The 57,671-nt window shown below is 68.9% G+C and carries 46 protein-coding genes and 1 pseudogene (2 of these 47 only partly in view); 22 read left to right on the top strand and 25 right to left on the bottom strand.

Translation table 11 applies throughout. The features are described from left to right. The 8 genes from HWY45_RS16715 to HWY45_RS16750 form a co-directional block, all read right to left on the bottom strand. On the bottom strand, positions 1-237 hold the 5' end (the start) of the coding sequence (locus HWY45_RS16715) for an aromatic ring-hydroxylating oxygenase subunit alpha (protein ID WP_059562276.1). It extends 1,005 nt beyond the left edge of the window; 237 of the gene's 1,242 nt are visible here — the first part of the coding sequence; its start codon is at positions 235-237; its stop codon lies beyond the left edge, outside the window. 53 nt (positions 238-290) lie between these two features. Beyond that, positions 291-1,076, bottom strand: a complete 786-nt coding sequence (locus HWY45_RS16720; RefSeq protein WP_059884626.1) for a drug:proton antiporter — start codon at positions 1,074-1,076, stop codon at positions 291-293. Further along, positions 1,073-2,248 (bottom strand): electron transfer flavoprotein subunit alpha/FixB family protein, encoded by a 1,176-nt coding sequence (locus tag HWY45_RS16725; RefSeq protein WP_059884624.1) that lies wholly within the window; start codon positions 2,246-2,248, stop codon positions 1,073-1,075. The genes HWY45_RS16720 and HWY45_RS16725 overlap by 4 nt, the downstream gene beginning before the upstream one ends. 8 nt (positions 2,249-2,256) lie before the next feature. Beyond that, positions 2,257-4,182 carry a (Fe-S)-binding protein gene (locus HWY45_RS16730; RefSeq protein WP_059801755.1) on the bottom strand — a complete coding sequence of 642 codons (1,926 nt, stop codon included), beginning with the start codon at positions 4,180-4,182 and terminating at the stop codon, positions 2,257-2,259. A 4-nt stretch (positions 4,183-4,186) separates the two neighbouring features. Further along, entirely contained in the window at positions 4,187-6,250 is a 2,064-nt protein-coding gene (locus HWY45_RS16735) for an NADH:flavin oxidoreductase (protein ID WP_059801757.1), read from the bottom strand. Between the two features lie 60 nt (positions 6,251-6,310). Next, positions 6,311-6,844, bottom strand: a complete 534-nt coding sequence (locus tag HWY45_RS16740; protein ID WP_059801759.1) for a DUF5943 domain-containing protein — start codon at positions 6,842-6,844, stop codon at positions 6,311-6,313. Between the two features lie 141 nt (positions 6,845-6,985). Next, entirely contained in the window at positions 6,986-7,957 is a 972-nt protein-coding gene (locus tag HWY45_RS16745; RefSeq protein ID WP_059562261.1) for a dipeptidase, read from the bottom strand. Between the two features lie 33 nt (positions 7,958-7,990). After that, positions 7,991-9,265, bottom strand: coding sequence for a serine hydroxymethyltransferase (locus tag HWY45_RS16750; protein WP_059562259.1), 1,275 nt, complete (start codon positions 9,263-9,265; stop codon positions 7,991-7,993). A gap of 446 nt (positions 9,266-9,711) precedes the next feature. Between HWY45_RS16750 and HWY45_RS16755 the strand changes: the two genes are divergently transcribed. After that, complete coding sequence (locus tag HWY45_RS16755; protein WP_059562256.1) at positions 9,712-10,734, top strand: GlxA family transcriptional regulator; 1,023 nt, start codon at positions 9,712-9,714, stop codon at positions 10,732-10,734. A 64-nt stretch (positions 10,735-10,798) separates the two neighbouring features. Here HWY45_RS16755 and HWY45_RS16760 read toward each other — a convergent pair whose 3' ends face one another. Continuing rightward, positions 10,799-12,211: a discoidin domain-containing protein gene (locus HWY45_RS16760; RefSeq protein WP_059562253.1), complete on the bottom strand. Its 1,413-nt coding sequence runs from the start codon at positions 12,209-12,211 to the stop codon at positions 10,799-10,801. 273 nt (positions 12,212-12,484) lie between these two features. On the opposite strand from HWY45_RS16760, the gene HWY45_RS16765 reads away from it, so the two are divergent. The 3 genes from HWY45_RS16765 to HWY45_RS16775 all read left to right on the top strand — a co-directional run bounded on the left by HWY45_RS16765 (position 12,485) and on the right by HWY45_RS16775 (position 16,037). After that, on the top strand, positions 12,485-13,909 hold the full coding sequence (locus tag HWY45_RS16765) for an aminotransferase-like domain-containing protein (protein ID WP_059801765.1): 1,425 nt from the start codon (positions 12,485-12,487) through the stop codon (positions 13,907-13,909). Positions 13,910-14,089: 180 nt separating this feature from the next. After that, on the top strand, positions 14,090-15,112 hold the full coding sequence (locus HWY45_RS16770; RefSeq protein ID WP_059884622.1) for a class I fructose-bisphosphate aldolase: 1,023 nt from the start codon (positions 14,090-14,092) through the stop codon (positions 15,110-15,112). A 55-nt stretch (positions 15,113-15,167) separates the two neighbouring features. Continuing rightward, entirely contained in the window at positions 15,168-16,037 is an 870-nt protein-coding gene (locus tag HWY45_RS16775) for a hypothetical protein (RefSeq protein WP_059884620.1), read from the top strand. A gap of 93 nt (positions 16,038-16,130) precedes the next feature. Here HWY45_RS16775 and fdhA read toward each other — a convergent pair whose 3' ends face one another. The 8 genes from fdhA to HWY45_RS16815 form a co-directional block, all read right to left on the bottom strand. Then, a complete protein-coding gene (gene fdhA, locus HWY45_RS16780) occupies positions 16,131-17,327 on the bottom strand; it encodes a formaldehyde dehydrogenase, glutathione-independent (protein WP_059562241.1) in 1,197 nt (398 codons plus the stop codon). Between the two features lie 178 nt (positions 17,328-17,505). Then, positions 17,506-18,696, bottom strand: a complete 1,191-nt coding sequence (locus tag HWY45_RS16785; RefSeq protein ID WP_059884618.1) for an HlyD/EmrA/EmrK family protein — start codon at positions 18,694-18,696, stop codon at positions 17,506-17,508. After that, positions 18,696-20,513, bottom strand: a complete 1,818-nt coding sequence (locus HWY45_RS16790) for an efflux transporter outer membrane subunit (RefSeq protein ID WP_230946827.1) — start codon at positions 20,511-20,513, stop codon at positions 18,696-18,698. Before HWY45_RS16790 ends, HWY45_RS16785 begins: the two co-directional genes overlap by 1 nt. Positions 20,514-20,533: 20 nt before the next feature. Then, the gene (locus HWY45_RS16795) at positions 20,534-21,472 is read right to left on the bottom strand and encodes a glycosyltransferase family 2 protein (protein WP_059884616.1); all 939 of its coding nucleotides are present in this window, start codon (positions 21,470-21,472) and stop codon (positions 20,534-20,536) included. Between the two features lie 18 nt (positions 21,473-21,490). Next, positions 21,491-23,080, bottom strand: coding sequence for a DHA2 family efflux MFS transporter permease subunit (locus HWY45_RS16800; RefSeq protein ID WP_059884614.1), 1,590 nt, complete (start codon positions 23,078-23,080; stop codon positions 21,491-21,493). After that, positions 23,077-24,366, bottom strand: a complete 1,290-nt coding sequence (locus tag HWY45_RS16805; protein WP_059884612.1) for a glycosyltransferase — start codon at positions 24,364-24,366, stop codon at positions 23,077-23,079. The genes HWY45_RS16800 and HWY45_RS16805 overlap by 4 nt, the downstream gene beginning before the upstream one ends. A 17-nt stretch (positions 24,367-24,383) precedes the next feature. Beyond that, positions 24,384-24,953 (bottom strand): methyltransferase family protein, encoded by a 570-nt coding sequence (locus tag HWY45_RS16810; protein ID WP_059801776.1) that lies wholly within the window; start codon positions 24,951-24,953, stop codon positions 24,384-24,386. Between the two features lie 56 nt (positions 24,954-25,009). After that, on the bottom strand, positions 25,010-25,912 hold the full coding sequence (locus HWY45_RS16815; RefSeq protein WP_059884611.1) for an alpha/beta fold hydrolase: 903 nt from the start codon (positions 25,910-25,912) through the stop codon (positions 25,010-25,012). Between the two features lie 481 nt (positions 25,913-26,393). Here HWY45_RS16815 and HWY45_RS16820 point away from each other — a divergent pair, with 481 nt between their 5' ends. The 7 genes from HWY45_RS16820 to HWY45_RS16850 all read left to right on the top strand — a co-directional run bounded on the left by HWY45_RS16820 (position 26,394) and on the right by HWY45_RS16850 (position 34,182). After that, positions 26,394-26,579 (top strand): hypothetical protein, encoded by a 186-nt coding sequence (locus HWY45_RS16820; RefSeq protein WP_150998577.1) that lies wholly within the window; start codon positions 26,394-26,396, stop codon positions 26,577-26,579. A 67-nt stretch (positions 26,580-26,646) separates the two neighbouring features. Then, entirely contained in the window at positions 26,647-27,231 is a 585-nt protein-coding gene (gene betI, locus HWY45_RS16825) for a transcriptional regulator BetI (protein ID WP_059562192.1), read from the top strand. Between the two features lie 32 nt (positions 27,232-27,263). After that, positions 27,264-28,733, top strand: coding sequence for a betaine-aldehyde dehydrogenase (gene betB, locus HWY45_RS16830; protein ID WP_059801780.1), 1,470 nt, complete (start codon positions 27,264-27,266; stop codon positions 28,731-28,733). Between the two features lie 22 nt (positions 28,734-28,755). Continuing rightward, positions 28,756-30,456: a choline dehydrogenase gene (gene betA / locus HWY45_RS16835; protein WP_059884609.1), complete on the top strand. Its 1,701-nt coding sequence runs from the start codon at positions 28,756-28,758 to the stop codon at positions 30,454-30,456. 435 nt (positions 30,457-30,891) lie between these two features. Continuing rightward, positions 30,892-31,851 (top strand): ABC transporter ATP-binding protein, encoded by a 960-nt coding sequence (locus HWY45_RS16840; protein WP_059562178.1) that lies wholly within the window; start codon positions 30,892-30,894, stop codon positions 31,849-31,851. Beyond that, positions 31,848-32,609: an ABC transporter permease gene (locus tag HWY45_RS16845; protein WP_059562175.1), complete on the top strand. Its 762-nt coding sequence runs from the start codon at positions 31,848-31,850 to the stop codon at positions 32,607-32,609. The genes HWY45_RS16840 and HWY45_RS16845 overlap by 4 nt, the downstream gene beginning before the upstream one ends. Positions 32,610-32,754: 145 nt before the next feature. Further along, positions 32,755-34,182 carry an MFS transporter gene (locus tag HWY45_RS16850; protein ID WP_059884608.1) on the top strand — a complete coding sequence of 476 codons (1,428 nt, stop codon included), beginning with the start codon at positions 32,755-32,757 and terminating at the stop codon, positions 34,180-34,182. Positions 34,183-34,288: 106 nt separating this feature from the next. Here HWY45_RS16850 and HWY45_RS16855 read toward each other — a convergent pair whose 3' ends face one another. After that, positions 34,289-35,824 carry a methyl-accepting chemotaxis protein gene (locus tag HWY45_RS16855; RefSeq protein WP_059801535.1) on the bottom strand — a complete coding sequence of 512 codons (1,536 nt, stop codon included), beginning with the start codon at positions 35,822-35,824 and terminating at the stop codon, positions 34,289-34,291. Between the two features lie 122 nt (positions 35,825-35,946). Here HWY45_RS16855 and HWY45_RS16860 point away from each other — a divergent pair, with 122 nt between their 5' ends. Continuing rightward, the gene (locus HWY45_RS16860) at positions 35,947-36,105 is read left to right on the top strand and encodes a hypothetical protein (RefSeq protein WP_155631890.1); all 159 of its coding nucleotides are present in this window, start codon (positions 35,947-35,949) and stop codon (positions 36,103-36,105) included. After that, entirely contained in the window at positions 36,096-36,530 is a 435-nt protein-coding gene (locus HWY45_RS16865) for a YciI family protein (RefSeq protein WP_059801537.1), read from the top strand. The genes HWY45_RS16860 and HWY45_RS16865 overlap by 10 nt, the downstream gene beginning before the upstream one ends. A gap of 42 nt (positions 36,531-36,572) precedes the next feature. On the opposite strand, the gene HWY45_RS16870 is transcribed toward HWY45_RS16865, so the two are convergent. Both HWY45_RS16870 and HWY45_RS16875 read right to left on the bottom strand, forming a co-directional pair. Further along, positions 36,573-37,265 carry a hypothetical protein gene (locus HWY45_RS16870; RefSeq protein WP_059801538.1) on the bottom strand — a complete coding sequence of 231 codons (693 nt, stop codon included), beginning with the start codon at positions 37,263-37,265 and terminating at the stop codon, positions 36,573-36,575. Positions 37,266-37,443: 178 nt separating this feature from the next. Next, the gene (locus HWY45_RS16875; protein ID WP_059801540.1) at positions 37,444-38,352 is read right to left on the bottom strand and encodes a LysR family transcriptional regulator; all 909 of its coding nucleotides are present in this window, start codon (positions 38,350-38,352) and stop codon (positions 37,444-37,446) included. 141 nt (positions 38,353-38,493) lie between these two features. Here HWY45_RS16875 and metE point away from each other — a divergent pair, with 141 nt between their 5' ends. The 4 genes and pseudogenes from metE (at position 38,494) to HWY45_RS16895 (ending at position 42,971) form a co-directional block, all read left to right on the top strand. Next, positions 38,494-40,788, top strand: a complete 2,295-nt coding sequence (metE, locus tag HWY45_RS16880) for a 5-methyltetrahydropteroyltriglutamate--homocysteine S-methyltransferase (RefSeq protein WP_059884606.1) — start codon at positions 38,494-38,496, stop codon at positions 40,786-40,788. A 109-nt stretch (positions 40,789-40,897) separates the two neighbouring features. Beyond that, positions 40,898-41,719 carry a DinB family protein gene (locus HWY45_RS16885; protein ID WP_059884604.1) on the top strand — a complete coding sequence of 274 codons (822 nt, stop codon included), beginning with the start codon at positions 40,898-40,900 and terminating at the stop codon, positions 41,717-41,719. Then, positions 41,716-41,922 (top strand): annotated as a pseudogene (locus tag HWY45_RS16890) (alpha/beta fold hydrolase); the annotation flags it as partial. The gene HWY45_RS16885 and the pseudogene HWY45_RS16890, both read left to right, overlap by 4 nt. Positions 41,923-42,059: 137 nt before the next feature. Further along, positions 42,060-42,971 (top strand): alpha/beta hydrolase, encoded by a 912-nt coding sequence (locus HWY45_RS16895; protein WP_059884600.1) that lies wholly within the window; start codon positions 42,060-42,062, stop codon positions 42,969-42,971. Between the two features lie 116 nt (positions 42,972-43,087). Here HWY45_RS16895 and HWY45_RS16900 read toward each other — a convergent pair whose 3' ends face one another. After that, a complete protein-coding gene (locus HWY45_RS16900) occupies positions 43,088-43,318 on the bottom strand; it encodes a hypothetical protein (RefSeq protein WP_059801546.1) in 231 nt (76 codons plus the stop codon). Between the two features lie 191 nt (positions 43,319-43,509). After that, a complete protein-coding gene (locus HWY45_RS16905; RefSeq protein ID WP_059562145.1) occupies positions 43,510-44,415 on the bottom strand; it encodes a hypothetical protein in 906 nt (301 codons plus the stop codon). A 79-nt stretch (positions 44,416-44,494) separates the two neighbouring features. Here HWY45_RS16905 and HWY45_RS16910 point away from each other — a divergent pair, with 79 nt between their 5' ends. The 5 genes from HWY45_RS16910 to HWY45_RS16930 all read left to right on the top strand — a co-directional run bounded on the left by HWY45_RS16910 (position 44,495) and on the right by HWY45_RS16930 (position 46,894). Then, positions 44,495-44,833: a helix-turn-helix domain-containing protein gene (locus HWY45_RS16910; protein ID WP_059884769.1), complete on the top strand. Its 339-nt coding sequence runs from the start codon at positions 44,495-44,497 to the stop codon at positions 44,831-44,833. A 101-nt stretch (positions 44,834-44,934) separates the two neighbouring features. Then, positions 44,935-45,120 carry a hypothetical protein gene (locus tag HWY45_RS16915; protein WP_059884598.1) on the top strand — a complete coding sequence of 62 codons (186 nt, stop codon included), beginning with the start codon at positions 44,935-44,937 and terminating at the stop codon, positions 45,118-45,120. A gap of 128 nt (positions 45,121-45,248) precedes the next feature. Beyond that, on the top strand, positions 45,249-45,452 hold the full coding sequence (locus HWY45_RS16920; RefSeq protein WP_059884596.1) for a hypothetical protein: 204 nt from the start codon (positions 45,249-45,251) through the stop codon (positions 45,450-45,452). A gap of 58 nt (positions 45,453-45,510) precedes the next feature. Further along, positions 45,511-45,912 (top strand): OsmC family protein, encoded by a 402-nt coding sequence (locus HWY45_RS16925; protein WP_059884594.1) that lies wholly within the window; start codon positions 45,511-45,513, stop codon positions 45,910-45,912. Positions 45,913-45,973: 61 nt separating this feature from the next. Continuing rightward, positions 45,974-46,894, top strand: a complete 921-nt coding sequence (locus HWY45_RS16930; protein WP_059884592.1) for a pirin family protein — start codon at positions 45,974-45,976, stop codon at positions 46,892-46,894. A 12-nt stretch (positions 46,895-46,906) separates the two neighbouring features. Here HWY45_RS16930 and pbpC read toward each other — a convergent pair whose 3' ends face one another. The 3 genes from pbpC to HWY45_RS16945 form a co-directional block, all read right to left on the bottom strand. Beyond that, positions 46,907-49,315 (bottom strand): penicillin-binding protein 1C, encoded by a 2,409-nt coding sequence (pbpC, locus tag HWY45_RS16935; protein WP_081069893.1) that lies wholly within the window; start codon positions 49,313-49,315, stop codon positions 46,907-46,909. A 51-nt stretch (positions 49,316-49,366) separates the two neighbouring features. Beyond that, a complete protein-coding gene (locus HWY45_RS16940; RefSeq protein WP_059884590.1) occupies positions 49,367-55,366 on the bottom strand; it encodes an MG2 domain-containing protein in 6,000 nt (1,999 codons plus the stop codon). A gap of 446 nt (positions 55,367-55,812) precedes the next feature. Continuing rightward, positions 55,813-57,671, bottom strand: partial view of a DUF3857 domain-containing transglutaminase family protein gene (locus HWY45_RS16945; protein ID WP_059884587.1) — the 3' portion only. 25 nt of this gene lie beyond the right edge of the window; 1,859 of the gene's 1,884 nt are visible here — the last part of the coding sequence; its start codon lies off the right edge, out of view; the stop codon is at positions 55,813-55,815.

Genomic DNA, 57,671 nt, shown 5'->3' on the forward strand with positions numbered 1-57,671 from the left:
ACGGATCTCCATGTCGTCGTCGCGCACGATCAGGATCGAGTCGTTCCCCAGTTGCACCGTCAGGTAGTCGCCCGGCTCGGGCACGTCGGGCTCGACCGCCACCTGGATCCAGTGCTGTCGGAAAATCGCCTCCATGTCGAGCGCGAAAATGTCCTCGCTCGTGTAGAACGGCGCTTCCAGGCTGTAACCTTCCTTGCGCCGCTCGATCATTGCACGAATGTCTGCCGATACTTTCATCGTTTGCTCCGGATTCCTTGCATCCCAGTGTGGTTGCCGACAGGCATCAAAAATCAGTAGTCGATGAGCTGATGCTCGCGCAAATACGCGAGGATCACTTGTGCTTTTTCGACCGAACTCCCTTCATTTACGACGTTCCCGCCCCGGCTTTCGGTGGTCGTCGCCGACAGCATCCGGGCATGCCCGGAGCGCTTCTCGGCGGCGGCCAGCTTGACCGGCTTGCGCTCGATCGCGCCGACCGTCCAGGCGCCCGCTTCGGCGTCCCGGCCGGGCGACACGCGCACCGGACGCACCGTGCCGGCCTTCAGCCGCGCATACGCGTAGCGCGGCTGCGCATTGGCGAGCGGATGCACGGCGACCACCGCCGGCAGCGCCGCATCGACACGCCGGCGCAGCCCTTTCGGCAAAAATTGCCGGACGGACGCGCGGCCCGCGTCGATCGTCACGTCGACGGCCGAGCCGACCAGCGGATAGCCGAGCGCCGCGGCGACCTGATACGGCAGCATTCCGGTGTCGTACGCGCCCTCGGCGCGCGTGCCGGTCAGCACGAGGTCGTAGCCTTCGACGCGCGCGGCGAGCGCGCGCGCGGCATCGTCGCCGTCGCGGCAGGTCAGCACCTCGACCTCGCGTGCGCCGAGCGCCAGGTATTCGGCGAGCGCCGGGGTCAGCGGGTCGCCCGCGTGGATCACATCGAGCTGCGAGTGATGGCGCTCGGCCAGCGCGCGGCCGATCTCGAGCGCGGCCGCGTCGTTGCGGCTGTAGCGCGGCACGCCGCTGACCGGATGCCGGCCGACCGACACCAGCACCGCGATGCGTTTCAACAGTCGGGGGGCATTCATGCGGCGACTCCTTCCGGTACGTGGTTGCCGACGGCCGCCGGCGATTGCCCGCGCGCCGCGCGCGCGGCCTGCACCTGCTCGATCAGCGCGGCGATCGTCGCCTGCGCGTCGCCCACCACGGTCAGGTTCGCGCGCTTCGCGATCGGCGCGCTGCCGTCGAGGTTCACCGCGATCACGTGGCGGCAGTCCTTGATGCCCTGCAGGTGCTGCACCGCGCCCGAGATGCCGAACGCGATGTAGACGCTCGCCTCGACCGTCTTGCCGGTCGCGCCGACCTGCTTGTCGCGCGTGAAGTGGCCGTTGTCGACCGCCACGCGGCTCGCGCCGATCGCCGCGCCGAACGCGCCGGCGAGCTGCTCGAACGCGCCGATGTCGGTCACGCCGTTGCCGGCCGACACGATGAAATCGGCTTCCTCGAGCGCGACCCGCGCGGCGTCGAGCTCCTCGAGGCCGAGATCGCGATACGACGCGCCGGCGCCGGCGCCGGACGACGGGCGGATGAAATCGCCGGCCAGGCGCTCGCCCGCGCCGACGAACGGCAGCTTCGCGTCCACCGCGTTCGGCGCGAGCAGGATCACGTCCGGCAGCGCGCGGGCCGCGAATGCGCGCCGCGCCTGTGCATAGGCGCCGACGTGTTTGGCGTCGATCTCGACGACGTTCGTCGCGACGCTCGCCCCGGCCGCCGCCGCGTAGCGCCGGCCGAGATCGCCGTCGCCCGTCGCGTTGTCGGGCACGAACACGTGCTTCGGCGCAAGCGCGGCGACACATGCCTGCAAGGCCTGCAATTCGCTTTCGGGCGCGAACGTGCGGCGATCGAAGCCGGCGAGTTCCACCAGCTTGTCGACGCCGAGTTCGGCCACGTCGTCCTTCAGTTCGCCGAACGCCAGCAGCGCGACTTCCGTCTGAGCGTCGGCGAGCAGCGCGGCGGCGGCCACCGCCTGGCGCGCATGATCGTCGAGCGCGCCGCGTTCGCTGTGCGCCACCACCAGCAGCACGTGCTTCGGCTCCTGCACCGCGCGGCGCGGCTTCGCGGCGGCTGCCGCGTGGCCGTGCGCGGACCAGTGCGCGGCGCTCGCGTCGGCGCTGCCTTCCTCGCCCAGCGTGATGCGCTTCAGGCCCGCCGCCGTGATGATGAACGGCCGGCGCGGATCGATTCGTTTGATCGTATTCATCGATTCACTCACTCCAGCGACGCAGCGACGAGTTCGGCCACGTCGAGCACGTCGGGGCGCGGGCCCACGACGCCTTCGAGCATCGCCGTGCAGTTCGGGCAGCCGACCGCGACCACGTCCGCGCCGATCGCGCGCGCGTCGGCGATGCGGATGTCGGGAATGCGCTGCTTGCCGGGGATGTCGGTCAGCGGCGCACCGCCTCCGCCGCCGCAGCAGCGGCCGCGCATCCCGTTGCGTTCCATCTCGACCACCTGGATGCCGATCGCCTTCAGCAGCTTGCGCGGCGATTCCGTCTCGCCGTTGTAGCGGCCGAGGTAGCACGGGTCGTGATACGTGGTGCGCTTCTCGCGCAGCGCTTCGACGGCCTTCGGCGCGATCTTGCCGCGCTCGGCGAGTTCGGCGAGATACGTCGTGTGATGCTTGACCGTCACGCGCAGGCCGAGCGCGCGATATTCGTTGCGCAGGCTGTGCATCACGTGCGGATCGGCGGTCACGATCTGCTTGTACGACAGCGTGGACAGCGTGCCGATCAGGCGCTTCGCGAGCTCCCGGAACGTCGCCTCGTCGCCGAGACGGCGCGCGACGTCGCCCGTATCCGTCTCGTCGCCGCCGAGCACCGCATAGTCGACACCGGCCTTGTTCAGCACCTTCACGAACGCGCGCAGCGTGCGCTGGTAGCGCATGTCGAACGCGCCTTCGCCCGCGACGAACAGCACGTCGACCGGCTTGCCCGGCTGCGCGACCGGCGCGTTCAGGTCCACCGACCAGTCGTAGCGCGCCGCCGTGTCGTAGCCGCCCATCGTGCCCGTCTCGCGCAGGTTCGCGAGCACTTCCGCGCCCTTGCCGGGCACCGTGCCGTGCACGAGCGTCTGGTTGCGGCGCATGTCGACGATCGCATCGACGTGCTCGATCAGCATCGGGCACTCCTGCACGCACGCACGGCAGGTCGTGCACGACCACAGCGTCTGCGCTTCGATCAGGCCCGACACGATCGGGCCGTTCGGCTCGCCGCGATGCTGGCCGACCGCGATGCCCGGCGTCGGGCTGCCTGCGTAGGCCGCGTCGCTGCCGCCCGCCATGCCGACCACGAGATCCTGGATCAGCTTCTTCGGGTTCAGCGGCTGGCCGGATGCGAACGCCGGGCACGCGGCTTCGCACTTGCCGCACTGCACGCACGCGTCGAAGCTCAGCAGCTGGTTCCAGCGGAATTCCACGGGCTTCGCGACGCCGTATTCCTGCTGCTCGATGTCGGGCAGCTTCAGCGCGGTCGGCGGCGTGGCGGTGCCGTTGCCGGTGAACGATTCGCGGGTCGCCGCGAAACGCTCCTGGCGCGGATGGAACGCGAGGTGCAGCAGGCCCGCGATCGCGTGCTTCATCGGGCCGCCCTTCGCGGCGCCGAACGTCATCGCGAATGCGCCGATGCCGATCAGCACCGCGCAGAGCACTGCGAACGCACCGGACATCGCGCCGGCCGGCACCAGCGTGTACAGCGTGAGGCCGAGCGCGAACGCGCCGAGCAGCCAGGGCAGCGTATTCCACGGGCCTTTCGACAGCCGCGCCGGCACGTTGCGCGCATGGCGGCGGCGCCACACGAACACCGCGCCGACCAGCATCGCGAGCGCCGCAAGGAAGATCAGCTTGTCGAGCCACGGCGAGTAGATCGCGAGGCCGTAGTTGACGAACACCAGCGCCAGCGCGGCGATCGCGCCGCCGGCGGTGGCGACGTGCGTCTTCGCGATGTACGGATCGCGCGCGACCACGTGGTGCAGGTCGACGAAATAGCGCTTCGGGATCGCGAACAAGTTCGCGACGCCGAACGCGCCGGGCGCGGTGGCGCGGCCGAGACGCCAGTACGACGCGCGCTTTGCGACCGCGAACGCGAGCCCGGCCACCGACAGCCACAGCAATGCGGTAATGAGGAAGGACGGATTCATGGCGTCAGAAATCCTTCACGAGACGCAGCGAGTCGTAGATCGCGCCGTGGACGTTGTGCATCGAGATGCAGTCGCCGACACGGAACAGCAGGAAGCGGCCGTTGCCGAGTTCTTCCGACAGGCACGGCTGCGGCTCGGCCGCGAACAGCGTGTGCGGATCGATCTGGCCGCGGTTCAGCGATTCCGGCTTCAGCTTCCAGTACAGCTCGTCGTTCGGCGACGAACCGTTCTCGATCACCACCTGGTCGACGGCGCGCTCCTCCAGTTCCTCCGTGTACTCGTTGCGCAGCACGGCGATCTTCTTGCCGTCTTCTTCATAGACGCGATCGAGCATCGTGTTCGGCGTGGGGATCACGCCGAACGCATACAGGCGGCGATAGAAGATCGGGAAGGTCGTGCCGCCGCAATCGTCGGCCACCTTCACGTCGGGCGTGACGACCTCGACCTTCGAGCCGCGGCTCGCCATGAAGTCGGCCACGCCCGCGCCCGCATGGGTGCTCACGCCGTCGAACAGCAGCACGTTCTGCTTCGGTTCGACCTTGCCGGTCAGGATGTCCCACGAGCTGACGGCCAGGCCCTCGGCCACGCCCCAGCCCGGCACCTGCCAGGTGAAGCTCGAGCCGCCCGTCGCGAGCACGACGATGTCCGGCTTCTCGGCCATGATCATCTTCTCGTCGGCGGCCACGCCGAGGCGGCGGTCGACGCCCAGGCGCTTGGTTTCCATGTCGAACCAGCGGATGATCCCCGACATCTGCTCGCGCTGCGGCGCCTTCGCGGCGATCATCACCTGCCCGCCCACTTCCGCGTTCTTCTCGAACAGCACGACGTCGTGGCCGCGCAGCTTCGCGACGCGCGCCGCCTCGAGGCCCGCCGGGCCGGCGCCCACCACCACCACCTTGCGCTTCGGGCCGCGCGACTTCTCGATGATGTGCGGCATCGTCGCTTCGCGCGAGGTGGCCGCGTTCTGGATGCAGAGCACGTCGAGGCCGTTGTACTGGCGGTCGATGCAGTAGTTCGCGCCGACGCACTGCTTGATTTCGTCCTCGCGGCCGTCGCGAATCTTGATCACCATGTGCGGATCGGCGATCTGCGCGCGCGTCATGCCGACCAGGTCGATCATGCCGGTGGCGAGCAGGCGCTCGGCCTGGCCCGCGTCGCGGATGCTCTGCGCATGCATCACGGGAATCTTCACGACCGACTTGATGCCGGCCGCGAGGTGCACGAACGGCTCTGGCGGCAGCGCCATCGGCGGCATGCAGTTGGCGATCGTGTTGTGCGTATCCCCGCCGGAACCGACCACGCTCAGGTAGTCGATCAGGCCCGTCTCCGACATCGCCTGCGCGATTTCCTTCAGCGCCTCGTGATCGAGGCCGTCCTCGTGGAATTCGTCGCCGCACATGCGCAGGCCGACGCAGAAATCCTTGCCGACCGCCTCGCGCACCGCCGTCAGCACCTCGATGCCGAAGCGCAGGCGGTTCTCGAGGCTGCCGCCCCATTCGTCGGTGCGATGGTTCGAGCGCTTGCTCCAGAACTGGTCGATCAGGTGCTGGTGCGCCGCCGAGATCTCGATGCCGTCCATGCCGGCAGCCTTCACGCGCTTCGCGGCCGCCGCGAAATCGCCGATGATGCGGCGGATTTCCTCGATCTCGATGATCTTCGCGTTGCCGCGGTGCACCGGCTCGCGCACGCCCGACGGCGACATCAGGTGCGGCCAGTGCTCGCCATGGAACGACGAGCGGCGGCCCATGTGCGTCGCCTGGATCATGATCTTCGCGCCGTGCTTGTGCATCGTGTCGGCCAGGCGCGTGAGCGGGTCGATGATCCGGTCGTTCGACAGGTTCACCGATTTCCACCAGCCCTGCGGGCTGTCGATCGACACGGGGCTCGACCCGCCGCAGATCGCGAGGCCGACGCCACCCTTCGCCTTCTCTTCGTAGTAGCGGATGTAGCGGTCGCCCGGCAGGCCGCCCGGCTCGGCATACACCTCGGCGTGCGCGGTGCTGACGATCCGGTTGCGCAGCGTCAGCTGGTTCAGCTGCATGGGTTTGAACAGGTGGGGATAACGCATCGCAGGCGACCTCTGGCGTTCGTGTGTCTCGTGTTGCGGGTGTTGTTTTGTGTCAGTGCATCAGTGCGTGAGCGGCGACACTTCGAAGACGCAGTGGTCGTGGTGCTCCGCCGCACACTGCACTTCCTTCGAGTACGCGCGCGGCGCGCCCTTGCCTTCCGGCGTCGTGTCGTTCACCCAGTCCATCGCGCCGGCGAACCAGCCCGCGAACATGTAGCAGAGCTTGCCTTCCTTGCCGGGCTGCTGGAGCACGAACGACGAGTGGCGCAGCTCGATCTTCGCGCGCGCGCTCGCCGGGTCGGCCTCGATGATCGAGAACAGGCCCCAGCCGCGCTGCGACAGGCGCTTCAGGTAGTGCTCGAACACGGCCATGCCGGTCAGGCCGTGCAGCTTCGCTTCCTTGTCGCACCAGTGGTACGCGGACTTGTAGCCGGCCTTGTAGAGAATCTCGGCATACGCGTCGACGCCGAGCGCTTCCTCGACGGCGACGTGATTGTTCGTGAAGAAGTGGCGCGGCACGTACAGCATCGGCAGCGCGTCGGTGGTCCAGACGCCGGTATCGGGATCGACGTTGATCGGCAGTTGCGGTTGCATCGTGGTGACTCCGTGAGGAAAAAAGGCCGCGCGGCTCAGTGCGCAGGCGCGACATCGTCCGCGTGCCCGCGCGGCTTGCGCGGGCACGTCCCGATTTTTCTAATGTTGAATCGCGGGCGGCGGTTCGGTTCGCTGCTGCGCTTACGCGCCCCACACGTCCTTGAACACGCGCACCCAGTTCTCGCCCATGATCTTGCGGATGCGCGACTCCTTCCAGCCGTGGCGTTCCATCGCCGCGGTCAGGTTCGGGAATTCGCCGATCGTGCGGATGCCGTCCGGGTTGATCACCTTGCCGAAGTTGGTCAGCTGGCGATAGCGGCCCTTGTCGTGCGTCAGCATGTCGAAGAATTCCTTCGCGAAATCCTGCGTGAAGTCCGTGCCGATGCCGACCGCGTCCTCGCCGATCAGGTTCACGACGTAGTCGATCGCCTCGATGTAGTCGTCGATCGTCGCTTCGATCCCGCGCTTCAGGAACGGCGCGAACATCGTCACGCCGACGAAGCCGCCCGCATCGGCGATCTCCTTCAGCTGCGCGTCGCTCTTGTTGCGCGGATGCTCCTTCAGGCCCGACGGCAGGCAGTGCGAATAGCACACCGGCTTCTTCGAGAACGCGATCGCTTCCGACGACGTGTTGCCGCCCACATGCGACAGGTCGACCATGATGCCGACGCGGTTCATCTCGGTGATCACTTCGCGGCCGAAATCCGACAGCCCGCCGTCACGCTCGTAGCAGCCGGTGCCGACCAGGTTCTGCGTGTTGTAGCAGAGCTGCACGACGCGCACGCCCATGTCGGCGAACGCCTCGATGTAGCCGAGGTTGTCCTCGAACGCATGCGCGTTCTGGAAGCCGAGGATGATCCCCGTCTTGCCTTCCTTCTTCGCGCGGAAGATGTCGTCCGTCGTGCGCACCAGCGTCAGCAGCTCGCCGTTGTCGCGGATCTTCTTCTTCATCACGCCGATGTTGTCGACGGTCTTCGTGAAGTTTTCCCACACCGACACCGTGCAGTTCGCGGCCGTGATGCCGCCCTTGCGCATGTCTTCGAACACCGGCTTCTCGAACTTCGAGATGTTCAGCCCGTCGATGATGATGCTGTCCTGATGCAGCGTGCTCATATCTGCCTCTTGCTCCAGTCGTGTCGGTGTCGATCAGTAAATCGGGAAGCGCTCGCAGAGCGCGAAGATCTCGCGGCGCACGCGCTGTTCGGTCGCGTGGTCGCCTTCCGGGTTCGCGCGCAGCGCGTCGAACACCTCGAGGATCAGGCGGCCGATCTCGCGGAATTCGGCCACGCCGAAGCCGCGCGTCGTGCCGGCCGGCGTGCCGAGGCGGATGCCCGACGTGACGGTGGGCTTCTCGGTGTCGAACGGGATGCCGTTCTTGTTGCAGGTGATGCCCGCCCGCTCCAGCGCCTGCTCGACCGGCGCGCCCTTCAGGCCCTTCGGGCGCAGGTCGACGAGCAGCAGGTGGTTGTCGGTGCCGCCCGTGACGAGGTCGACGCCGCCCGCCTTCAGCACTTCGCCGAGCGCCTGCGCGTTCGCGAGCACGTTGTCGATGTAGGTCTTGAAGTCCGCATGCAGCACTTCGCCGAACGCCACCGCCTTGCCGGCGATCACGTGCATCAGCGGGCCGCCCTGCAGGCCGGGGAACACGGCCGAGTTGATCTTCTTCGCGATCTCCTCGTCGTTGGTCAGCACGAAGCCGCCGCGCGGGCCGCGCAGCGTCTTGTGCGTGGTCGACGTGACGACGTGCGCGTGCTCGACCGGGTTCGCGTGGCGGCCCGCGGCGATCACGCCGGCGATGTGCGCCATGTCGACCATCAGCTTCGCGCCGACGCTGTCGGCGATCGCGCGGAAGCGCGCGAAATCGAGCGCGCGCGGATAGGCGGAGAAGCCGGCGATGATCAGGTTCGGCTTGTGTTCGTGGGCGAGCGCCTCGACCTGGTCGTAGTCGATCCGCATCGTGTCGCGGTTCACGCCGTATTGCACCGCGTTGAACCACTTGCCCGACAGCGCGGGCTTCGCGCCGTGCGTCAGGTGGCCGCCCGCGTCGAGCGACATGCCGAGCACCGTGTCGCCCGGCTTGGCCAGCGCGAGCATCACCGAGCCGTTCGCCTGCGCGCCCGAGTGCGGCTGCACGTTCGCATAGCCGGCGTTGAAGATCTGCTTCACGCGCTCGATCGCGAGCGCCTCGACTTCATCGGCGAATTCGCAGCCGCCGTAGTAGCGCTTGCCCGGATACCCTTCCGCGTACTTGTTGGTCAGCACCGAGCCCTGCGCCTCGAGCACGGCGCGCGACACGATGTTTTCCGACGCGATCAGCTCGACCTGCGACTGCTGTCGCTCGAGTTCCTTCAGGATGGCGCTGCGGACCGGCGCGTCGCGCTCGGCGAGGGGCTGCGAGAAGAAAGACTGGGTGTTCGACATAGAGCATCCGTGACGAAGAATTGTGGGGCTGCGATCAACGCGTAAGGCCCGCCGCGCCTGGGTTTCCAGCATGTCCATGGCATGGCTGCCGACGGCTCTATTCTTGTCGTTCGGATTTTCGGTCGATTGATGAATTTAGACGCGTTCTTTGCCTTTTCCGCCATTCGCGTCCGTTTTATACAAGTGACCGATCGTGCTTTTTCGGATCGCCAAGCAACGTCGCCGCAGCGCGCCACTGCCGCGCAGGCACTGCCACGGTGCCGCCGCCGCCCGCGGCGGGTGCAGCCGATCACGGATACGGTGCAGTGCAGCATGGGCGCTCGGCCCAGACAACGTATGGAGCTAGGGTTTAGCCGTATGGCACGCTTGTTGCACTCGCTCACACAATACCGCAGCCCGGTCCGTGCCTCGGACCGAAAGCTATTAGTAGATTAGGAACGCTCCCCATGTCGCCCGACCGCACAGCGTCGCTGTCCCACTTCGCGTTCATGCCGTTGCCCAACTTCACGATGATTGCATTCACGAATGCGATCGAGGTGCTTCGGATGGCGAATTACCTGAGCGGCCAGCCGCTCTACCGCTGGTCGGTGATCAGCCCGGACGGTGGCCCGGTGACGGCGAGCAACGGCCTGACGGTCGACACGGGCCCCGCGGAATGCGCGGGGCAGCCGGACATCGTGTTCGTCTGCGGCGGCGTCGACGTGCAGCGCGCGACGACGGCCGACCACCTGTCGACGCTGCGCCGCTTCGCGCGCGGGGGCATTCCGCTCGGCAGCCTGTGCACGGGCACCTATGCGCTCGCGAAGTCGGGCCTGCTCGCGGGCTACGCGTGCGCGATCCACTGGGAGAACATGTCCGCGCTGAAGGAGGAGTTTCCGGACACGCGCTTCCTGAAGGAACTGTTCGTGATCGATCGCGACCGCATCACGTGCACGGGCGGCGTCGCGCCGCTCGACATGATGCTGAACCTGATCGCCGCGCGCGTCGGCACCGCGCGCGTCACGCAGATCGCCGAGCAGTTCATCGTCGAGCACGTGCGCGACACGAGCGCGCAGCAGCGCATGCCGCTCGTCGCGCGGCTCGGGTCCGCGAACAAGTCGCTGTTCGAAGTGATCTCGCTGATGGAGAACAACATCGAGGAGCCGCTGTCGCGCGAGGAGCTCGCGCGGCTCGCGAACATGTCGCAGCGGCAGCTGCAGCGGCTGTTCCGCGAGCACCTCGGGATGACGCCGACGCATTACTACCTGACGCTGCGGCTGCGCCGCGCGCGCGAGCTGCTGCTGCAGACGGACATGTCGATCATGCACATCACGATGGCGTGCGGGTTCCAGTCCGCATGCCACTTCAGCAAGAGCTACCGCGACGCGTTCGGCGTCGCGCCGACGCGGGAACGGCGCAAGCAGGTGGCGCCGCTCGCGCAGGGGCCCGGCGGCGCGTCGGTCCCGACGCTCGCGATGATGCATGCGTGAGCCCTGCCTCGCGTGACATAAAAAAAGCGACCCTCGGGTCGCTTTTTTCATTGCGGGTCGATGCTCACGAACCCCACACCTGCATTTCGTCGAGCGAGTAGCCCCACGGCGTCGCGCGCTTCGTGCCGAGCATCCGCACGTAGCGGCCGCGGCCGTTGAGATTGTTCAGCGCGACGTGGCCGTACGACACGCCGTTGTTCGTCGAGTAGATCGTCGTCCAGTTCGCGTTGTCGTTCGACGTCTGGATCTGGTAGACGAGCGCGCCCGCGTCCCAGTAGAGATCGACGCCGGTGATGGTCTTCACGGCCCCGAGATCCACGGAGATCCATTGCGGATCGACGCCCGTCCCCTCCGGCGAATCCCAGCGCGTGCTGGTGGTATTGCCGTCGAAGGCCTTGTCCGGCGTCAGCGACGCGTTGTAGCTGGCCGACGCGGCGGCGGGACGCCCTTGCGACAGCAGCCCGGTCTGGCTGGCGGACGGGCCGCCGTAGTAGCTCGCGCCGAGCTTGGCCTTCGTGGTGTCGGCGTTCACGCCGAACTGCGACAGGCTCCAGCGCTGGCCGGTCGTCACGTCGCCGACGTAGAGCTGGTAGCCGCCCGCGGTGGTCGACGAGAAGAACAGATAGTTCGTGCCGTTCACCGGTGCCGGGTCGGAGTTGTTGCTGATGCAGTCGTTGAGCGCGAGCTGGTTCGGCGTCGATGCCGGATCGGCGGTCTTCGCATAGATCTGGTCGAGCTGGCTGGTGTCCTTCCAGCGCGCGTAGAACACCATGCCGTCTGCGCGCACGATCGGGTAGTAGGTCTGCAGCCCGGCAGGATGATCGAACGTGGCCGTCGCGCCGGTGGCGATCGTGCGCTTCATCAGGCCCATGTTCGCGCCGGTGCCGGTCGCGTAGTACACGGCGCTCGCGTCCGGCGCGAGAAACGGCATCGAGTATTCGGCGCCGGCCGGCGCGTTCGTCAGGCTCACGACCGACGTGAACACCGGGCCCGCGCTCGTGTACGACAGCGTCGCCTGCTTGACGTCGCCGTTCTGCTTGAACACGAGCGTCTTGCCGTCCGGGCTGAACTTCGGATCTTCGTTGCGGGTTGCGCCCGTGCTGTTCGTCAGGTTGACCGGTGCGTTGTTGGTGCCGAGCTGGACCATGAACACGTTCCACGCGTTGTTGCGGATGCCCATGAACGCGAGCCACTTGCCGTCGGGGCTGATCACGCCGTTCATCGGGTCGGTGATGCCCCACGTGCTCTTGCTCAGCTGCGTCAGCGTGCGCGCCGAGAAGTCGTAAAGGAACAGCTGGCTCGTGCCGTCGCCATACGTGACGTAGCTGTGATAGACGAGCTTGCCGGTCAGCGCGGCCGGAAACGATGCATTGGACTGCGCTGGGGGATTGCTGATGCAGGCCGCTTGCGCAGCGCCGCCGAACAGGTTGAGGGTGATGCCGGCCACAAGGCCCGCGACGAGGGTCTTCGATTTCACGCTGGGGGGGTTCCTGGATTGATGGGAGACGCCGGCGGACAAGATCCCGCACACATGCGCAGGACTACGGATCAGCCGCCGGGCAGCGTCGATCCGTATCGATAGGACGTCGGTTGAAAAAAAGCTGGCGAGAGAATGCCCGCAAACCGCGCGCATTAAAAGGATCAGAGCGCGCAAAAAACAAGCGGATCAGAAATTGAGGACGGGATGGCGCGTGACCTGTCGCGTGCTACTCTTTTCCCAGCGAGTCACGGATCGGCCGGGGACACAAGCATGAAGCGTTACGCGGCGCTGGCGAAGACGATCGCGGATTCTATCCGGCGCGGCGATTTAGTGCCAGGTGCACGCATCCCGACCATTCGCGCCGCGAGCCATGCGTACCACGTGAGCCCGACCACCGTGTTCCGTGCGTACTACCTGCTCGAGAGCGAGGGCTTGATCGTCGCGCGGCCGCGCTCCGGTTATTTCGTGTCCGATCTCGGCGGCAAGCGGCTGCGCTCGAACCACGGCCCGCCGCGAAAAACCGCCGCCGCGCGAAACGCCAGCCCGGACGATGCGCTGCGCAGGCTCGTGGATTCCATCAAGCACGAGGACATCGTTCCGCTGGGCTCGGCATTCGCAAGCTATTCGCTGTTCCCGATGAACAGCCTGTGGCGATGCGTAACGTCGGCGGCGCGCAACATGGATCGCACCAAGCTGCTGTCGGGGTTCCCGCCTGGAGACGAAGGGCTGCGCCGCCAGATCGCGCTGCGTTACCTGATCGCGGGCGCGGCGTTGCCGATGGACGAGATCGTGATCACGACCGGCGCGCTGGAAGCGCTGATGCTGAGCCTCGAAGCGCTGACGCACCCGGGCGAAGTGGTCGCGATCGAACGCCCCGCATTCCATGCGGTATTGCAGGCGGTGGAGCGCCTGCATCTGAAGGCCGTCGAAATCCCGGTCGATCCGCGCACCGGGCTCGATCTCGATGCACTCGCGAGCGCGCTCGACACGCATCCGATCCGCGCATGCTGGCTCATGACGTCGTTCCACAACCCGACCGGCGCGACACTCTCCGACGAGCGCAAGCGCGCGCTGATCGCCCTGCTCGCTGCCCACGAGGTGCCGCTGATCGAGGACGACGTGTTCGGCGAGCTGTACTTCGGCTCGGTGCCGGTGCGTCCGGCGAAGCTGTACGACGATAGCGGGCTCGTGCTGCATTGCGGCTCGTTCTCGAAATGCCTCGCGCCGGGCTTCCGGATCGGCTGGGTCGCGGCCGGGCGCTACGTGCAGCAGATCCGGCACGCGAAATGCGTCGCCGCGCCCGCGGCCGACGTGCCCGCGCAACTGGCCATCTCGAACTATCTGCAGGACGGCGGATACGACCGCTTCCTGCGCAAGCTGCGGCGCAATCTTGCCGCGCACCAGGCGCAGATGCTGGCCGCCGTGCGTGCATATTTTCCACAAGGCACGGAAGTCATTGCACCGCGCGGCGGCTATTTCCTGTGGATCGAACTGCCGCCGCGCGTCGATGCGCTGCGCCTGTTCGGCGCCGCAATGGAGAACGGCATCAGCCTCGCGCCCGGGCCGATCTTTTCGGCCTCCGGCGGATTCCGCCGCTACGTGCGCCTCAACTACGGCCGGCCGTGGACGCCCGCCGTCGAACACGCGATGCAGACCCTCGGCGCGCTGGCCGCGCGGCAACGGCATACCCACTAGCCCAGGCACGGAAGATGCCCCATTCACGTACCGATCATGCGCGGCACGCGCCTTGCGTTCTCGCCCGTGCGCGACAAAGAATGAAGATCGGAGAGCAGGCGGATGTGACGCGAGCAATCAAGCGAGCAATAAAACGGGCGGCATGCAAGGCCGCATGGCGGGTTTCAACGGAGGAATCCCATGAGCACCGAGAGCGCACTCCAGGCGACGATCCAGGCACTCGTTCAGGATGGCAAAGGGCTGCTGGCGGCCGACGAAAGCGGGCCGACCATCGCGAAGCGCTTCAAGACGATCGCGGTCGAATCGACTGAAGAGAACCGCCGCGCATGGCGCAGCCTGTTGCTGTCGACGCCGGGCCTCGGCGAATTCGTCAGCGGCGTGATCCTGTATGAAGAGACGCTCGGGCAATCCGCGGACGACGGCACGCCGTTGCCCGAACTCGCCGCACGCCAGCAGATCGTGCCCGGCATCAAGGTCGATGCGGGCAAGATTCCGCTCGCGCTCGCGCCCGGCGACGAAATCACGCAAGGGCTCGACGGGCTCGCGGCGCGCCTCGACGGCTACCGGCGGCAAGGCGCGCGGTTCGCGAAATGGCGCGCGGTGTACAACGTGTCCGCCACGCTGCCGGGCCGCGCGGCGATCGAGGCGAACGCCGAAGCGCTCGCGCGCTATGCGGCGATCTGCCAGGAAGCCGGCGTCGTGCCGATCGTCGAACCGGAAGTGCTGATGGACGGCGATCATTCGCTCGCACGGTGCGCGCAAGTGACCGACGCCGTGCTGCATGCGGTGTTCGACGCGCTGCATCGGCACAGCGTCGTGCTGGCGCACATGCTGCTCAAGCCGAGCATGGTCGTCGCGGGCAGCACGCACGCGACGCAGCCGGCCCCCGCCGAAGTCGCCGCGGCGACGGTGCACCTGTTGCGCAGCGTCGTGCCGGCCGAAGTCCCCGGCATCTTCTTCCTGTCCGGCGGGCAGACGCCCGAAGAAGCGACGGCCCATCTCGACGCGATGAATCGCATCGCCGGGCGGCCGTGGCTGCTGAGCTTTTCGTATGGACGCGCGCTGCAGGAGCCGCCGCTGGCCGCGTGGAAGGGACAGGCGGCCAACGTCCGCGCCGCGCAGGATGCGCTGCTGCTGCGCGCACGCCTGAACGGCGCAGCCTGTCGCGGCCAGTACGACGCGGCGATGGAGCGTGCCGCCTGAATGGAGCCGGGCGGATGTCGCCCGGTCGATCGAACATGTCCGGCCTTGTCGAATCATGCAAGTCCTGCCCAACCGGAAAATCGTCGCACGCGACACGCTGACAGGTGTACTGAGCGCGCATGCGCGGTCGCGGCACATCGCGTGCTGCCGCTGCACGCAATGCGGATTCATCGCGTTCCGAGCGCTCGAGCATTGCCCCGCGTGCGGGCGGTGGAACTGGCCGTTCGAGCCGCTGGCCGAGCAGCCGCGGCGTGCGCTTGCCGACCACCCCATGCGGCCGGTCGATGCGTGGGACGCGCGCGTTGCCCGCTTCTTCCACCATGTCGCCGTCAACCAGCCGCGCGCATCGACCGCGCCAATGCTGAGCCTCGTGACGCTCTTCCTGCTGTTCGGCGGCTACGTCGGGCTCGACAGGATGTGCAGGCTCGACCCCGTCTGCCGGACGCAGGACGTATCCGAGGCGCCGGCAATCGCCGGCGACTTGCATGCGCAGGCGGAGCTTGCTGCCCAGTCGGCCGATTTGCCGGTGCTGCCGCCGCCCGTCTATCCGTTTCACGCGACCGACCCGCCTCGTGTCGCGGCCGGCGCAGGCAGCGGACCGGGCGCGGAGGATCGGCTCGCGGGCCGCCCGAAGCAGGACGCGCCCCCCGTGCGCGCGCCCGCCCCCGTGCGCACGCAGAATGCGATCGCCGCACGCGCGCCGGTCAATACGCTTGCCGCGCGCCCATGCGCGCTCCGTAACGAATCCGGTTGCGCGCGAATGCGCGCCGCCGCGCTGCGCACCGCGGAACCGCGCGACAGGCGCGATACGGCTCCGGCGCGTCATGCGCAGAAGACGATACGCCGCGTGAGCGCGCACCCCGAGCCCGCGCGGCGCTCCGGGTCGCACCGTATCGAACTCGCCCGGCTCTATCGCGGGCACTGAGCGCGCGATTCCCGCACGCACGAATGCATGAATACACGAAGGGCCGGGGCGTATGACCGCCCCGGCCCTCCGATTGCCGCACCGCCGGCCGCGTTACGCCGCCAGCATGCCGTGCGGATCGATGACGAATTTGCGCGGCGCGCCGCCGTCGAACTTCTTGTAGCCGTCCGGCGCCTGGTCGAGCGAGATCACCGTCACGTTGACGATCTTCGCGATCGGCAGCCGGTCGAACAGGATCGCCTGCATCAGGTTGCGGTTGTACTTCAGCACCGGCGTCTGGCCCGTGAAGAACGAATGCGACTTCGCCCAGCCGAGGCCGAAGCGGATGCTCAGGCTGCCGTGCTGCGCGGCCTTGTCCTTCGCGCCCGGATCATCCGTCACGTACAGGCCCGGGATGCCGATCGCGCCGGCCGGCCGCGTGATTTCCATCAGCGAGTTCAGCACCGTCGCGGGCGCTTCTTCCGCATGCCCCGACGAGCCATGGCCGTGCGCCTCGAAGCCGACGCAGTCGACCGCGCAATCGATCTCGGGCGTGCCGAGGATCTGCGCGATCTGCTCGCCGAGCGTCGCGTCCTTCGACAGGTCGACCGTCTCGAAGCCCATCGCCCTCGCGTGCGCGAGGCGCTCCGCGTTCATGTCGCCGACGATCGTGACCGCCGCGCCGAGCAGGCGCGCCGAGGCGGCCGCCGCCATCCCGACCGGGCCCGCGCCCGCGATGTACACCGTCGAGCCGGGCTTCACCCCCGCGCTCACCGCGCCGTGATAGCCGGTCGGCAAGATGTCCGACAGGCAGGTGAGATCGCGGATCTTCGCCAATGCCTGATCGCGGTCGGGGAACTTCAGCAGGTTGAAGTCCGCGTACGGCACCAGCACGTACTCGGCCTGCCCGCCGATCCAGCCGCCCATGTCGACGTAGCCGTACGCGCCGCCCGCGCGAGACGGGTTCACGTTCAGGCACACGCCCGTCTGCTGCTCCTTGCACATCGGGCAGCGGCCGCACGCGACGTTGAACGGCACCGACACGATGTCGCCGAGCTTCAGCGTCTCGACGTCGCGGCCGACCTCGACCACCTCGCCGGTGATCTCGTGGCCGAGCACGAGGCCGACGGGCGCGGTCGTGCGGCCGCGCACCATGTGCTGGTCGGAACCGCAGATGTTCGTGCTGACCACTTTCAGGATCACGCCGTGGCCGATCGCGCGGCCGCTCGGATCGACCATCTTCGGATAATCGATCTTCTGCACCTCGACCTGGCCCGGCCCAAGATAGACGACACCTCGATTGCTGCTCATCGTATTGTCTCCATGTCTCGTTGGATGGCGCTGCGGCCCGCCGGCGGATGAGGCGAGCAGGCAGCGCGCTGTTCGAGAGTAGTCCGGGACGTGGGGGGGCCGATGTGCTAAACGCGACATGGGTTTGATCCGGGCCGACATGGGCGGCCGGCAGGCGGGAAGCGGGAGGCGCGGCCGTTCACCCGCCCTGATTGTCACGAATCACCGCCGCAGCAGCCGCTTCCGCCTCGCTCGCGACACCGTCATGCACGCGCGTGCTTTGCACCGGCATCGGCGGCTCGCCGTCGAGCGCATGCCCGCCGCGCTCGTGCGTATCCACCGCCACCCGCATCGACAGCCCGACGCGCAGCGGATGCGCGGCAAGGTCCGCCGCCTCGATCGCGATCACGACCGGCACGCGCTGCACGACCTTGATCCAGTTGCCCGCCGCGTTCTGCGACGGCAGCATCGAGAACGCACTGCCGGTGCCCGCCGAGAAGCCCTGCACGCGGCCGCGATAGACGACGCGCGTGCCGTAGAGATCCGACACGATCTCGACCGGCTGGCCGACGCGCATGTGCCGGATCTGCCCTTCCTTGAAGTTCGCCTCGATCCACAGCTGCTTCAACTGCACGATCGACATCAGCGGCACGCCCGGCCCGACCTGCTGGCCGACCTGCACCGCGCGCTGGCCGACCGTGCCGTCGACCGGCGCGACGATCGTCGTGCGCTTCAGGTTGCGGTACGCAAGCTTGAACTGCGCGGCCGCCTGCACGACGGCCGGGCTCTCGTCGACCGGCAGCTTGCCGCCGAGCGCACGCGCGGCATCGAGCTGCGCCTGCGCAGCCGCGAGATTCGCCTGCGCACCGGCCGCCGCCGCACGCGCGCGCGCGAGTTCCTCCGGCGCGACGATCTCGACCGACGCGCCGGAGCGCGCCGCGAGCGCGCGCTGCGCGAGCGACAGGTCCGCGCGCCGCGCGTTCACCGCTTCGACGTACATCGTGTTCGAGATCTTCGCGTTCGCGACCTGCCGCACGGCCTGCTCGAGTTGCGCCTTCGCCTGCGCGAACGCGACCGACGCCTCCGCGTCGTCGAGCCGCACGAGCGTCTGCCCCGCGCGCACCGTGTGCGTATCGCCCACCAGCACGTCGGTGACGGTGCCCGGCACCTGCGCGGCCACCTGCACGATGCTGCCGGCCACGTACGCGTCGTCGGTGTCCTCGTAGTAGCGGTCGCTGATCAGCCAGTACGCGAGCCACGCGAGCGCGGCCAGCAGCACGACCGCGAAGAACACGGTGAAGCGCTTGCGGCGCGTCGCGCGGCGCGCATCGCGTTCCGGGTCGTTCAGCGCGGCCGGCTGCGCGGCAGTATGAAGGTTGTCGTGGTGCATCAGTCGCTTTGCGTAACGATCAGACGATCGTGCTGGAAGACGGGTTTCGCCGTCGGCGTCGGGCTCGCCGATGCCGCGCGCGCGAGAACAGGCGTACCGCGAGGCGCCGCGCCGGGGTCGGTCACGCCGACCATCGACGCACGCGCCGCGTCGTCGCGCCGTGCGGGTGCGGGTGCAGGTGCAGGTGCAGGTGCAGGCGCAGGTGCGACACTCGCCGCACCGGTAGCCGGTGGCCCGGCAACGCGCTCCGGGCGCGCGTCGTTCGACGTACCCGCCGCCGCAGCCCGGCTCGCGGCCGCAGCGGTCGCAGCACCGCGCCTCGCCGCCCCGCTGCGCGCCTGATGCACGGCCGGCGCCTGCGCCACCGTTGCGCCTGCGTCGAACCCGCCGCCCAGCGCACCGATCAGCGCGACGCGCAGCGTGCGCTGCCGGCCCAGCGTCGCGATCAGTTGCGCGCGCTCGTCGATCAGCGTGAGATCCGCGACGTCGACGTCCTTCTGCATCAGCACCCCGCGCCGGTGCCGGTCGGCCGCGATCTGCACGATCTTCTGCGCGGCGTTCACCGCGTCCTGCTGTTGCGCGACGAGCGTCTGCGCGGTCTGCAGCGACGTGACGAGCTGCGCGACCTGCCCGAGCGCGTCGTCGACGGCCTTGTTGTACAGGCCGATCGCAACGTCCGCCTGCGCGACGTCCGCGCCGAGCTTCGCCTTCAGCCGCCCGCGATCGAAGATCGGCAGCGACACCGCCGGGCCGACCGAGCCCGCGAGCGCGTCGCGCTTGAACAGCGACGCGGGCGCCAGCGCGAACACGCCGCCGAGCGCGACGAGGTTCACGTCCGGATAGAACTCCGCGCGCGTCGCGTCGGCGCTCGCATACGCGGCCTCGACGCGCAGCCGCGCGGCGACGATGTCGGGCCGGCGGCCGAGCAGGTCGGCCGGCAGCCGCGCGGGCAGCGGCGCATCGCCGAGCTTGCCGACGCGCGGGCGCTGCAGCGCGAGGCCGCGCTCGGGGCCGCGCCCCGACAGCACGCCGAGCTGCAGCTGCGCGAGCTTGATCTGCTCGTCGTTCAGCGCGATCTGCGCAAGCAGGCGGCTGCGCTTGATCGACGCGTCGCTCGCGTCGTACGCGTTGTCGAGGCCGCGCGCGGTGCGCTCGCGCAGCACCGTCGTCACCCGCTCGCTCACCTTCTGCTTCTGCTGCAGCAGGTCGCGCGCCGCATACGCCTCGTCGAGCCGGCAGTACACGGTGACGATCGCCGTCGACAGCGTGAGGCGCACCTGTTCGGCCTCGACGCGCGCGGCATCGCGCAGCGACATCAGGCTCTTCGTCGCGGCCTTGTTCCTGCCCCACAGGTCGAGCTGGTACGTGAGCCCGACGAACACCGACGACGGCGACACGACCGGATCGCCGAAGATCTGCACCGGCACCTTGTAGCCGCCCACCGACACGTCGGCGATGTCGCCCGGCTGCGGCATGCGCGCGCGGCTGACCGTCGCGCCGGCGGTGCCGGTCAGCCCGGTCAGCGAATCGAACTGCTGCAGCTGCGCCTGCGCGATCCGCAGCCGCGCCTGTGCGACCTGCAGGTCGGGGTTCTGCTGCAGCGCGTCGGCGATCAGCTGGTCGAGCTGCGGATCCTGGAATTGCGCGACCCAGTCCGGCGCGGGCCATGCGCCGCCGGCGCCCGGGCCCACCGTGTGCGCGAGCGCGTCGTCGGCCGGTGCGCGCAGCGACAGTGAAGGCAGGAATCCTGACGGCGCGCAACCGCCCAGCGCAAACGAAATAACCAGTGAAGCGGCTATCTTGCCGGTTCTCGACATCGAACGTCGCATCGTCGCCCTCACCCTTGCCGCACGCGCGGCACGCGCGCGGCGAGCCGCGGGCGCGTGCGCTCGAGCGGGCCGAGCCGGCCGAACAGGCCGTCGGCGATGCCGAGCAGGATGCCGCCGAGCTTCGCGCGCTTGTCGCGCTCGACGAGCGCGATCTGCACGATCTGCCACAGCGTCAGCAGGTTCGGCACGATCGCAACCGGAAAGCGCAGCCCGTACTGGATGCCGAGCTGCACGCCGTTGCGCGCGCTGTAATAGCGCCGCTGCCACGGATGATTCATCGACGTCATCTCGAACGGGCCGAACGCGTGGCGCTGCTTCGCGCCGATCCGGTGCGACAGCACCAGCGACGGCACGACGTAGAGCGGCACGTTGCGCGCCAGCGCGCGGAAGCTGTATTCGGTGTCGACGTGATCGATCACGAGCGTCTCGTCGAACGGGCCGAGCGTGTCGTAGGCATCGCGCGACACGACGCAGCCCGACGAAATCAGGAACGCGCAGCGCTGCAGCGGCGCGCCCGGCTCGATGCGCAGGCGCCGCAGCGTGATGCCGTTGGTCGACAGCTCGGGCAGGAAGCTGCGCGCGTTCTCGTCGAACACGCGCGGCCCGGCGAGGAACGCGCGGTGCGCGAGCCCCGCGCACACGTCGCGCATGGCCGGGAAGAACGCGGCCGGCACCGCCGAATCCTGGTCGAACAGCGCGACCGCATCGACGCGTTCGCGAAACAGCGCCGCGAGCCCCGCGTTGAACGCGCCCGCGATCCCGCCGCGATTGCCGTGATGCAGCAGCGCGATGCCGTCGCGCGTGCAGACGTCGCGCGCCTGCGCGTCGGGCTGCGGCGTGTTGTCGACGACGAGCAATGCGTCGCACGCGCGCCGCAGTGCGCCGAGCGCCGCGAGCTGCGCGTCGGTCGGGTGGTAGAGAATCACGAGCGCGCCGAGTGCCGCCATGTTGCCTCCTACGAGCAATCAATGTCCAAAGGACGCCGCCGCGCCCCGCTTCGGCCGGGTGAGCCACATCATCGCGGCGAGCACGACGCACGTCATGCTCGCCATCCAGAACATGTCGCCCGTCGCCATCATGTATGCCTGCTGCATCACGACGCGGTTCAGCGTCGCCAGCTCGCGCACGCCGTCGATGCCCATCGCGTTGAGCGCGTGCACGAAGCGCTGCGTGTTCGCCGCGGCCTGCGTGACCGACTGCGACACGACGTCGTAGTGATAGGTCGCGCGGTTGTCCCACAGCGTCACGCTCATCGCGGTGCCGAACGCGGCCGACAGCGTGCGCAGGAAGTTCGACAGGCTCGACGCGGCCGCGAGCTTGTCGTCGGGGATGCGCGACAGCGTCGCCGCGGTCAGCGGAATGAAAAAGCACGGCAGCCCGATGCCCTGGATCAGCCCCGGTGCGACGACCTGCGCGAACGTCATGTTCAGCGTGAAGTGCGCGTCCCACGCGAGCACGCCCGCGAACACCAGGAAGCCGAATGTCGCGAGCACGCGCGCGTCGAAGCGGTGCGCATGCAGGCCGACGAGAATCGAGAACACGAGCGCGAGGATGCCGAGCGGCGCGGTCGCAAGCCCCGCATGGAACGCGTTGTAGCCCATCACCGCCTGCAGCCACAGCGGGAACACCACGCCCACCACCGAGAAGCTCATCATCCCGAGCGAGATGATCAGCACGCAGAACGAGAACGTGCGATCGCGGAACAGGCTCAGCTCGACGACCGGATGCGCCTCGCCCGCTTCCCAGATCAGCAGCGACACGATCGCGAGCGCCGCGACGATCGCGAGCGTGACGATCAGCGGCGAGCCGAACCAGCCCTTGTCGTGGCCGAGGTCGAGCATCGCCTGCAACGCGCCGACGCCGACCACGAGCAGCACGATGCCCGGCACGTCGACCGGGCCGGCCGCGCCGCGCTGCGCGTCGGGCCGCAGCATCGCGGTGCACACCGCGAACGAGAAGATGCCGATCGGCAGGTTGATCAGGAAGATCCACGGCCACGAGAAGCTGTCGATGATCCAGCCGCCGACCACCGGCCCGAAGATCGGCGCGAGCAGCACCGTCATCGCCCACAGCGCAAGCGCGACGGTGCGCTTGTCGGCCGGGAACGCGCGCAGCAGGATCGTCTGCGACAGCGGCACCATCGGCCCCGAGAACAGCCCCTGCAGCGCGCGGCACACGACCAGCACGTGCAGGTCGCGCGCGAGCCCGCACAGCAGCGACGTCAGCGTGAACAGCAGCACCGCGCCGACGAACAGGCGCAGCTCGCCGACGCGGCGCGCGAGCCAGCCGGTGAGCGGCACCGCGATCGCGGCGGCGACCGAATACGAGCTGATCACCCACGTGCCCTGGCTGTTCGACACGCCGAGGCTGCCCGAGATCGCCGGCACCGCGACGTTCGTCACGGTCGAATCGAGCACCTCGATGAAGGTCGCGAGCGACAGCGCGAACGTCAGCAGCGCGAGGCGCGCGCCGCGCAGCGGCCGCGTGGATGCCTCTGCCGCGGCGGGGCTTGCCGGCGCGGCATGCGCATCACGAAGCGGCGATGCTGTGCTCATGCGCTTGCCGCCGCGGCGGCCGGTGCGGAACGCGCGCCCGCGCGCCCCTGCGCCGGCACGAACCGTTCGATGAAATCCGCCGCGCGCGCGCAGCCGTCCGGCGCGGCGGCGAGCGCCGCACGCGCCCGCGCGCCGTGCGCGGCGAACGCGGGATCGTCGAGCACGCGTGCGAGCGCCGCGCCAAGTCGCGCACCATCGACCGGGCCATCGAGCCGCACGCCGCAGCCGCTCGCGGCGACGCGCTGCGCGTTGTCGAACTGGTCGTGCGCGAACGGCGTCACCACCTGCGCAATGCCGGCCTCGTACGCGAGCGCCGCGGTGCCGATGCCGCCGTGATGCACGAGCGCGCGGCAGCGCGGCAGCAGCGTGCGCATCGGCACGAAGCGCCGCACGAGCAGCGATGCGCCGCCCGCCGGCACATCGCCCGGCGTCAGCAGGATGCCGCGCGCGCCGGTGATGCGCAGCGCCTCGCTCGCCGCGCGTGCATACGCCGCGTGATCGACGCGCGTCGAGCCGGCCGTGAACACGACCGGCGGCGCGCCCGCCGCGAGGAACGCGTCGAGCCCGGCGTCGCCCGCCGGTTCGCCGACGTCGTTGAACAGCGGAAAGCCGCTTTGCAGATGATTCACGGGCCAGTCCGGCTGCGGCCGCGCGAACCAGTCGGGAAACAGGCACAGCACGCCGTCGGTCGAATGCAGCCAGCGGCCGAGCACGCGCCGCGCGGGCGGCAGCCCGAGATCCGCACGCACCGCGTTCAGCGCGGGGCCGCACACGCGGTCGAGCGCGGCGCGCTCGATCAGCGTCATCAGCGCGGCCTTGACCGGCAGCGGCCAGCGCGCGGGAATCGTCAGGCGCGGATGCGTCGGCGGCGCATGCGCGGACAGCAGCGTCGACGGCGACACCTGCACCGACACGTACGGCGTGCCGTGCAACTCCTGCATGAAGCGCGCGGAGAAGGCCCACAGCGTGCCGACCAGCACGGTGTCGGCGTCCGTCAGCGCGCGCAGCGCGTCGTAATGCGGCCGCAGCACCGGCGCGATCACCTGCCACAGCGTGCGGAACGACGTGCGCGGATCCCACAGCGCGGGGTTCGCCATCGCCGCGTCGTACTCGGCCGCGGTGCCGACCGGCACGAACGCGAAGCCGCAGCGCCGCACGGCTGCCTCGAACGGCGGATGCGTGCAGAACACGACCTGATGGCCGCGCACCGCGAGCGCGCGCGCGACGCCGAGCAGCGGATGCACGTCGCCCGCCGAGCCGATCGCCGTCACGATCACCTTCGCCATCGCGCGCCTCGCGGGAGTCAGTAGAAGCCGGGGATCAGCGCCGCGACTTCGCGGCGGTACTGCGCATAGGCCGGCCCGAAATGGCCGGTCAGCCAGCTCTCCTCGACGCGCACCTTGTACGCGAGCGACGCGAACACCAGCAGCACGCCGAGCACGCCGCGCCACTCGCCGCCGATCAGCGCGGCGCCGGCGAGCGCGAGCAGGCAGCCCGTGTAGATCGGGTGCCGCACGAGCGCGTACGGGCCGGTGCGAATCAGTTCGTGATCGGCCTTCAGCGTGACGGACACGCTCCAGTTCGTGCCGAGATGCCGCCGCGCCCACACCGAGAACAGCAGGCCCGCCACCAGCACCGCGAGGCCGCATTGCGCCTGCAGGCCGAAGCGATGCCAGTCGGGCGCGAGCGCCTGCCACGTCGGGTCGGGCAGGATGATCAGCGCGCCGCCGACGATCAGCGGAATCGATTGCAGCGTGCGCGAGCGCGACGCCTCCTTGCGCACGGTCGCCTTCACCGCGTTCGACGTGGCGATCCAGTACGCGAGCCACGCGGCCCACGGTACGACGATGGCGATGCTCTGAACGATATTCACGGCTGGCCTGCCTCGGGTGGAGTGGAAATCGGATGCGCGGAGCGGCGCGCGCGGCGTCACGACGACAGTGCGGGCATCGCCGTGGCGAGGCACGCGGCCGGCATGTCGGGCGGCATGCCGAGCAGCGTCGGCGCGGCGTCGCAGAAGAAGCCGAGCAGCTCGGCGCGCGTGCTGTCGCGCTGCGCGCGGCCTTCGATGTCGAGGAAATGGCCGGCGCCGGGGATCGTCGCGAACTGTGCGCGCGGCACGTGCGCGGCGAGCGTGCGGACTTCGGCGGGCGTCGTGTATTCGTCGAGCGCGCCGTTGACGAACTTCAGCTCGCAGCGGATGTTCGAGAACTCGCTCAGGTAGCGTTCGGGCTGCAGCGACAGGATCTGGTCGACGTGGAACGCGACCTGGTCCTGCTCGTCGCGCGGCAGGCGCGTGAGGTAGCGGTAGTTGTACAGCTTCATGATGCGCGGCAAGTAGCGGCCCACGGTGTCGTTGAGCAGCTGCGCGGCCTTCAGGTTCTCGCCGGCGGCGATGTGGTCGCGTGCGCGGGTCACGTAGTCGACCATCGCATCGTTCAGGAACGGCGAGAACGAGCAGATCGCCGCGCGCCGCACGCTCGGGCAGCCGCGCGCGAGCGCGAACAGCGACGCGACGCCGCCCCACGACACCGACACGAGATAGGTGGGCGCAAAGCGCTCGACCAGATGCTGCAGGATCGCCACCTCGTCGTCCTTCGTCAGGATGAAGCAGCCCGGGTTGTGCTGGCGCGACTGCCCCGCGTACGGCAGGTCGAAACAGACCGTGTTCATCCGCTCGCCGAGGTACTGGACGGTCTGCCCGAACGACGCCGTCGTCGCCAGCGCGCCGTTGACGAGGATCGCCGTGTCGAACGCCGGATCGAACACCTGGCGCTCGACGTAAACCTTCAGACCATTCGGCAGCGGAACCACGTGTTTTTCGGTCGGCATCGTCGTTCTCCGGGTGGATGCGGCGGTTCGGCTGAGCGCTTTGCCGCAGGTGCACACGCGCATGCAATGGCGACGCGCCGGCCCGCGGCGCAACCCCCGATCGCGCCACGGCCGGCGCACCGCACCAAATTCGGCGGCGTCGATTATTTCCTGCCAGTGCGGCGCCATACTAATACGCCGAATATTGATCACTCAAGCAGGTTCAAATATCCCCTCTACTCAACCCGGAAACGCCGTCGATTCAAATTTTTCGAGCATTTTTTATGGTATGAGCAAAGGTTTTCGAGGGATACGCAATCATTTTTCAATTACCTTTCAATTCGCTGAAAACTCGCATTATTTTCATTAATAATCAATGCCTTGTATTCCATACACTATCTCACGACAGCCTCACCCTCGCATCAATCATCTCCCCCGAACATTCTGCAAATTTCCGTACACCGACAAACATCGGTCACATTTACAATCTTTCGAAGAGGAAATGGCAAAAAATATCGAGGCGGCGACTTATAAACTTGCCGCCCTCTTTATCCGTTTTAAACAAACTCCATTTTATTTAACTGTCTTTCGGATCCGCTTTTCCGCAGTTGCATATCGCCGCGACCGCCCAATCGCACCCCGTTTTCCCTTGCCTTCGCCCCTCCGACCCCGCTTTTTTATTGATTGAACGATCAATAAAAAACCGCTAAGCTCACGGCTTCCATCGATCTGCCGTCCGGGCCCAGGGAGTCGCGATGCCGAAAGTCGGAATGCGGGAAGTCCGCCGTGCGCAGTTGATCGACGCGACGCTGCGCTCGATCGACGAAGCCGGCCTGCCCGGCACGACGCTCGCGTCGGTCGCGCAGCGCGCGAACATTTCCACCGGCATCGTCAGCCATTACTTCGGCGACAAGGACGGCCTGCTCGAAGCAACGATGCGCCACGTGCTGCGCGACCTGTGGTCGGCCACCACGCGCCGCCGCGTCGCCGCGCGCAAGGATCCGCGCGCCCGGCTGCGCGCGATCGTCGCCGCGAACTTCGACGACACCCAGATCAGCGCGCCCGTAATGAAGACCTGGCTCGCGTTCTGGTCGCAGAGCATGCACGAGCCGGCGCTGAAGCGCCTGCAGCACGTCAACACGCGGCGGCTCTATTCGAACCTGTGCGCGGAATTCGCGAAGGCCGTGCCGCGCGCGCGAGCGCGCGAAGCGGCCAGCGGCCTCGCCGCGCTGATCGACGGCCTGTGGCTGCGCGGCGCGCTCGCCGGCGGCCCGTTCGACACCCGGGCGGCGCTGAAGCTTGCCCACGATTACATCGACCTGCTGCTCGCGTCCGACTGACGCGGCGCGCAATCGCCCTCAAGGAGATCCTCATGTCCGTATTCGGTTTGCAGCGCCTCTACATCGGCGGCGGCTACGTCGACGCCACCAGCGGCAAGACTTTCGACACCTTCGATCCCGCCACCGGCGAACTGCTCGCGCAGGTGCAGCAGGCGAGCGCCGCCGACGTCGACCGCGCGGTCGCATCGGCGCGGGAAGGCCAGCGCGAATGGGCCGCGATGACCGCGATGCAGCGCTCGCGCATCCTGCGCCGCGCGGTCGAGCTGCTGCGCGAGCGCAACGACGAACTCGCGGCGCTGGAAACGCGCGACACCGGCAAGCCGATCGCCGAGACGCTCGCGGTCGACATCGTCACCGGTGCGGACGTGATCGAGTACTACGCGGGCCTCGCGACCGCGATCGAAGGGCTGCAGGTGCCGCTGCGCGCCGAGTCGTTCGTCTATACGCGCCGCGAGCCGCTCGGCGTATGCGCGGGCATCGGCGCATGGAACTACCCGATCCAGATCGCGTGCTGGAAGACGGCCCCTGCGCTCGCGGCCGGCAACGCGATGGTGTTCAAGCCGAGCGAGGTCACGCCGCTGACCGCGCTGAAGCTCGCGGAGATCTACACGGAGGCCGGCGTGCCGGCCGGCGTGTTCAACGTCGTGCAGGGCGACGGCTCGGTCGGCGCGCTGCTCACGGGCCACCCCGACATCGCGAAGGTGTCGTTCACGGGCGGCGTCGAGACGGGCAAGAAGGTGATGTCGCTGGCCGGCGCATCGTCGCTGAAGGAAGTGACGATGGAGCTCGGCGGCAAATCGCCGCTGATCGTGTTCGACGATGCCGATCTCGACCGTGCCGCCGACATCGCGGTAACGGCCAACTTCTTCAGCTCGGGCCAGGTCTGCACGAACGGCACGCGCGTGTTCGTGCACCGCTCGATCAAGGACGCATTCACCGCGCGCGTGCTCGAACGCGTGAAGCGCATCCGCGTCGGCAAGCCGACCGATGCCGACACGAACTTCGGCCCGCTCGTGTCCGCCGCGCAGCTCGACAAGGTGCTCGGCTTCATCGACAGCGGCAAGGCCGAGGGCGCGAAGCTGCTCGCGGGCGGCACGCGCCTCACCGACGGCCATTTCGCGAACGGCCAGTACGTTGCGCCGACCGTGTTCGGCGACTGCCGCGACGACATGAAGATCGTCCGCGAGGAGATCTTCGGGCCGGTGATGAGCATCCTCGAATTCGAATCGGAGGACGAAGTCGTCGCGCGCGCGAACGACACGCACTTCGGGCTCGCGGCCGGCGTCGTGACCGAGAACCTGTCGCGCGCGCACCGCACGATCCACCGCCTCGAAGCCGGCATCTGCTGGATCAACACGTGGGGCGAATCGCCGGCCGAAATGCCGGTTGGCGGTTACAAGCAATCCGGTGTCGGACGGGAGAACGGCATCACGACGCTCGAACACTACACTCGGATCAAGTCGGTGCAGGTCGAGCTCGGCCGCTACAACCCGGTGTTTTGAGTCACGAACAAGGAGATCCGTCATGACGACACGCGAATACGACTACATCATCTGCGGCGCAGGCTCCGCGGGCAACGTGCTCGCGACGCGCCTGACGGAAGATCCGGACGTCACCGTGCTGCTGCTCGAAGCGGGCGGCCCCGACTACCGCTTCGACTTCCGCACGCAGATGCCGGCGGCGCTCGCCTATCCGCTGCAGGGCCGCCGCTACAACTGGGCATACGAGACCGACCCCGAGCCGCACATGAACAACCGCCGGATGGAGTGCGGGCGCGGCAAGGGGCTCGGCGGCTCGTCGCTGATCAACGGGATGTGCTACATCCGCGGCAATGCGCTCGACTACGACAACTGGTCGACGCACAAGGGCCTCGACAACTGGACGTATCTCGACTGCCTGCCGTACTTCAGGAAGGCCGAGACGCGCGACGTGGGCCCGAACGACTACCACGGCGGCGACGGCCCCGTGTCGGTCACGACCAGCAAGCCGGGCGTGAACCCGCTGTTCGAGGCGATGGTCGAGGCCGGCGTGCAGGCCGGCTACCCGCGCACCGACGACCTGAACGGCTACCAGCAGGAAGGCTTCGGCCCGATGGACCGCACCGTGACGCCGCGCGGCCGCCGCGCGAGCACCGCGCGCGGCTACCTCGACCAGGCGCGCGCGCGGCCGAACCTCGAGATCGTCACGCACGCGCTCGCCGATCGCATCCTGTTCGACGGCAAGCGCGCGTCGGGCGTCACCTACCTGCGCGGCAGCGAGCGCGCGACCGCGCATGCGCGCCGCGAAGTGCTCGTGTGCAGCGGCGCGATCGCATCGCCGCAGCTGCTGCAGCGCTCGGGCGTCGGCCCCGGCGCGTGGCTGAAGGAACTGGACATCCCCGTCGTGCTCGACTTGCCGGGCGTCGGCCAGAACCTGCAGGATCACCTGGAGATGTATATCCAGTACCAGTGCAAGGAACCGGTGTCGCTGTACCCGGCGCTGAAGTGGTGGAACCAGCCGAAGATCGGCCTCGAATGGATGCTGAACGGCACGGGCCTCGGCGCGACCAACCACTTCGAGGCGGGCGGCTTCATCCGCACGCGCGACGACGACCTGTGGCCGAACATCCAGTACCACTTCCTGCCGGTCGCGATCAACTACAACGGTTCGAACGCGATCGAGATGCACGGCTTCCAGGCGCACGTCGGCTCGATGCGCTCGCCGAGCCGCGGCCGCGTGAAGCTGCGCTCGCGCGATCCGAACGAGCACCCGAGCATCCTGTTCAACTACATGGCGGAAGCGCTCGACTGGCGCGAGTTCCGCGACGCGATCCGCGCGACGCGCGAGATCATGCGCCAGCCCGCGCTCGACCGCTATCGCGGCCGTGAGCTGAACCCGGGCGCGGACCTGAAGAGCGACAAGGAGCTCGATGATTTCGTGCGTGCCCGCGCGGAGACGGCGTTTCATCCGTCGTGCTCGTGCAAGATGGGTTATGACGACATGGCCGTGGTGGACAACGAAGGCCGCGTGCACGGGCTCGACGGCCTGCGCGTGGTCGATGCGTCGATCATGCCGATCATCACGACCGGCAACCTGAACGCGCCGACGATCATGATCGCCGAGAAGATCGCGGACAAGATTCGCGGGCGGCAGGCGCTGGCGCGGGTGGATGTGCCTTATTTCGTTGCGAACGGGGCGCCGGCGCGGGATGTCGGGAAGGTGGCTAGGGCGCCGGAGAGGGTTTGACGAGCGCGGGTACGCCGCCAGGTTCTTGTCGTAGCAAACGCCGCTGACAGCCAATGTCGGCGGCGTTTGCGTTTCTGGTCCATGCCGATTCGGCACCACTCCTTCCCGGCAACGAAGCCAATCGCCACGGCTCGCCCCACGAAGCACCCTGTTCGCCACGGACTGTAAACGTTCCCCCGCCCTTGAAATCCGGCCCTTCGAGCCGAATCGACCACCGACCGCCCTGCCGATCCGCGTTTGTTCATCCAAACCGACTAATCGGCACGCGATCCACGCGGCTGTTGCGCACCCCGGCAAACCCCGCTCGCCGTTGCTAAGATAGCGATCCCATCGCTTCGACGAACACCCGATGCCACCTGTCCGCCGTACGCCCCGCCCTTCGCGCCCGCGCGCCGCCGCGGCCGCCCCCGCCGTCTTCCCTACCGGACCTCGCCCGTGAGCACGCCCCCGATCCTGTCCGTCTCGAACCTGTCCAAGACCTACGCGTCCGGGTTCCAGGCGCTTAAACACGTCAACCTCGACATCCGCCCGGGCGAGATCTTCGCGCTGCTCGGGCCGAACGGCGCCGGCAAGACGACGCTGATCGGCTCGATCTGCGGGATCGTCACGCCGACCGACGGCCGCGTGACGGTCGGCGGCCACGACATCCGCAGCGCGTACCGCGCGGCCCGCGAACTGATCGGCCTCGTGCCGCAGGAGCTGACCACCGACGCGTTCGAAACCGTGTGGGCCACCGTGTCGTTCAGCCGCGGCCTGTTCGGCAAGGCGCCGAACCCCGCGCACATCGAGAAGACGCTGAAGGCGCTGTCGCTGTGGGACAAGCGCGACAACAAGCTGATGACGCTGTCGGGCGGCATGAAGCGCCGCGTGATGATCGCGAAGGCGCTGTCGCACGAGCCGCGCATCCTGTTCCTCGACGAACCGACCGCCGGCGTCGACGTCGAACTGCGCCGCGACATGTGGAAACTCGTCGATTCGCTGCGCGAAAGCGGCGTGACGATCGTGCTGACCACGCACTACATCGAGGAAGCCGAGGAAATGGCCGACCGGATCGGCATCATCCTCGGCGGCGAACTCGTGCTCGTCGAGGAAAAGCGCGAGCTGATGCGCAAGCTCGGCAAGAAGCAGCTGACCGTGCAGCTCGACCGCGCGCTCGCGGCCATGCCGCCCGCGCTCGCGCCGTTCGGGCTCGAACTCGCGGACGGCGGCAGCGCGCTCGTCTACACGTACGACTCGCATCGCGACGACGCGAGCATCGCGACGCTGATCAACGCGCTCGGCGCGGCCGGGATCGGCTTCCGCGACCTGCACACCACGCAGAGCTCGCTCGAGGACATCTTCGTCAGCCTGATCGACAACCGCCGCAACGGCGTACACGAGGCAGCCCACCCATGAACTTCCATGCGATCCGCGCGATCTACCGCGCAGAAATGGCCCGCACGCGGCGCACGCTGATGCAGAGCATCATCGCGCCGGTGATCTCGACGTCGCTGTACTTCGTCGTGTTCGGCTCCGCGATCGGCTCGCGCATCAGCGACGTGAACGGCATCGGCTACGGCTCGTTCATCGTGCCGGGCCTCGTGATGCTGTCGCTGCTGTCGCAGAGCATCTCGAACGCGTCGTTCGGCATCTATTTCCCGCGCTTCACCGGCACGATCTACGAGATCCTGTCCGCACCCGTGTCGTACTGGGAAATCGTGATCGCATACGTGGGCGCGGCCGCGTCGAAATCGATGCTGCTCGGGCTGATCATCCTCGCCACGGCCGGGCTGTTCGTGCCGCTGCACATCCTGCATCCGTTCTGGATGGTGCTGTTCCTCGTGCTGACGTCGATCACCTTCAGCCTGTTCGGCTTCGTGATCGGCATCTGGGCCGACAGCTTCGAGAAGCTGCAGCTCGTGCCGCTGCTGATCATCACGCCGCTCACGTTCCTCGGCGGCAGCTTCTATTCGGTCGACATGCTGCCGCCCGCCTGGCGCATCGTCACGCTGTTCAACCCGATCGTCTACCTGATCAGCGGCTTCCGCTGGTCGTTCTACGGGCTCGCCGACGTGCACGTCGGCATCAGCCTCGCCGCCACCTCGCTGTTCCTGATCGTGCTGCTCGCGATCGTCGCGTGGATCTTCCGCACCGGCTACCGGCTGAAGAACTGATGCGCGCACGCGTCGCGGCCGTGACGCATTTGGCCAAGCCCGCGACGCTTTTCCTCCGATGCAGCCAATTGTGGTCGCGTCTACTGAAGAGCAGAGGCCTTGAAGCACCCCGCTTCGAGGCCTTTTCTCTTCCGCAGAGGACGCCATGCCCGCCACCGCCTCCATCACGCGCGCCAGCGCGGCCGCCCGGCTCGAACGTCTGCCGTTCTCCGGGTATCACAAGCTGATCTTCTTCATCATCGCGATCGCGTTCTTCTTCGACTCGGTCGACCTCGGCACGATGACCTTCGTGCTCGGCTCGATCAAGAAGGAGTTCGGGCTGTCGACCGCCACGGCCGGGCTGGTGGCGAGCGCGAGCTTCTTCGGGATGGTGCTCGGCGCGGCGGTCGCGGGCCTGCTCGCGGACCGCTTCGGCCGCCGCCCCGTGTTCCAGTGGAGCATGGTGCTGTGGGGCGCGGCGTCGTACCTGTGCTCGACCGCGCAGAGCGTCGACGCATTGATCGTCTATCGCGTGCTGCTCGGCATCGGCATGGGCATGGAGTTTCCGGTCGCGCAGACGCTGCTGTCGGAATTCGTGCCGACCGCGAAGCGCGGCCGCCTGATCGCGCTGATGGACGGCTTCTGGCCGCTCGGCTTCATCACCGCCGGCATCGTGTCGTACTTCGTGCTGCCGCAGTTCGGCTGGCGCACCGTGTTCGCGCTGCTCGCGATTCCGGCCGTGTTCGTGCTGGTGGTGCGCCGGCTCGTGCCGGAATCGCCGCGCTGGCTCGAGCACGCGGGCCGGCTCGGCGAGGCCGACACGGTGATGCGCGAAATCGAGGCGAAGGTGATGCGCTCGGCCGGCGTCGCGACGCTGCCGCCGCCGGCGCGGCTCGCACCGGCCCCGGCGCCGCGCGGCCGCGGCGCGCTGCGCGAAATCTGGAGCGGCGCGTATCGCCGCCGCACGGCGATGGTGTGGCTGCTGTGGTTCTTCGCACTGCTCGGCTTCTACGGGCTCACGTCGTGGCTCGGCGCGCTGCTGCAGCAGGCCGGCTTCGAAGTCACGAAATCGGTGTTCTACACGGTGCTGATCTCGCTCGGCGGCGTGCCGGGCTTCCTGTGCGCGGCGTGGCTCGTCGAGCGCTGGGGGCGCAAGCCGACCTGCATCGCGTCGCTGCTCGGCGGCGGCGCGATGGCGTATGCGTACGGGCAAAGCGCGCTGTACGGCGGCAGCACGACGCTGCTGATCGGCACGGGCCTCGCGATGCAGTTCTTCCTGTTCGGGATGTGGGCGGCGCTGTACACGTACACGCCCGAGCTGTACGGCACCGGCGCGCGCGCGACGGGCTCGGGCTTCGCGTCGGCGATCGGGCGCATCGGGTCGCTGATCGGGCCGTACGTGGTCGGCGTGGTGCTGCCGGTGTTCGGCCAGGGCGGCGTGTTCACGCTCGGCGCGCTGTCGTTCGCGGCGGCGGCGCTCGCGGTGTGGGCGCTCGGGATCGAGACGAAGGGCCTCGCGCTGGAGGAACTGGCGTCCGGCGATGAAGCGGGTGACGGCGGGCGCTATGCGCCGGCGGTGGACAAGGTGTCGTGACCCTGCCGACACGCCGTCGGACAGCGGGCCGGCTGCCGCAGCCACCGGCCCGCGACGAACACCCGGGGCCCCGGCCCCGCTGCACGCCGCGCTTTCGCGGCTGACATCACCCGACGCTGAACACCGACACCGCGGTCCGCAGCCGCGCGGTCTGTTCGTCGAGCGACGACGCGGCGGCCGCGGCCTGCTCGACGAGCGCCGCGTTCTGCTGCGTGACCTCGTCCATCTGCGTGACCGCCTTGCCGACCTGCTCGATGCCGGTGCTCTGCTCGTCGGATGCCGCGGTGATCTCGCCCATGATGCCGGCGACATGGCGGATCGACTGGACGATGGCCGTCATCCGGTCGCCCGCGACGCCGACGAGCTGGCTGCCGTGGCCGACCTTCTCGACCGACGCCTGGATCAGCGACTTGATGTCCTTCGCGGCGGCGGCGCTGCGCTGCGCGAGCGAGCGCACTTCCGACGCGACGACCGCGAACCCGCGCCCGCCTTCGCCGGCGCGCGCCGCCTCGACCGCCGCGTTCAACGCGAGAATGTTGGTCTGGAACGCGATGCTCTCGATCACCGACGTGATGTCGGCGATCTGGTCCGACTGCTGCGCGATCTGCTGCATCGTCGCGACCACTTCCTGCACCGCCTCGCCACCGCGCTCGGTCGCGTCGGCCGCGGTCGAGACGAGCCCGTTGGCCTGCCGCGCATTGTCGGCGTTCTGCTTCACGGTCGCCGTGATCTGCTCCATGCTCGCGGCGGTCTGCTGCAGCGACGCGGCCTGCTCCTCGGTGCGCTGCGACAGGTCGAGATTGCCCCGCGCGATCTCGCCCGTGCCGATCGCGATCGAGTGCGTCGCGGACTGGATTTCGGCGATCATCCCGACGAGCGCCGCCCTCATCTCCGCGAGCGCCGCCAGCAGGCTGCCCGGCGCGGCCTTCGCCGCATCGAGCTGCACGTTCAGGTTGCCGGTCGCGATCGCGCGCGCGATCCGCGTCGCCTGCGCGGGTTCGCCGCCGAGCGTGCGCGTGATGCTGCGCAGGATCGCCCACGCGATTGCGGCCAGGCCGGCCGCGATGCCGAGTGCAATCGCGCCCAGCAGCACCGCGAACTTCGAGAACGCGGCATCGATGTCGTCGTAGAAGAAGCCGGTGCCGATCCACCAGTCCCAGTCCGGGATCGCCACGACACCTTGCAGTTTCGGCTCGGGTTCGCCCTCCGGGGTGCGCTTCACGAGCACGTCGACGAGCGCGAAATGTGATTGCGCCATCCCGGCGCGATACGCGTCGCGGTCGAGCAGACCATCGGGCGTGTGGTTGCCGTTGGCCTTGGTGCCGATGAACTTCGCGTTCGGGTGCACGAGATTGACGCCGTCGGCCGTCGTGACCCAGTAGTAGCTCCGCGTGTTCGTGTTGAGCCGGGAGAGCGCCTCCTTCGCCTGCTGCTGCGCCTGCTCGCGCGTCAGCGCGCCGCTCGTCTGCAACTCGCGGTACGCGTTGACCAGGTGCTCGGCTTTCGTCAACAGGATGACGATTTCCTCGCGGCGGCTGTCGATCAGCGCGGAGCGCAACGTATGCAGCGCCGTCGCGGCCAGCAGCACGACGCCCAGCAGCGCCGCCGCGACGAGCAACAGCAGTTTCGTGGAAAGCCTCATGCGCACGCCTCGATGTGTTAACTATCCGGTACGGATAACGACGTTCGAGACGAAGACTTGAGCGGCGGCACACCCGCGTAAACCCGCAATCCTGAACCCGCCGGGGCTTCGGGCGATCATCCATGCCCGTGGTCGAACCGACGATCGCGCAAATTCTTCCCGAGCGGATGTCGATTTCCGGCATCCTGATCCGTCGTAGCGTCGGAACTGCCCGTCGACCGCATGCGCCGTCGGCGGGCACCCGCCCTGCCCCTTTCAAGGAGAAACGAAAATGCGCGTGATGGTCATCATCAAGGCGACCAGCGAGTCCGAAGCCGGCCAGATGCCGGATACCGAGCTGCTGACCGCGATGGGCAAGTACAACGAGGAACTGGTGAAGGCGGGCGTGATGCTCGCCGGCGAAGGGTTGCACCCGAGCTCGCGCGGCAAGCGCGTGCGCTTCGCGGGCGCGAACCGCACCGTGACCGACGGGCCGTTCGCGGAAACCAAGGAGCTGATCGCCGGCTTCTGGCTGTGGCAGGTGAAATCGATGGACGAGGCGGTCGAATGGGTGAAGCGCTGCCCGAACCCGATGCACGGCGAATCGGAGATCGAGATCCGGCGCGTGTTCGAACCGGAGGACTTCGGCGCGGAATTCACGCCGGAGCTGCAGGAGCAGGAAGCGCGGCTGCGCGCGGGCATCGAGGCCGCGCAGAAGAAGCACTGACGGCAGCGGCGCGGCACGGGCGATGCCCCGCCGCGCCCGCGCTCACCCGCTGGCCGCCTTGCCGCCGACGCCGGCCTGCAGCCCGCGCGGCCACGGCGAGTGCGGCAGCAGCGCGAAGCTCACGTTCACCTGGCCGCCGAGGCTGGAAATCCGCATCGCGCCGGCGCCGCGGGTGCGGGTCAGGCAGCCGAGGTGGGACGACGCCGTGCCGGCCATGCCGAGCTGGCACGTCCACGCGAGGGTCGCCTCGCGCCGCCCCGCGTCGCTGAAGCCGATCAACCCGCTCCATTCGCTCGGCCCCGCGCTGAGGCCCGGCACGAATTCGGCATGACGAATCCCCATCGGCTGCCAGCGGCAGCGGCCCGGCTCGTAGCGGTCGAGAAAGAAGCGGATTTCGAAATGCGTCTGGCCGGCCGGCAGGCGGACGTTGTCGGTGATGAGCTGCGGCACGTCCGGTGCGCCGGTCACCCGCCCGAGCAAGGTCTGGGACCGGCAGCGCGGCTCGGTGGACGCGAAGTCGATGCCGAGCCACAGCTCGACTTTCGGATCCTTGCTGCCCTGGATGACGAGCACGCGTTGCGGATCGTCCGTCTCCATCGGGCGATCCGACAGCGCGTTGTGCTGTGCCTCGACATGCGCGTCGAAGCGCAGCGGCGGCTCGTCGGCGGACGCCCGGCCGGGGCCTGCGGCGAACCACCCGATGAGCACGAGCACGAGATGAGCGCGCGGTGACATGGCTCCCCCCATTTGGCGGTGCTTCCCCCGACCGGCGTCGTGTGTTGTCCCGGAGCCGCCCGACGCGCACGCCGCGCAGGCGTCGGCCCGGCTTGTGTCGCCGATGATCCATTGTGAGCGGCGGCCGGCGGCGCCGTAAAGCTGGGACGAACCCCTGAGCGGACGCGCGCCGCCTGCGCTATCGGCGCATTTTCGGCGCGAGCTGCGTCGACTCGCGCGCAAGTGCGACGAACGCCGCCAGATAGTCGATCGCGCCATCCGCTTCCCGCGTGCCCAGGAAGATCTGCTTCGCGATCCCGTCGCGGCCGAGCTTGACGGGCGTTACCGGGATCCGGTCCGCGTATTCGTCGGCGAGCCATCGCGGCAGCGCGGCCACGCCGCGCCCGCTCGCCACCATCTGCAGCATGATGTCGGTCGTCTCGATCACCTTGTGGCGCTTCGGCACGACCCCGGCCGGCGTCAGGAACTGGTTGTAGATGTCGAGACGGTCGGTCTCGACCGGGTAGGTGATCAGGATCTCGTCGGTGAGCTGCGCGGGCTCGACGTGCGTGACGCCCGCCAGCCGATGCGTTTCGGCGACCACCAGCACCTGCTCGTAGTCGAACACCGGATCGAAGCGCAGCCCGGGGCGGTTCAGCGGATCGGGGGTGACGAGCACGTCGATGTCGTAGCCGAACAGCGCGCCGATGCCGCCGAACTGGAACCGCTGCTTCACGTCCACGTCGACGTCCGGCCATTGGGCCAGATACGGCGACACCACCTTCAGCAGCCACTGGTAGCACGGGTGGCACTCCATGCCGATGCGCAGCGTGCCGCGCTCGCCGTCGGCGTATTGCTTCATGCGCGCCTCGGCATGTTCGAACTGGGGCAGCAGCCGGTTCGCCAGCGCCAGCAGGTATTGCCCCGCCTGCGTGAGCCGCAGGCTGCGCCCTTCCCGATCCCAGATCGGCGTGCCGAGCTGCTGCTCGATCTTCTTGACGGTATGGCTGAGCGCCGACTGCGTCAGGTACAGCGCGCCCGCCGCCGCCGTCAGCGAGCCCTGCCGCTCGACCTCGCGAATGATGACCAGATGGATCCGTTCCAGCATGTCGGTGACTCGCTTACCTCGTTCATGAAAAAATCTAATCGATGAATGAAATAATGCCATTTTATTTCATGAACCGGAAATCCTATCATCGCTGCCATCCCTTTCAACCACCGCTTTCAATCCACCGGAACGGCAGCCCATATGGTCAGCACACACAATCTCGGCTTCCCGCGCATCGGCGCCCAACGCGAACTGAAGTTCGCGCTCGAACGCTACTGGAAGGGCCAATCGTCGCGCGACGAACTCACGGCAGCGGGCGCGCAGCTGCGCCGGCGCCACTGGGCGCACCAGCAAGGGCTCGACCTCGCGCCGGTCGGCGACTTCGCGTTCTACGACCAGGTGCTCGACATGAGCTTCACGCTCGGCAACCTGCCGCAACGCGTGCAGGGCTTTCACGGCGACCCGCTCGACAACTATTTCCGCGTCGCGCGCGGCCGCTCGGCGCAGTCGGGCGACGCGCACGACGCGTGCTGCGGCGGCGTGGCCGCGGGCGAGATGACGAAGTGGTTCGACACGAACTATCACTACATCGTCCCCGAGTTCACCGCGGACACGAACTTCACGCTCGACCCGTCGCGGCTCCTCCAGCAGCTCGGCGAAGCCCACGCGCAGGGCGTGAAGGCCAAGCCGGTGATCATCGGCCCGGTCACGTACCTGTGGCTCGGCAAGGCGAAGGACGATTCGTCGCGCCTCGCGCTGCTGCCGAAGCTGCTGCCGGTGTACGGCGCGCTGCTGGACACGCTGACCGCGCAGGGCGTCGAGTGGGTCCAGATCGACGAGCCGGCGCTCGTCACCGAGCTCGACGACGAATGGCGGCAGGCGTTCCGCACCGCGTACGAATCGCTCGAAACGCGGCGCATCAAGCTGCTGCTCGCCACCTACTTCGGCCCGCTGCGCGAGAATCTCGCGCTCGCGTGCTCGCTGGCGGTCGACGGCCTGCACGTCGACGCGATCCAGGCACGCGACGAAGCCGCGACGCTGGCGCGCGAGCTGCCGGCCGAACGCGTGCTGTCGGTCGGCGCGATCAACGGCCGCAACATCTGGAAAACCGACCTGGCCGCGACGCTCGACTGGCTCGAGCCGCTCGCGCAGCAGCTCGGCGAGCGCCTGTGGCTCGCGCCGTCGTGCTCGCTGCTGCACGTGCCGGTCGACCTGTCGAGCGAGCAGCAGCTCGATCCGGAGATCCGTTCGTGGCTCGCGTTCGCGCTGCAGAAGCTCGACGAACTGAAGGTGCTCGCATCCGCGCTGAATCGCGGCCGCGCGTCGGTCGCGGCGGAGCTGGCCGACAACGCGGCCGCGATCGCGAGCCGGCGCGCGTCGCCGCGCGTGCACAACCCAGCCGTCAAGGCTGCGGTCGAACGCATCACCACCGCGCTCGGCCGCCGGCAGAGCCCGTATGGCGTGCGCGCGCCGAAGCAGGCCGCACGGCTGAAGCTGCCCGCGTTCCCGACCACCACGATCGGCTCGTTCCCGCAGACCGCCGAGATTCGCCAGGCGCGCAGCCGGTTCAAGGCCGGCGCGCTGGACGCGGCCGGCTACAAGGCCGCGATGCAGGCGGAAATCGCGCGCAGCGTGCGCGAGCAGGAAGCGCTGAAGCTCGACGTGCTGGTGCACGGCGAGGCCGAGCGCAACGACATGGTCGAGTATTTCGGCGAGCAGCTCGACGGCTATGCGTTCACGCAGTTCGGCTGGGTGCAGTCGTACGGTTCGCGCTGCGTGAAGCCGCCGCTGCTGTTCGGCGACATCAGCCGCCCGAAGGCGATGACCGTCGAGTGGATCACGTATGCGCAGTCGCTCACGACGAAGCCGATGAAGGGCATGCTGACCGGCCCGGTGACGATCCTGAACTGGTCGTTCGTGCGTGACGACCAGCCGCGTTCGGTGTCGTGCCATCAGCTCGCGCTCGCGATCCGCGACGAGGTGCTCGACCTCGAGCAAGCCGGCGTGCGCGTGATCCAGATCGACGAAGCGGCGCTGCGCGAGGGCCTGCCGCTGCGCCGCGCGCAGTGGAACGACTACCTGCAATGGGCGGTGGAGTCGTTCCGCATCGCCGCGAACGGTGTGCGCGACGACACGCAGATTCACACGCACATGTGCTATTCGGAGTTCAACGACATCATCGCGTCGATCGCCGACATGGATGCCGACGTGATCACGATCGAGACGTCGCGCTCGGATATGGAACTGCTCGATGCGTTCGACGATTTCAAGTATCCGAACGAGATCGGGCCGGGCGTGTACGACATTCACTCGCCGAACATCCCGAGCCAGGCGCACATCGTCGCGCTGATGAAGAAGGCGGCCGAGCGCATTCCGGCGGAGCGCCTGTGGGTGAACCCCGATTGCGGCCTGAAGACGCGGCAGTGGGCGGAAGTGGTGCCGGCGCTGACGAACATGGTCGCCGCTGCCGGCGCGCTGCGCAGCGAGTTGCGGTAACGTGCCGCGAGCGCCCCGCCATTCGGCGAGGGCGCGCCCGATCCGGTGAATTGACGTAGCCCCTTTCATAACGTATCGTTTTGCGACGTTACAAAGGAAGCTACCTGCCATGCATTCCCGTTTCGACCGTTTCCGCGCGACGCCGCTCGGCGCGCAGCTCGAAGCCCTGATCGGGCTGCCCGAACGCTATGCCGAATTCGCGGCGCTGTCGCGCGTCGGCGTGGCGGCGATCGGCGCGGTCCAGGACGAGATCGCGCAAAAATTCCCCGAGATCGAGGCCGACACGACCGCGCGCCAGTTCTGCGGCGCGCTGGTCGCCGACGTGATGCGCCGCCGCGGCCACGACGTCGTGCAGGCGCGCGGCCGCCTCGGCGGCGCGCTGTTCAGCTATGGCGCCGTGTTCAGCCCATATCCTCAACTGCTGCCATTTACCGACATCGTCGGCGAACTCGCGCGCATGCCCGCTGCTTTCGCCGCGTTCGCCGCGCGCGTGCCCGCGGCGCTGCGGGCGCGGCGCCCGGCCGGCACGGGCTTTTCGCTGGTCGAACACGCGTGCCACCTGCGCGACCTCGACGCGGTGTTCGCCGCGCGCATCGATGCGGTGCGCACGGCCGACCTGCCGGTGATCGCGTCGGTCGACGGCACCGCGCTCGCCGAGCAGCGCGACTATCTGCATCAGGATTTCGACGCTGCACTCGACGCGTTCCGCGCGGCGCGGCGCGGGCTGTGCGCGACGCTCGCCACGCTGACACTCGCCGAGCTGACGCGCTGCGGCCTGCGCGACGGCATCCGCCGCATGTCGCTCGACGAACTGGTGCGCGAGCTGCTCGATCACGACCGCACCCATTGCCTCGAACTCGACGAACTGCTCGCCGAACTCGGCCTGCCGCCCGCCACCGACACCACCCACCCCACCCCGCCCGCCGCATGAACTTGCCCACGCCCGTCGTCTTCATCCACGGCTTCATCGGCACCTTCGACGTGCCCGGCTGGCACGGCCCGCATCTCGCACCCGACCTGCTCGGCTACGGCGCGCACCGCGCGGCGCCGCCCGACGGCATCACGCTCGCGGCGCAGGTCGAGCAGGTGCGGCAAGCAATCGATGCGCACTTCGGCGGCGTGCCCGTCGACGTGCCCCGCCTGAACGGGCGCGTCGCGCCGCCCGGCTGACAAACCGTATGCGTCGCCGAAATTTGGCTGAAAGGCGCGGTTGTTAGAGTCATCCCGCATAGGGTTTCCGAGGAGGCCTGCCCTTCAGGCGGACACGACGAATGCGACGATCCCTGAACCTTGCGCGCGCGCTGCCGCTGTTGCTGCTGCTTGCGCTCGCGCGCCCCGCGTGGGCATTCCAGACACGGGTGGTCACGATTCCCAGCGCGACGATGCAACAATCGTTCGCGGCGACCGTCGTGCTGCCCGATGCGTACGTGCGCGGCAACCGTGGCGGCAACGCCGCCGAACGCTTCCCCGCCGTGTACGTTCTGCACGGCTCCGGCGGCGACCATACCGACTGGACCGCCAACACGCGCATCGGCGAGCTGGCCGACCGCTACCACGTGATCCTCGTGATGCCCGACGGCGGCCGCGAAAGCTGGTACCTCGACAGCCCGTTCGAAACGGGCAGCCGCTACGAGACCTTCGTCGGCAAGGAGGTCGTGTCGTACGTCGACGCGCATTTCCGCACCATCGCAACGAAACGCGCGCGCGCGATCACCGGGCTCAGCATGGGCGGCTTCGGCGCGCTGCGCATCGCGCTCGACCGGCCGGACGCGTTCGGCGCGGCCGGCAGCATCAGCGGCGCGGTCGACCCGCGCGCATGCGACGACGAGCCGCGCATCGATCACGTATTCGGCGACCGCACGCGCCATCCGTCGTTCTGGAACCGCAGCGCGATCGTGGAGAGCGCCCTCACGTTCGCGTATGCGCAGATGGACCTGACGATCGATTGCGGGACCGACGACACGCTGGTCGGCTCGAACCGCACGCTGCACGAACGGCTCGTCGCGCTCGGCGTGCCGCACGACTACGCGGAGCGGCCCGGCGGCCACACGTGGGACTACTGGGCGAACGCGATCCGCTATCAGGTGCTGTTCTTCGCGTCGTCGTTCCAGCGCAGCGGCTACGCGTTCCACCCGCGCACCGACGTCGCGGGCCGCGCGGGCGCAGCGCCACGCGCAGGCTGACGCCCCCTGCCGCGAATCGCGCGGCACGGTGTCGGCCGCGTTCGCGCGGCACGGTGTCGGCCGCGTTCGCGCGGGCGCTGGCGCCGCCGTCGGCAAGCCGGATAAGAAGGGGGGAATCAGTTGCGCCGGCGGGAATCCGCGTTCACCACGCGGTCGAACACTTCCTGCGCACGCGCCAGCTCGTCGAGCGCGCGATCGAGCCGGGACATCGCCATCGCGTATTCGGCCGGCGACGCCTCGTCGTCGGCTTCGCCGCGCACGGCGCGAAACGCCTCGTCGACGTTGCGCGTCGCTTCGACGAAGCGTTGCGCGGCCTCGGCCTCTCGCGAACAGATGTGGGTGGACATCGACACTTCTCCCTCAGGTTGCCGTATGAAGCAAGCCGGCGCCCAGTGTGCGCGGTGCGCACGGCGACGGGATGACCAACTGCGAACTGCCTGTCAATGCATCGGCCGTCGCGCTGCGCGCTTCGCGCCGATTTTCCCCCTCCGCTCGCCGATCCGCCACGACGAGATTGCAACAATGCCTTGCGCGCCGCTTATGCCCGGCCGACCTGCGGATGCGTGAGGCCGCCGAACGCGGCCGGCTCGCCCGGCGACAGGTCGAACAGATCCTGCGTGAAGCCGCGCACATGCTCGGCCGCCGGGCGCTTGCGCAGGCGCGCCGCGTGCGACGGTGCGACGTAGGCGGCCGCGGTTTCGATCGGCGGCACGTCGAACAGGTCGCGCGTGAAGCCGCGCACCTGTTCCGTCGCCGAACGGCCGCGCAGGCGCGTGACCAGCTCGACGAAGCGGTCGAAATCGCCGTCGCGGGTGGCCTTGTTCACATCGGCGAGATCGCGCGCCTTCAGCACGCTCGGCTGCGTGAGCCGCACGAAATACGGCGCCTCCAGCTCGACCGACAGCGCGAGCGGATAGCTCTTGCCCGCCTGCTCCAGCGCGCGCCCCGCGCAATCGACGACCACCGCGCCCTGCGCGGCGCCGAGCCGCTTGCCGCTGCTCACGCTGCGCAGCTGATCGGGAAACACGCGCAGGCGCGTGCCGATCGTGAGCGCCGTGGATGACGCGCACACCAGCGCGTAGTGATGCCCGCGCGGCCGCCCCGACGGCAGCGTCGCGCGGCTCGTGATGAAGGTGTGCGGCGGCAGCTGGCGCACCTGGCCGCCCGCATCGACCCACGCATTCCACAGCAGCATCTTCTCGCGCTTGCGCTCGGGCGCACGCGCGCGAGCGGCCACCGGCGAGAACAGCGCGAGCAGCGCACCCGTGCGGTGCGCGGCGATCTGCGCGCTGCTGCCGAGCGGCTGGTTGATGCCCCACAGAAACCGCCCGCCCCCCAGCCGGCGCTCCCATTCCTTGCGGAGCACCACGGCAGGAAGTTCTTCGCCGGACTCGGAACCGATCTTCGTCCAGCAAAACGTTCGGGGGAGGTGTTTCAGTGTCATCAACTTTCTCGGGATGCAGCAGCTTGCCAGCTTCAGCAAGTCATTCAATAGCCGTAACTGTATAGGTATAATGCATCGCATGGAAGCCCCGGATACTGATTTTCCCGTTGATGACCTGTTGCGCCGCTTGATGGCGGATACTCGCTCGTCCAGCGAAATAGCGCGGCTTTCCGGGGTCAGCCAGCCGACCGTGTCACGCCTTCGGCAGTCGAACGGGCGCCGCCTGCGCCGCAGCGCGCCATTCAATAAGCTATGCACTTTCTATGGTGTCGACATGCGTCCGTCGCGGCGCCGCTATAACGAACTGCTGCGCGACGCGATCGTCGACGCGTGGGACGGCTCCGACGAGCACGGGCGCGCGCTGCTGGTCGTGATCCAGGGCTTGAAGGATTTGCAGGGGAAGGCCGACGACGGATGACGCGGCGGGCGGGCGCCGCCGCAAGTGACGAGCGCATAAGAAGCATGCCGAACGGGCGGTGACGATCATGGGTCGTCGCCGCCCGTTTCGTTTTCGCGCGAATGAACGGCGGCATCGAGATGCCCGGCCTCGCCGCCGGCGAGGCGCGCAACCCGGAGAAGTCGCCGCACGCGTGCCGTTCTCCCGGCGAGAACATGGCGTTCTGTCCCAGCCGGCTATGCATCGCGCCGGAGGTTCGCACGAGCCACCCGCCGCCGGCCGGCACGCAACCGGCGGCCTCCGCATGACCGACTGTTGCCCAGCCGACGACAGTCCGTTCCGCGCGCGCCGGCTACCGGGCGCCGATACGGCCCTGTAACGTTGCGGTCGTGACGGCGCGGCCACGCACAACCCCACTCCCGAACCGGAAACCCTCATGGAATTCATGCTCGACCACGCGATCGACGACGCGGCAACCCAGGACATCTCGCATCAGATCCGGACCGTCGACCCGGATGCCGAGGTTCAGGTCGACCCGGCGAACCGCACGGTCCACGTCGATTCGTGGCTGTTCGCCGAGGAGTTCTTCGTCGCGTTCGACGATGCCGGCTACGCCGTCGTGCGCATCAACGACCGCTGAGCCGCGGCATCCGCCCGCCCCGTTTTCCATCGACGTCATCCTTCATCGGAAATCTCCCATGGCAAATTCGACCGTCGCCGCGCATCTCGGCGCGCTCCACTATCGCGTCACGCTGACCGCCGGCGCCCACACCCTGCACAGCGACGTGCCGGAACGGCTCGGCGGCGGCGACAGCGGCCCCGATCCGCACGACCTCCTGCTGTCGGCGCTCGGCGCCTGCACGGCGATCACCGTCGCGATGTATGCGCAGCGCAAGGAATTGCCGCTCGACAGCATCGACGTGCGGCTCGCGATCACCGACGAACGCCCGGGCGCGCCGACGAAGATCGCGCGCGACATCACGCTGAACGGCAACCTGACGGCCGGGCAACGCGACCGCCTGCTGGAAATCGCGAACGCGTGCCCGATTCACCGGCTGCTCACCGGCGACGTCGAGATCGACAGCCGCCTGACCGCGTGACGCGGGCCTTTGCCTTTGATTGCCTTTGCCTTTGATTGCCTTTGACCAGGAGATTCACGACATGGACACCCGCGCCGACACGCCGCAGGCCTCCCCCGCACCCGGCCAGCAGGCCGCCGAACGCTACCCGGCGCGCGCCGCGGAAGTCGGCGCGCTGCCGATCCACCGCGCACTGCCGAACCGCCTGCGCAAAACCGTCGGCGCGTGGTGCTTCCTGGATCACGCGGGGCCCGTCGCAGTGTCCGCCGACACCGGCATGCACGTCGGCCCGCATCCGCACATCGGCCTGCAGACCTTCACGTGGATGATCGAAGGCGAGGTGCTGCATCGCGACAGCCTCGGCTACGAGCAGGTGATCCGGCCCGGCGAGGTCAACCTGATGACCGCCGGCCGCGGCATCGCGCACACCGAGGACACCGTGTCGCCCGACGGGCGCTTTCATGCGGTGCAGTTGTGGATCGCGCTGCCCGATGCGCATCGCGACCGCGCGCCCGCGTTCGAGAACTACCGGAACCTGCCGGTGCACCGCGACGGCGGCTTCACGATCACCGTGCTGGCCGGCGCCGCGTTCGACCGCGTGTCGCCGGCGCAGGTGTATTCGCCGCTGGTCGGGCTCGACTTCGCGTCGGACGGCGCCGCGCAACTCGCGATGCCGCTCGATCCGGCGTTCGAGCATGCGGTCTACGTGCTGAGCGGCGACGTGACCGTCGACGGCGCGGCGCTCGAACCGGACGTGCTGCTTTATCTCGGCACCGGGCGCGACCGGCTCGACCTGAAGACCGGTGGCGCCGCGAAGTTCATCGTGCTGGGCGGCGCACCGTTCGAGGAAACGCTGCTGATCTGGTGGAACTTCGTCGCGCGCAACCCGGCGGAAATGGTCGCGGCGGCCGACGCGTGGCACGCGCAGCGCGGCTTCGGCGACGTGCCGGGCGCCGCCGCCCCGCGCATGCCGGCGCCCGCGCTGCCGCCGACGTGGAAGTAGGCGCGGCCCGAGCTACTGTTCGAGCCCGACCGCCAGCGGCCGCTGGTCGCTGCGGCCGTGGTCGTCGACCACCCGCACCGTGAAGCTGCCGGCGGTGCCCGGCTGCCAGAACAGCACGTCGCCCGGCGCGCTGCGGCCGACATACGCGTCGTTGACGAACCAGTAGAGCGCATGCGCGCTCGCGTCGGCCGTCGCGTTGAACGCGATGCGCGTGTCGCGCGCGTCCTTCACGCGCATCGCGTAGGTGCTGCCGCGCAGCGGCGACGTGATCCGCGGCGGATCGCCGTCCACCTGCCCCGCGTTCGCGCAATCGGGGTTCTGCGGCGGGTGCCGGCGCGGGATGCCGGCCTTCGCGAACACCTGCTGCAGGTCCGACGGCCAGAACTCGAAGATTTCGGTGTGCGTGCGCTTGCCGTCGTGCGGCGGGCACGCGGGCCGGCCAGTCGCGTCGTCGATCACGACAGGCCGGTGCACGGTGCTCACGCGGATCGGCGACGTGCCGGGGATGAACCACGTCCAGCCCTGCTGCGGACACCACTCGTTCGGCAAGTCGCCGCTCGCGAGGCAGATCCGCACGCGCTTCACGCGCGGCGGCGCCGGCCGCGGCGGCTCGGCGAGCGCGCGTTCGGCGCCCAGCGCGTCGACGATCTGGAAGAACAGCGGCGCGGCCGCATCGACGCCGACGAAGGCCGTGTTGCTCGAATTGTCGAAATTGCCGACCCACACGATCAGCACGTACGGCCCGAACACGCCGGCCGTCCACGCGTCGCGGAACGACCATGACGTGCCGGTCTTCCAGTACACCGGCAACTGCACCGGCTGCGCGCCGCTCGTCTCGTCGGGGCGCAGGTGCTGGCGCAGCATGTCCATCGTCATGAAGCTCGCCTCCGCGCTCAGCAGCCGGCGGCCCGGCGCGACCGGTTCGTCCGCGCGCAGCCGCAGCGGCCGGAACACGCCGCCGTTCGCGAGCATCGCGTAGAGGCCGGCCAGATCCTGCATCGTCACCTCGCCGCCGCCGAGCACGAGCGCGAGCCCGTAATGCTGCGCGCTCGCGAGCCGGCGCACGCCGGCGTCCTGCAGGAAGCGGTACAGGTCGGGCTGCCTGAGCTGCGACGCAACCCATACCGCGGGTACGTTGCGGCTGCGGTTCAGCGCATCGGTCGCGGTGATCGGCCCGAGAAAATGGCCGTCGAAATTCTCCGGCGCGTACGGGCCGAACGACGTCGGCACGTCGCGCAGCACCGTCTGCGGATGCAGCACGCCCTGGTCGAAGCCGAGCGCGTAGATGAACGGCTTGAGCGTCGAGCCCGGCGAGCGCCGCGCGAGGGTGCCGTTCACCTGCCCCTGGATCGCGCGGTCGAAGAAGTTCGCGGAGCCGACCAGTGCCTTCACGCCCATGTCGCGCGTGTCGACCAGGATCGCGGCCGCGTTGGCGATGCCGTGCGTGTCGTTGCGCGCGACATAGCGGCCGACCTGCCGCTCCAGCGCGCGCTGCAGGCCGAGATCGAGCGTCGTGACGAGCCGCGCGTCGTCACTGTCGCCGTCGCCGCCGCGGTTGCGCCATGCGGCGCGCGCGGCGAGCGCCTGGTCGACCGCATGCGGCGCGTCGAACGGCAGCGCGGCGAGCGGGCGCATCGCGAGCGGCAGCGCGAACAGCGGCTCGAGCGCCGCATCGCGCGGGTGGCGTTCGAGCCAGCGCGCGTACAGCCGGTTGCGCGACACCGTGAGCGCGCGATTGATCTCGTCCTGCCCCGCGCCGCCGCGCACGCGCCGCGCAGGGTCCTGCGGAATCACCGCGAGCGCGAGCGCCTCGGGCAGCGTCAGCGCGTCGGGCTGGCGATCGAAATACGCGACGCTCGCCGTGCCCGCGCCTTCGACGTTGCGGCCATACGGCGCGTCGTTCAGGTAGGCCTCGAGGATCTGCCGCTTCGAATAGAACAGTTCGAGCTGCAGCGCGCGCCCGACCTGCTCGAGCTTGCCGAGCGGCGTGCGCGTGTTGAGCCGCCACAGCGAGCGCGCGAGCTGCATCGTCAGCGTCGAGCCGCCCTGCGGATTGCGGCCGCGCACGTAGGTGACCCACGCGCCGCGCGCCAGGCCGTACGGGTTGAAGCCGGGGTGCCACCAGAACCAGCGGTCCTCGTGCAGCATCACGGCCTCGACGAGCTGCGGCGACATCCGTTCGAGCGGCACCCACAGCCGGTAGCGGTCGTCCTTCGCGAGCGTGAGCCGCAGCAGCCGGCCGTTCGCGTCGAATACCGCGGTCGACGACGGCTTCCAGTCGCGCAGCGCCGGATGCGGCCACAACCGGAAGCCGGCCAGCACCGCCGCCGCCAGCAGCACGCCGGCGATCACGTTCTGCCAGCGGTGCAGCCAGCGCGCGGCGCCGTGCAGGCGCTGGCGGATTGCCGAGCCGTCAGCCATGCGCCGGGCCGCCTGCCGCAGACGCCGGCGCCGGCGTGCGCGCCGCCGCCGTCATCGCGCGCGCCCGACCGTCAGCGTCGCGCCGCCCGGCGACTGCGCCTGCACGCGCCGGTCGTACATCGATTCGCCGTACGCAGGCGGCACGACGAAGCGGCCCGCGTTGCTCGCCTTGATCCGGTATACGAACTCGCGCACGTCGGTGGTCGCGGTGCCGTAGATCACCACGCGATCCTCGCGCACGTCCGCGTACTCCGGCTTCCAGCTCGACCCCGCGACGCCGATCGGCGAACGCCACGGCGCATTCGCGGCGGCGGCCGCGTCCGCGTTCTCGCCGCCGTCCTGCGCGTCGGTTGCCGGCGGCGGCGCGATCACCGGATCGAAGCCGCCCGGCAGCAGGTCGACGATCGCAACGTTGCCGACGTTCGCGGCGCCCGTCGCGCGGATCTTCAGGTGCACGTCGATTTCCTGGCCGAGCGTCGCCTTGTCGAGCGGCTTGCCGTTCGTATCGGTGTACTCGCGCACGATCTCGAGGCCGTCCTTGATCGCCTTCGTCGACGTGCCGCGGTCGTAGCCCGACTGGCTCGCGATCCACCATGCGGGCAGTGCGCTGCCGTTCACGATGTCGACGCGCGTCGCACCGGCCCCCCATGTGCCCGAACGCACGAGGTTCGCCTGGATCGACGACACGTCCTTCGGCGCGCCGCCCGCGCGCACCTCGTCGATCGCGAGCTTGTCGAGGCCGGTCGCGGTCGCCCCCGCATACGCATCGAGCGCGAGGATCGTCATCGACGACGACAGCGTGTTGTAGCGGTTGCGCGCGAGCGGCGCCGCGATGTTCTCCATCACGCGCGGCGACAGCTTGCGCACGCGCTCGGGGAAGTGCTTCGCGACCAGATACAGCACGCTCGCGTCGCGCGTCAGCGGATCGATGTAGTAGCCGGCCTCGTACGGTTCGCTGCGCGCCGCCTTGCGTTCGAGCAGCGCCTGCGGGCCCGCGATCAGCGCGGCCGCCTCCTTGTCCTGCTTCAGCAGCTGGTACGACGCGGCGAGCCACCCGGCCGCGAGATCGTTCTTCCAGTCGTTCGGATACGCGTCCTGCAGCCGCTTCTGCACGGCCGCGAGGCTGTTGGTCGTCACGTTGCCCTCGCGCGTCAGCAGGTACACCGCGTACGCGCGCTGCCGCAGCAGGTCGAGCGAGCCGAGCCGGTCGTTCGCCGCGAGCTGCTGCAGATACTGGTTGCCCGCGTCGAGCATGTCCTTCGGCACCGCCGCGCCGCGCTCGCGCGCGTCGATCAGCACGTGCATCGCATATGCGGACACGAACGGATCGGCGTCGGGCGTCGCGCTCCACAGCCCGAAGCCGCCCTGCGCGTTCTGCCGCGTGCGCAGCGCGCCGAAGAACTGCGCGGCCGCGTCCACGGCGGCTTTCCCGGCCGCTGCCGCCGACGCGGCCTGCGGTTGGCGCGGGCTCGTCAGCGCCCGCACCGACAGCCACTTCGACGCGAACAGCCGCGGCACGACCGCGCTCACCATCTGCTCGCTGCAGTAATGATCGAAGTTGACGAGATACGATGCGAGCCCCTCCGACAGCACGAGCGGCGCGGTCGAAACGCTCGCGTCGCGTGCCGCGTAGGCGTCGTACATCGCGCGCAGGTTCGGCACGCTCGCCTTCTTGCCCGCGTCGAGCCGCGCGAAGTCGAGCTGCGTGCGGAACGCGGCGGCCGGCCGCACCGCGACGTCGACGCTTTGCTGCGCGGCCTTCGCGCCGTAGCGCGCGCCGAACGACAGCGTGCCGGAGCCGAGCGTGTCGGTCGCCTTCACGCGGAACAGCACGACGCCTTCGCGCATCGGCGCGAGCGCGACGTTCTGCGTCGCGGGGCCGACCACCTGCAGTTGCGGGCCCGTCTTCAGCGTGACCGCGACCGGCACCGGCGCGTTGCCGGCGCCGGTCAGGTTGTTCGCGACGCCGACGCTCACTTCCGCCTCGTCGCCCGGCGCGAGCGTGGTCGGCACGTTCGGCGACAGCACGAAATCGCCGCGCACCGTCGTCGCGCCTTCGTAGGTGCCGATCAGGTCCGGCGACACCGACACGGCCATCACGCGCAGCCGGCCGTTGAAGTAATCGGGCACGGTGTAGCTCACGCGCGTGTCGCCGTTCACGTCGACGATCCCCGACCAGTAGACCACCGGCTTGTCGCGCTTGCGCTTGAACGGGTTGAGCTGGCGGCCGGGCGCGTCGTCGGCGTCGCCGCCCGGCGCGGCCATCGACATCAGCTTCTCGAAGTCCGGCAGGATCAGGTCGAGAATCTGCGACGTGCCGACTTCCAGCATCCGCTTGCGGAAGAAGAACTTCAGCGGATCGCCGAGCTTGTAGCGCGCGACCTGCAGGATCCCCTCGTCGACGGCGAACACCACGACCTTCGCGGGCTTCGCCGAATGCACGGTGAAGGTGGCGGTGTCGCCCGGCTTCACGAGCGCGGGCGCGTCGACCGTGAGCGCGTTGCGGCGCGCGTCGAGGTTCACCGAGAACGGCACGACGCCGTAGCTCAGCGGGCTCATGAAAATCTCGTCCGACGACGGGTCGCGAATGTACTGCACGTTGATGTAGCCGTTGCCCTCGAAGCCGGCCGGCACCGTGATGTGCTGGATCGAGCTCGTCGTATCGGCATGGAACCACGCATGCGCGTACACCTTGTCGCGCTCGATCGTGATCAGGCCGCTGCCCGCGTACGGCGCGCGGATCGCGATCTCGACCTGCTCGCCCGGCTTGTAGTCGTGCTTGCCGAGGCTCACCTGCAGCTCCGCGTTGCGGTCGAGGGAGCGCGACACGTTCGCGTCGCCCGCGACCGCGTACTCGATGCGGTTCACCGCAGTGCCGTCCGCGCGGCGGATCACCAGCGCGTAGCTGCCCGGCTTGTCGGTGCGCAGCGCGTAGTCGAGGCCCGCGGCCGGAATCGTCAGCGGCTTCTCGTCGACCGGCACTTCCTTGAGCCGCGAGTCGTACTTGTAGGCGCCGGAATCCTGCTTGGTCAGCACCGACACGTAGCGCTGCTCGACGAGCTGCGCGCGCAGGTCCTTCACGTCGAGCGCCTTCGCGCGCGGATCGATCGCGACGAGCCGCACCGTGCGCGGGCTGCCGCGCTTCACGTAGCCGAGATCGTCGACCGACTTGTAGCCGACCAGCCAGTCGTTGTTCGACACGAGCGTCTGCGCGTTCGCGGCGACGCTGCGCCCGCCTTCCGCCTCGAACGCCTTCGCCTGGAAGTAGAGCTGGTAGGTCGCGTCCGCGTACTTGTTCAGGTCGAGGTCGAATTCCGCATGGCCCTTGTCGTCGGTCTGGCCGTCCTGCAGCGTGGTCGTATAGCCCTCCTTCGCGCGCCGCGCGTCGAAGAACTGATAGCCCTGCCAGCTGCGGAACGACGGCCACACCGGGCGCAGCGTCAGCGTCGCGGCGACGCGGCGCTTCTCGGCCGGCGTGCCGAACAGGTTCTGCGCATCGACGAGCCCCTTCAGCCCGTCCGGCTTCACCCAGCCTTCGACGACCTGCTGCGACAGCTTCGCGTCGACCTTCATCCGGTCGGGCAGGAATTCCTTCACCTGCACCGTCGTGCTGCCGATCGGCTGGTCGCCCGGCTGGCCGTCCTTGACGATGTACAGGTTGACCGTCCATGCGCCGGTCGGCGCGGTCTCGGCCGTCGTGTAGCCGACTTCGGTGAAGCCGGTCGCGTCCACCGTCACCGGCTTGCGCTCGACCGTGATCCCGCGCGGGTCGACGATCTCCGCCTGCAGCGGCACGCCGGCCGGGCTGCGCGCCCAGCTCGCGGCGCGCACGATCAGGCCGATGTGGAACGGGTCGCCCGGCCGGTACAGCCCGCGATCCGAGAACAGGTACGCGGACAGCTGCCCCTGGCCGGTCGCGTTGCGCTCGCCGTCCACGTCGAAGCGCGAGAAATCGAGCTGGCGGTCGCGGCCGCCCACCGGCAGGAACGACAGGTCGCCGTCCTTCTTCACGACATAGAGCTGCGGACGCCTCTCGCGCTCGAGCCCCTTGAATGCCGGGAAATGCACGACACCGTCGGCGGCCGTGGTCTGCGTGAACAGCGCCTGGCCGTTGACCGCGAGCACCGACACCGTCGCGCCCGCCACCGGCCGGCCCGACCGGATCGACTGGATGAACACGTCCTGGCTGCCGTCGAGCGCGCGCTTGACGAGCATCCCGAGATCGGTGACGACGATCAGCCGCGTGTCGCCGAGCGCGCCGTCGCCGTCGCTGCTGTCGCCGTCGCTCGATTCCGCGCTGTCCGACTGGCTCGCATCGCCGTCGCCGCCTGCCGAGCCGTCGTCGCCCTTCGCGGCGTCGGCCTTTTTCTTCTCCGCGGCCGGGTCGTATTTCGACAGGTGCAGCAGGAACACGCCGCGCTTGCCGCCCTTCAGGTACTGGCCGAGATCGACGCCCTCGTAGTGCGCCTTGCCCGGTTCGCCGGCCGGGAACGCGCGCGTCTGCACGAAGCGCTCGACGATGTGATCCTCGCTGAACGAATACGACAGCTCCGGGCGCGCGTACGAGCCGTGGTTGAAGCTGACGAGGTGCTGCAGCTGGTCGGGCACGACGCGGCCGATCTCGACCTTCATCCCAGGCAGGTTGCGCGATACGACCGACAGCCGCTTGCTGCCGCTCATCGACAGCAGCGAGCCGTCCGCCATGAAGCGCAGCAGCTTCGGATAGTCGGGCACCGTGAACGCGCGCGCGACGGGCTTGCCCAGCAGGTAGCCGCCGGCGGATTTCAGGCCGTCGTCGATCCGCACGACCACGCGATCGCCGGGGGTCGCGTGGTACTTGAAGCTCTGCAGCGTCGCGTAGTCGCCCTCGGTCGGCACCGGTTCGAGCGGCAGCGGCTTCGACTGCTTCAGCACCGCGTCGCCGATGTCCTCGACATTCCATTCGTACGGCGGCGCGTCGTCCGACTGCTCGACGCCCGGCTTGCGCTTGGGCAGCACCCACGCCTTCGCGCGCGCAGCGAGCTCCGCGCTGCGCACGCCGTCGGACGCTTCCGCGACGATCACCTGCTCGGGCTCGTAGCGGTCGTTGTCGACGAGCGTCGGCGACACGTCGCCGATCGACAGGCTGTACAGCCCCGGCACGCCGACCGATGCGTGCAGCGCGTCCTTGGTGCCGTCGCCGCCGCGCGCGCTCTTCACGCCCTTGTCGACGTCGAGCCGCACCGACAGCGGGTCGCGCGGGATCTCGAGCGGCTGCGAATGCACCCACGCACGCAGCTTGTGGTCGTCGTAGGACACCGAATAGCGCAGCGGCGTCGTGCTCTTGCCGTCGCGGCCGACCAGCACGAGCCCGATGCGCTTCTCGAATTCGGCCGGATCGACCGGGTAGTTGAACTGCAGCGCGAGGATCGCCTGCTTCTGCGCGGGGTTTTCCGGGTCCTGGTAGAACTGGTTCTCGCCGAACTGTGCGGCGAATGCCGCGACGTCGAACGCGAAGCGGTCGTCGGCCATCGTCACCTGCGGCGCGAACGCCTCGCGCACCGCGAACCGCCCCTCGACATGCGCGCCGACCGGCCAGTCGGTGAGCGGCGTGAAGCGCAGCGTCTTGTCGTCGACCCATTGCCACCCGCCCTTCAGCGCGGGCGTCAGCGCGATGCCGCGCTCGACCGGCTTGCCGACGAGCTCGAGCGGCGCGGCCGAATGCGAAAACACGATGTCGAGCGGATGGATGGTGACCTTCGGGCGGCCGTTCTCGTCGGTGTCGTAGGTCGTCGCGGCAGGCGGCTTCACGGTGAAGCTCACCGTCTCGGGCTCGGGCGGCTTCGGGCGATGCTGGTACCCGTGCCAGCCGCCGGCGAGCGCGGCGCCGAGCACGACCGCGCCGGCCGCGTGCCACGGGCGGCGGCGCACCGTCGCGACCGCGAAGCCGGCCCATGCGGGCGCAGTCCACGACACGTTGCCGACGATCGGCCGCAGCACGCGGCCAAGCAGGCGCCCGACGAAGCCGATCGCGCGAATCGGCAAGAGCAGCAGGAAGCGCAGCAAGTCCATCTTGTTCTTTTCCTTGTCAGGGACGTGCTGCCGGCCGTGGCGACGTTCCCCGGAATAGTTGTCTGACGGCGCGGCCCGGTTGCGCCGTGGATGCTTCGTTCTGTGAAACAGTGCGACGAAAAAAACCGCCGTATTATCGGCCAGGCCGGAGTCGATGGAAACTGCGTCCGCGGTTTCGGGGCGATGCGTCGGATCGGCGCGACACGCTCGCGTGTCGCGCGATGGCCAGGCGGAGGAAAGGGCCGACTGCATGCCGGGCAGGCCGGCCGTGCAAAGTGACGCGGTGCGTCAGCAGCTCACACGTCGAAGGCGGAACGCGCCGTCACGCACCAGCCGGCTCCCCGGATATTCTCGAATCGTTTCCGAATCGATGCGGGAGACGAACCTTCTGCGCGTCAACGGCGCGTGCGGGCCCGTTCCGTCCTTCGAACGCCGGCGCAACGCGCTTACGCTGGCGCCACGATCGACACTGTCTGCCGCAACGAATTCGTGCAGCGCTGCGCATCGTCGAGGAAGCGGCCGAACGCATCGCTGTTCAGGTCGTCGTGGCTCAACCAGCGCGCTTTCTGCACCACGCGCTGGCGGAACGCAATGCCTTTCACGCCGCCCGCCTGCGGCGTCACGTCGACGTCGAACCACGGCGAATGCGCGGCGCAGGCGGCAAGCGGCCGGGCCGCCTCGACGCCGTCGAGCCGCACGTCGGTGAGCGTTTCCTCCTGGTCGCCCACGTACAGGTCGCCCACGTCGCCGTTGCGCCGGTAGTTCGCGAGCCGCTCCCACTTGTCGCGCCAGCCGGCGCCGCCGTTGTACACGTAGCCGCTCGACGTGCGGTCGAGCGCGCGCCGGTCGACGCCCTGCGCGCGGATCCGGTAGCCGCCGAGCCCCGCCTCGCTCGAGGCCGGCCGCTCGATGCGGCATTCGACCGGCTCGTTGAGCCAGCCGTTGCACAGGTGCTGGTCGACGGCGGTCGCGCCCTGTGCGTAGTCGGCGTCCATCAGCGACCACAGCAGGTTCCCGTTCTTGATGACGCTCACGTCGACGCGCGCGCTGCCGTCGGCCAGCACGCGCGCACGGTACCTGCCGTCGAAGGTCGCCAGCGGCGCTTCGGCCGCGACGCGGTCCTCGCTCACCGTGCCGTCGCGCTCGAACACGAACGCCCAGCGGTCCTGCAGATCGGATGGCGTACGGCCCGGCAGGTGCACGTTGTTGGTCGGATCGAGCCACCAGGTCTTGCCGTCGACCACCGCCCGCACGATCGCATGGTTCGGCGCGCCGATGCCGGGCACCAGCAGCGGCCGCGCATCGGCGCCGCGGAACACGAGCGCGGGACGCGCGTCGATGCCGCTCGCGTCGAGCATCGCGGCGAGCAGCACCGCGAGATCCTTGCAATCGCCATAGCCGTTCGACTCGATCTGCGCGAGGTCGAACGGAATGAGGCCGCGCTCGCTCGCGCGCCAGTCGCCCATGTAGCGATAGTGCGCGCTGATGAATTTCATCAGCGCGGCAACGCGCTCGGGCGCGGGCTTGCTGCGCGCCGCCGCGACGGCTGCCGCGGCGGCCGGCGGCAGCGGCGCCGCGAGAATCGCGTTGTAGCGCGCGGCGAACACGCCGAAATGCGCCTGCCGGTCGAGGCTGCTGGCGAGTTCGATGCGCGGCACCCGGCGCACGAGCGTGCCGTCCTCGTTGATCAGGTTGACGAAGCGCGGCGCCTTCAGCTCGACGACGAGCCGTTTGCCCTGCCGCGACGTATCGACCCGGAATGCATCGAGCTGCTCGCCGCGCCACAGGATCGGCCGGTCGGCCGTGAACGTGGCCCGATACGCGTCGAGCCGCACGGGCGTCGGATCGAACACCGCGCGCTCGTGGAATTCGGTGGCGTTCGGCGTGGCGGCGATGTGCTCGACGAGCGTGTACGTGATGGTGCTGCCCACCACCAGGCTCGGAAACGCGACGGACGTCTGCTTGTTGCGGTGAAAGCCGGCTTCCGGGTTCGGCGCGGTGCGCGTGTCGATCTGCCTGCCCGACAGGGCGACGCGCCGGCCGTCCGGCTGGATCACGGCGGCGTCCTTGATCTCGAGGCGGTCGTTGTCGCGGAAATCGAAGTCGAGCCGCGACAGTTGCGCACGCCCGGCCGGGCGCAGGATCGTCAGGTGCTCGATGGTCGTGCAGTCCTTGCTGGTGTCCGGCTGGATCCGGCAGGCGAGCTCGGTGCGCCGCGCGACAGGCGCCTCGTCGATCGGCTGCAACGCGGCGTTCGTGCCGGCGGCGGCGACGCACAGCAGCGCCGCGATACCGGTGCGCGTGC

This window comes from Burkholderia stagnalis (genome assembly GCF_902830275.1).
GTDB classification, from domain to species: Bacteria; Pseudomonadota; Gammaproteobacteria; order Burkholderiales; family Burkholderiaceae; genus Burkholderia; species Burkholderia stagnalis.

Coding starts and splice junctions, on each gene's coding strand:
- HWY45_RS16750 (WP_059562259.1), bottom strand. CDS start 9,265: ATGTCGAACACCCAGTCTTTCTTCTCGCAGCCCCTCGCCGAGCGCGAC.
- HWY45_RS16775 (WP_059884620.1), top strand. CDS start 15,168: ATGCAAGTCCTGCCCAACCGGAAAATCGTCGCACGCGACACGCTGACA.
- HWY45_RS16770 (WP_059884622.1), top strand. CDS start 14,090: ATGAGCACCGAGAGCGCACTCCAGGCGACGATCCAGGCACTCGTTCAG.
- HWY45_RS16905 (WP_059562145.1), bottom strand. CDS start 44,415: ATGACACTGAAACACCTCCCCCGAACGTTTTGCTGGACGAAGATCGGT.
- HWY45_RS16870 (WP_059801538.1), bottom strand. CDS start 37,265: ATGTCACCGCGCGCTCATCTCGTGCTCGTGCTCATCGGGTGGTTCGCC.
- fdhA (WP_059562241.1), bottom strand. CDS start 17,327: ATGAGCAGCAATCGAGGTGTCGTCTATCTTGGGCCGGGCCAGGTCGAG.
- HWY45_RS16815 (WP_059884611.1), bottom strand. CDS start 25,912: ATGCCGACCGAAAAACACGTGGTTCCGCTGCCGAATGGTCTGAAGGTT.
- HWY45_RS16865 (WP_059801537.1), top strand. CDS start 36,096: ATGCGCGTGATGGTCATCATCAAGGCGACCAGCGAGTCCGAAGCCGGC.
- HWY45_RS16940 (WP_059884590.1), bottom strand. CDS start 55,366: ATGGACTTGCTGCGCTTCCTGCTGCTCTTGCCGATTCGCGCGATCGGC.
- HWY45_RS16845 (WP_059562175.1), top strand. CDS start 31,848: ATGAACTTCCATGCGATCCGCGCGATCTACCGCGCAGAAATGGCCCGC.
- HWY45_RS16860 (WP_155631890.1), top strand. CDS start 35,947: ATGCCCGTGGTCGAACCGACGATCGCGCAAATTCTTCCCGAGCGGATG.
- HWY45_RS16795 (WP_059884616.1), bottom strand. CDS start 21,472: ATGGCGGCACTCGGCGCGCTCGTGATTCTCTACCACCCGACCGACGCG.
- HWY45_RS16745 (WP_059562261.1), bottom strand. CDS start 7,957: ATGAGCACGCTGCATCAGGACAGCATCATCATCGACGGGCTGAACATC.
- HWY45_RS16915 (WP_059884598.1), top strand. CDS start 44,935: ATGAACGGCGGCATCGAGATGCCCGGCCTCGCCGCCGGCGAGGCGCGC.
- HWY45_RS16720 (WP_059884626.1), bottom strand. CDS start 1,076: ATGAATGCCCCCCGACTGTTGAAACGCATCGCGGTGCTGGTGTCGGTC.
- HWY45_RS16800 (WP_059884614.1), bottom strand. CDS start 23,080: ATGAGCACAGCATCGCCGCTTCGTGATGCGCATGCCGCGCCGGCAAGC.
- HWY45_RS16790 (WP_230946827.1), bottom strand. CDS start 20,513: ATGTCGAGAACCGGCAAGATAGCCGCTTCACTGGTTATTTCGTTTGCG.
- HWY45_RS16725 (WP_059884624.1), bottom strand. CDS start 2,248: ATGAATACGATCAAACGAATCGATCCGCGCCGGCCGTTCATCATCACG.
- HWY45_RS16900 (WP_059801546.1), bottom strand. CDS start 43,318: ATGTCCACCCACATCTGTTCGCGAGAGGCCGAGGCCGCGCAACGCTTC.
- betI (WP_059562192.1), top strand. CDS start 26,647: ATGCCGAAAGTCGGAATGCGGGAAGTCCGCCGTGCGCAGTTGATCGAC.
- HWY45_RS16855 (WP_059801535.1), bottom strand. CDS start 35,824: ATGAGGCTTTCCACGAAACTGCTGTTGCTCGTCGCGGCGGCGCTGCTG.
- pbpC (WP_081069893.1), bottom strand. CDS start 49,315: ATGGCTGACGGCTCGGCAATCCGCCAGCGCCTGCACGGCGCCGCGCGC.
- HWY45_RS16885 (WP_059884604.1), top strand. CDS start 40,898: ATGCATTCCCGTTTCGACCGTTTCCGCGCGACGCCGCTCGGCGCGCAG.
- HWY45_RS16850 (WP_059884608.1), top strand. CDS start 32,755: ATGCCCGCCACCGCCTCCATCACGCGCGCCAGCGCGGCCGCCCGGCTC.
- HWY45_RS16910 (WP_059884769.1), top strand. CDS start 44,495: ATGGAAGCCCCGGATACTGATTTTCCCGTTGATGACCTGTTGCGCCGC.
- HWY45_RS16805 (WP_059884612.1), bottom strand. CDS start 24,366: ATGGCGAAGGTGATCGTGACGGCGATCGGCTCGGCGGGCGACGTGCAT.
- HWY45_RS16735 (WP_059801757.1), bottom strand. CDS start 6,250: ATGCGTTATCCCCACCTGTTCAAACCCATGCAGCTGAACCAGCTGACG.
- HWY45_RS16895 (WP_059884600.1), top strand. CDS start 42,060: ATGCGACGATCCCTGAACCTTGCGCGCGCGCTGCCGCTGTTGCTGCTG.
- HWY45_RS16740 (WP_059801759.1), bottom strand. CDS start 6,844: ATGCAACCGCAACTGCCGATCAACGTCGATCCCGATACCGGCGTCTGG.
- HWY45_RS16875 (WP_059801540.1), bottom strand. CDS start 38,352: ATGCTGGAACGGATCCATCTGGTCATCATTCGCGAGGTCGAGCGGCAG.
- HWY45_RS16765 (WP_059801765.1), top strand. CDS start 12,485: ATGAAGCGTTACGCGGCGCTGGCGAAGACGATCGCGGATTCTATCCGG.
- HWY45_RS16920 (WP_059884596.1), top strand. CDS start 45,249: ATGGAATTCATGCTCGACCACGCGATCGACGACGCGGCAACCCAGGAC.
- betA (WP_059884609.1), top strand. CDS start 28,756: ATGACGACACGCGAATACGACTACATCATCTGCGGCGCAGGCTCCGCG.
- HWY45_RS16755 (WP_059562256.1), top strand. CDS start 9,712: ATGTCGCCCGACCGCACAGCGTCGCTGTCCCACTTCGCGTTCATGCCG.
- metE (WP_059884606.1), top strand. CDS start 38,494: ATGGTCAGCACACACAATCTCGGCTTCCCGCGCATCGGCGCCCAACGC.
- HWY45_RS16925 (WP_059884594.1), top strand. CDS start 45,511: ATGGCAAATTCGACCGTCGCCGCGCATCTCGGCGCGCTCCACTATCGC.
- HWY45_RS16930 (WP_059884592.1), top strand. CDS start 45,974: ATGGACACCCGCGCCGACACGCCGCAGGCCTCCCCCGCACCCGGCCAG.
- HWY45_RS16820 (WP_150998577.1), top strand. CDS start 26,394: ATGGCAAAAAATATCGAGGCGGCGACTTATAAACTTGCCGCCCTCTTT.
- HWY45_RS16730 (WP_059801755.1), bottom strand. CDS start 4,182: ATGAATCCGTCCTTCCTCATTACCGCATTGCTGTGGCTGTCGGTGGCC.
- betB (WP_059801780.1), top strand. CDS start 27,264: ATGTCCGTATTCGGTTTGCAGCGCCTCTACATCGGCGGCGGCTACGTC.
- HWY45_RS16785 (WP_059884618.1), bottom strand. CDS start 18,696: ATGCACCACGACAACCTTCATACTGCCGCGCAGCCGGCCGCGCTGAAC.